This is a genomic window from Brevundimonas bacteroides DSM 4726 (genome assembly GCF_000701445.1).
GTDB classification, from domain to species: Bacteria; Pseudomonadota; Alphaproteobacteria; order Caulobacterales; family Caulobacteraceae; genus Brevundimonas; species Brevundimonas bacteroides.
The window spans coordinates 55,828-111,064 of sequence record NZ_JNIX01000014.1 but is presented as its reverse complement, the minus strand read 5'-3'; the positions used below and the strand labels follow the sequence as shown (position 1 = coordinate 111,064).

General features: G+C 68.3%; 60 protein-coding genes (2 of these 60 running past the window's edge). 26 read left to right on the top strand and 34 right to left on the bottom strand.

All coding sequences use genetic code 11. The features are described 5' to 3' along the window. The 5 genes from nusA to coaBC all read right to left on the bottom strand — a co-directional run. Window positions 1-1,107, bottom strand: the 5' portion of a protein-coding gene (nusA, locus tag Q333_RS0113100; protein ID WP_029417581.1) for a transcription termination factor NusA. 624 nt of this gene lie to the left of the window's left edge; only the first 1,107 of its 1,731 coding nucleotides appear in the window; the start codon lies at window positions 1,105-1,107; its stop codon lies beyond the left edge, outside the window. Further along, entirely contained in the window at window positions 1,107-1,700 is a 594-nt protein-coding gene (gene rimP / locus Q333_RS0113095) for a ribosome maturation factor RimP (protein WP_029417579.1), read from the bottom strand. The genes nusA and rimP overlap by 1 nt, the downstream gene beginning before the upstream one ends. Before the next feature lie 149 nt (window positions 1,701-1,849). Beyond that, window positions 1,850-2,218: a cell division FtsX domain-containing protein gene (locus tag Q333_RS0113090; protein ID WP_029417577.1), complete on the bottom strand. Its 369-nt coding sequence runs from the start codon at window positions 2,216-2,218 to the stop codon at window positions 1,850-1,852. Between the two features lie 81 nt (window positions 2,219-2,299). After that, a complete protein-coding gene (gene dut, locus Q333_RS0113085) occupies window positions 2,300-2,749 on the bottom strand; it encodes a dUTP diphosphatase (RefSeq protein WP_029417575.1) in 450 nt (149 codons plus the stop codon). A 9-nt stretch (window positions 2,750-2,758) separates the two neighbouring features. Next, window positions 2,759-3,988: a bifunctional phosphopantothenoylcysteine decarboxylase/phosphopantothenate--cysteine ligase CoaBC gene (coaBC, locus tag Q333_RS0113080; protein WP_035294420.1), complete on the bottom strand. Its 1,230-nt coding sequence runs from the start codon at window positions 3,986-3,988 to the stop codon at window positions 2,759-2,761. 109 nt (window positions 3,989-4,097) lie between these two features. Between coaBC and Q333_RS0113075 the strand changes: the two genes are divergently transcribed. Then, complete coding sequence (locus Q333_RS0113075) at window positions 4,098-4,601, top strand: hypothetical protein (RefSeq protein ID WP_029417573.1); 504 nt, start codon at window positions 4,098-4,100, stop codon at window positions 4,599-4,601. A 26-nt stretch (window positions 4,602-4,627) separates the two neighbouring features. Here the strand turns inward: Q333_RS0113075 and Q333_RS0113070 are convergent, their stop codons facing one another. The 12 genes from Q333_RS0113070 to Q333_RS0113015 form a co-directional block, all read right to left on the bottom strand. Beyond that, window positions 4,628-5,038, bottom strand: a complete 411-nt coding sequence (locus Q333_RS0113070; RefSeq protein ID WP_029417572.1) for a helix-turn-helix domain-containing protein — start codon at window positions 5,036-5,038, stop codon at window positions 4,628-4,630. 188 nt (window positions 5,039-5,226) lie between these two features. Then, window positions 5,227-6,801 carry an apolipoprotein N-acyltransferase gene (gene lnt / locus Q333_RS0113065; protein ID WP_051651325.1) on the bottom strand — a complete coding sequence of 525 codons (1,575 nt, stop codon included), beginning with the start codon at window positions 6,799-6,801 and terminating at the stop codon, window positions 5,227-5,229. Beyond that, window positions 6,801-7,253, bottom strand: a complete 453-nt coding sequence (gene ybeY, locus Q333_RS0113060) for an rRNA maturation RNase YbeY (RefSeq protein WP_029417569.1) — start codon at window positions 7,251-7,253, stop codon at window positions 6,801-6,803. The genes lnt and ybeY overlap by 1 nt, the downstream gene beginning before the upstream one ends. Beyond that, complete coding sequence (locus tag Q333_RS0113055; protein ID WP_029417568.1) at window positions 7,250-8,239, bottom strand: PhoH family protein; 990 nt, start codon at window positions 8,237-8,239, stop codon at window positions 7,250-7,252. Before Q333_RS0113055 ends, ybeY begins: the two co-directional genes overlap by 4 nt. Continuing rightward, window positions 8,240-9,637, bottom strand: coding sequence for a tRNA (N6-isopentenyl adenosine(37)-C2)-methylthiotransferase MiaB (gene miaB, locus Q333_RS0113050; protein WP_084176127.1), 1,398 nt, complete (start codon window positions 9,635-9,637; stop codon window positions 8,240-8,242). It abuts the gene before it with no gap. Between the two features lie 57 nt (window positions 9,638-9,694). Next, window positions 9,695-10,174 carry a Fur family transcriptional regulator gene (locus Q333_RS0113045; RefSeq protein WP_029417566.1) on the bottom strand — a complete coding sequence of 160 codons (480 nt, stop codon included), beginning with the start codon at window positions 10,172-10,174 and terminating at the stop codon, window positions 9,695-9,697. Between the two features lie 22 nt (window positions 10,175-10,196). Continuing rightward, window positions 10,197-10,646, bottom strand: coding sequence for a GNAT family N-acetyltransferase (locus Q333_RS0113040; RefSeq protein ID WP_051651324.1), 450 nt, complete (start codon window positions 10,644-10,646; stop codon window positions 10,197-10,199). Continuing rightward, window positions 10,643-11,293 (bottom strand): tRNA (adenosine(37)-N6)-threonylcarbamoyltransferase complex dimerization subunit type 1 TsaB, encoded by a 651-nt coding sequence (gene tsaB, locus Q333_RS0113035; RefSeq protein ID WP_029417564.1) that lies wholly within the window; start codon window positions 11,291-11,293, stop codon window positions 10,643-10,645. Before tsaB ends, Q333_RS0113040 begins: the two co-directional genes overlap by 4 nt. A 3-nt stretch (window positions 11,294-11,296) precedes the next feature. After that, window positions 11,297-11,851, bottom strand: coding sequence for a NifU family protein (locus tag Q333_RS0113030; protein WP_029417562.1), 555 nt, complete (start codon window positions 11,849-11,851; stop codon window positions 11,297-11,299). 85 nt (window positions 11,852-11,936) lie between these two features. Next, complete coding sequence (locus Q333_RS0113025; RefSeq protein ID WP_029417560.1) at window positions 11,937-12,401, bottom strand: universal stress protein; 465 nt, start codon at window positions 12,399-12,401, stop codon at window positions 11,937-11,939. Continuing rightward, entirely contained in the window at window positions 12,401-17,281 is a 4,881-nt protein-coding gene (locus Q333_RS0113020; protein ID WP_029417559.1) for an NAD-glutamate dehydrogenase, read from the bottom strand. Before Q333_RS0113020 ends, Q333_RS0113025 begins: the two co-directional genes overlap by 1 nt. Before the next feature lie 262 nt (window positions 17,282-17,543). Next, the gene (locus tag Q333_RS0113015; RefSeq protein WP_035294417.1) at window positions 17,544-18,686 is read right to left on the bottom strand and encodes an AI-2E family transporter; all 1,143 of its coding nucleotides are present in this window, start codon (window positions 18,684-18,686) and stop codon (window positions 17,544-17,546) included. Between the two features lie 104 nt (window positions 18,687-18,790). On the opposite strand from Q333_RS0113015, the gene Q333_RS0113010 reads away from it, so the two are divergent. Continuing rightward, complete coding sequence (locus Q333_RS0113010) at window positions 18,791-20,290, top strand: helicase HerA-like domain-containing protein (protein WP_029417555.1); 1,500 nt, start codon at window positions 18,791-18,793, stop codon at window positions 20,288-20,290. A 6-nt stretch (window positions 20,291-20,296) separates the two neighbouring features. Here Q333_RS0113010 and Q333_RS0113005 read toward each other — a convergent pair whose 3' ends face one another. The 3 genes from Q333_RS0113005 to timA form a co-directional block, all read right to left on the bottom strand. Continuing rightward, on the bottom strand, window positions 20,297-20,710 hold the full coding sequence (locus Q333_RS0113005; RefSeq protein WP_051651323.1) for a BLUF domain-containing protein: 414 nt from the start codon (window positions 20,708-20,710) through the stop codon (window positions 20,297-20,299). Window positions 20,711-20,783: 73 nt separating this feature from the next. Continuing rightward, window positions 20,784-21,722, bottom strand: a complete 939-nt coding sequence (locus tag Q333_RS0113000; RefSeq protein WP_245591548.1) for an MltA domain-containing protein — start codon at window positions 21,720-21,722, stop codon at window positions 20,784-20,786. 173 nt (window positions 21,723-21,895) lie between these two features. Then, the gene (gene timA, locus Q333_RS0112995; protein WP_029417552.1) at window positions 21,896-22,531 is read right to left on the bottom strand and encodes a TIM44-related membrane protein TimA; all 636 of its coding nucleotides are present in this window, start codon (window positions 22,529-22,531) and stop codon (window positions 21,896-21,898) included. Window positions 22,532-22,729: 198 nt separating this feature from the next. Here timA and secB point away from each other — a divergent pair, with 198 nt between their 5' ends. Beyond that, on the top strand, window positions 22,730-23,218 hold the full coding sequence (secB, locus tag Q333_RS0112990) for a protein-export chaperone SecB (RefSeq protein WP_029417551.1): 489 nt from the start codon (window positions 22,730-22,732) through the stop codon (window positions 23,216-23,218). 4 nt (window positions 23,219-23,222) lie between these two features. Here secB and dnaQ read toward each other — a convergent pair whose 3' ends face one another. The 5 genes from dnaQ to Q333_RS0112965 are packed head-to-tail and all read right to left on the bottom strand — an operon-like array spanning window position 23,223 to window position 26,867. After that, window positions 23,223-23,942 (bottom strand): DNA polymerase III subunit epsilon, encoded by a 720-nt coding sequence (dnaQ, locus tag Q333_RS0112985; RefSeq protein WP_029417550.1) that lies wholly within the window; start codon window positions 23,940-23,942, stop codon window positions 23,223-23,225. Between the two features lie 6 nt (window positions 23,943-23,948). Continuing rightward, window positions 23,949-24,590, bottom strand: a complete 642-nt coding sequence (coaE, locus tag Q333_RS0112980) for a dephospho-CoA kinase (RefSeq protein ID WP_029417548.1) — start codon at window positions 24,588-24,590, stop codon at window positions 23,949-23,951. Then, window positions 24,587-25,411 carry a shikimate dehydrogenase family protein gene (locus Q333_RS0112975; protein WP_029417546.1) on the bottom strand — a complete coding sequence of 275 codons (825 nt, stop codon included), beginning with the start codon at window positions 25,409-25,411 and terminating at the stop codon, window positions 24,587-24,589. The genes coaE and Q333_RS0112975 overlap by 4 nt, the downstream gene beginning before the upstream one ends. Beyond that, on the bottom strand, window positions 25,408-26,001 hold the full coding sequence (locus tag Q333_RS0112970; protein ID WP_029417544.1) for a Maf family protein: 594 nt from the start codon (window positions 25,999-26,001) through the stop codon (window positions 25,408-25,410). The genes Q333_RS0112975 and Q333_RS0112970 overlap by 4 nt, the downstream gene beginning before the upstream one ends. Beyond that, complete coding sequence (locus Q333_RS0112965) at window positions 25,998-26,867, bottom strand: pyruvate, water dikinase regulatory protein (protein WP_029417542.1); 870 nt, start codon at window positions 26,865-26,867, stop codon at window positions 25,998-26,000. The genes Q333_RS0112970 and Q333_RS0112965 overlap by 4 nt, the downstream gene beginning before the upstream one ends. Before the next feature lie 503 nt (window positions 26,868-27,370). Here Q333_RS0112965 and hemE point away from each other — a divergent pair. The 4 genes from hemE to rho all read left to right on the top strand — a co-directional run bounded on the left by hemE (window position 27,371) and on the right by rho (window position 31,587). After that, window positions 27,371-28,408, top strand: a complete 1,038-nt coding sequence (gene hemE / locus Q333_RS0112960) for a uroporphyrinogen decarboxylase (RefSeq protein ID WP_029417540.1) — start codon at window positions 27,371-27,373, stop codon at window positions 28,406-28,408. Continuing rightward, the gene (gene hemH, locus Q333_RS0112955) at window positions 28,405-29,481 is read left to right on the top strand and encodes a ferrochelatase (protein WP_029417535.1); all 1,077 of its coding nucleotides are present in this window, start codon (window positions 28,405-28,407) and stop codon (window positions 29,479-29,481) included. Before hemE ends, hemH begins: the two co-directional genes overlap by 4 nt. Window positions 29,482-29,492: 11 nt before the next feature. After that, a complete protein-coding gene (locus Q333_RS0112950) occupies window positions 29,493-29,945 on the top strand; it encodes a CopD family protein (protein WP_029417533.1) in 453 nt (150 codons plus the stop codon). Between the two features lie 229 nt (window positions 29,946-30,174). Continuing rightward, window positions 30,175-31,587 (top strand): transcription termination factor Rho, encoded by a 1,413-nt coding sequence (rho, locus tag Q333_RS0112945; protein WP_029417532.1) that lies wholly within the window; start codon window positions 30,175-30,177, stop codon window positions 31,585-31,587. A gap of 21 nt (window positions 31,588-31,608) precedes the next feature. Here the strand turns inward: rho and Q333_RS0112940 are convergent, their stop codons facing one another. Then, complete coding sequence (locus Q333_RS0112940) at window positions 31,609-32,580, bottom strand: quinone oxidoreductase family protein (RefSeq protein ID WP_029417530.1); 972 nt, start codon at window positions 32,578-32,580, stop codon at window positions 31,609-31,611. A 78-nt stretch (window positions 32,581-32,658) separates the two neighbouring features. Here Q333_RS0112940 and Q333_RS0112935 point away from each other — a divergent pair, with 78 nt between their 5' ends. The 7 genes from Q333_RS0112935 (at window position 32,659) to Q333_RS0112905 (ending at window position 38,846) form a co-directional block, all read left to right on the top strand. Beyond that, a complete protein-coding gene (locus Q333_RS0112935; RefSeq protein ID WP_029417528.1) occupies window positions 32,659-32,886 on the top strand; it encodes a DUF6489 family protein in 228 nt (75 codons plus the stop codon). Window positions 32,887-33,043: 157 nt separating this feature from the next. Beyond that, window positions 33,044-34,342 (top strand): tRNA uridine-5-carboxymethylaminomethyl(34) synthesis GTPase MnmE, encoded by a 1,299-nt coding sequence (gene mnmE, locus Q333_RS0112930; RefSeq protein WP_029417527.1) that lies wholly within the window; start codon window positions 33,044-33,046, stop codon window positions 34,340-34,342. Window positions 34,343-34,464: 122 nt separating this feature from the next. Further along, window positions 34,465-36,321, top strand: coding sequence for a tRNA uridine-5-carboxymethylaminomethyl(34) synthesis enzyme MnmG (gene mnmG / locus Q333_RS0112925; protein WP_029417524.1), 1,857 nt, complete (start codon window positions 34,465-34,467; stop codon window positions 36,319-36,321). Then, complete coding sequence (gene rsmG, locus Q333_RS0112920; RefSeq protein ID WP_029417522.1) at window positions 36,321-36,935, top strand: 16S rRNA (guanine(527)-N(7))-methyltransferase RsmG; 615 nt, start codon at window positions 36,321-36,323, stop codon at window positions 36,933-36,935. The genes mnmG and rsmG overlap by 1 nt, the downstream gene beginning before the upstream one ends. Then, the gene (locus tag Q333_RS0112915) at window positions 36,928-37,737 is read left to right on the top strand and encodes a ParA family protein (protein WP_029417521.1); all 810 of its coding nucleotides are present in this window, start codon (window positions 36,928-36,930) and stop codon (window positions 37,735-37,737) included. Before rsmG ends, Q333_RS0112915 begins: the two co-directional genes overlap by 8 nt. Window positions 37,738-37,758: 21 nt before the next feature. Further along, on the top strand, window positions 37,759-38,640 hold the full coding sequence (locus Q333_RS0112910) for a ParB/RepB/Spo0J family partition protein (RefSeq protein WP_029417520.1): 882 nt from the start codon (window positions 37,759-37,761) through the stop codon (window positions 38,638-38,640). 26 nt (window positions 38,641-38,666) lie between these two features. Next, a complete protein-coding gene (locus tag Q333_RS0112905; RefSeq protein WP_029417519.1) occupies window positions 38,667-38,846 on the top strand; it encodes a hypothetical protein in 180 nt (59 codons plus the stop codon). On the opposite strand, the gene xth is transcribed toward Q333_RS0112905, so the two are convergent. The 3 genes from xth to Q333_RS0112890 are packed head-to-tail and all read right to left on the bottom strand — an operon-like array spanning window position 38,843 to window position 41,289. Continuing rightward, a complete protein-coding gene (gene xth / locus Q333_RS0112900) occupies window positions 38,843-39,643 on the bottom strand; it encodes an exodeoxyribonuclease III (protein WP_035294412.1) in 801 nt (266 codons plus the stop codon). The two genes, Q333_RS0112905 and xth, sit on opposite strands and share 4 nt — an antisense overlap. Next, the gene (gene prmC, locus Q333_RS0112895) at window positions 39,640-40,524 is read right to left on the bottom strand and encodes a peptide chain release factor N(5)-glutamine methyltransferase (RefSeq protein ID WP_029417517.1); all 885 of its coding nucleotides are present in this window, start codon (window positions 40,522-40,524) and stop codon (window positions 39,640-39,642) included. Before prmC ends, xth begins: the two co-directional genes overlap by 4 nt. Next, the gene (locus Q333_RS0112890) at window positions 40,525-41,289 is read right to left on the bottom strand and encodes an MOSC domain-containing protein (protein WP_029417515.1); all 765 of its coding nucleotides are present in this window, start codon (window positions 41,287-41,289) and stop codon (window positions 40,525-40,527) included. It abuts the gene before it with no gap. A 75-nt stretch (window positions 41,290-41,364) separates the two neighbouring features. Here Q333_RS0112890 and Q333_RS16635 point away from each other — a divergent pair, with 75 nt between their 5' ends. From Q333_RS16635 to Q333_RS0112855, 7 genes are all read left to right on the top strand, one after another. Further along, on the top strand, window positions 41,365-42,624 hold the full coding sequence (locus tag Q333_RS16635; RefSeq protein ID WP_051651321.1) for a YihY/virulence factor BrkB family protein: 1,260 nt from the start codon (window positions 41,365-41,367) through the stop codon (window positions 42,622-42,624). 4 nt (window positions 42,625-42,628) lie between these two features. Next, complete coding sequence (locus Q333_RS0112880) at window positions 42,629-42,871, top strand: hypothetical protein (RefSeq protein WP_029417511.1); 243 nt, start codon at window positions 42,629-42,631, stop codon at window positions 42,869-42,871. A gap of 170 nt (window positions 42,872-43,041) precedes the next feature. Then, window positions 43,042-43,254: a cold-shock protein gene (locus Q333_RS0112875; RefSeq protein WP_029417510.1), complete on the top strand. Its 213-nt coding sequence runs from the start codon at window positions 43,042-43,044 to the stop codon at window positions 43,252-43,254. A gap of 138 nt (window positions 43,255-43,392) precedes the next feature. Then, window positions 43,393-44,112, top strand: coding sequence for a heme ABC transporter permease (locus Q333_RS0112870; protein ID WP_029417508.1), 720 nt, complete (start codon window positions 43,393-43,395; stop codon window positions 44,110-44,112). Then, window positions 44,112-44,267, top strand: coding sequence for a heme exporter protein CcmD (gene ccmD / locus Q333_RS17415; RefSeq protein ID WP_084176114.1), 156 nt, complete (start codon window positions 44,112-44,114; stop codon window positions 44,265-44,267). Before Q333_RS0112870 ends, ccmD begins: the two co-directional genes overlap by 1 nt. Beyond that, the gene (locus Q333_RS0112860; RefSeq protein ID WP_051651320.1) at window positions 44,264-44,866 is read left to right on the top strand and encodes a DsbE family thiol:disulfide interchange protein; all 603 of its coding nucleotides are present in this window, start codon (window positions 44,264-44,266) and stop codon (window positions 44,864-44,866) included. Before ccmD ends, Q333_RS0112860 begins: the two co-directional genes overlap by 4 nt. Window positions 44,867-44,900: 34 nt before the next feature. Beyond that, window positions 44,901-45,119, top strand: coding sequence for a hypothetical protein (locus Q333_RS0112855; RefSeq protein WP_029417506.1), 219 nt, complete (start codon window positions 44,901-44,903; stop codon window positions 45,117-45,119). On the opposite strand, the gene Q333_RS0112850 is transcribed toward Q333_RS0112855, so the two are convergent. The 3 genes from Q333_RS0112850 to ftsY form a co-directional block, all read right to left on the bottom strand. After that, entirely contained in the window at window positions 45,116-45,715 is a 600-nt protein-coding gene (locus Q333_RS0112850) for a MarR family winged helix-turn-helix transcriptional regulator (protein WP_029417505.1), read from the bottom strand. The genes Q333_RS0112855 and Q333_RS0112850 overlap by 4 nt on opposite strands. 78 nt (window positions 45,716-45,793) lie before the next feature. Continuing rightward, a complete protein-coding gene (locus Q333_RS0112845; RefSeq protein WP_342667399.1) occupies window positions 45,794-46,480 on the bottom strand; it encodes an inner membrane-spanning protein YciB in 687 nt (228 codons plus the stop codon). A 2-nt stretch (window positions 46,481-46,482) separates the two neighbouring features. Then, window positions 46,483-47,436 (bottom strand): signal recognition particle-docking protein FtsY, encoded by a 954-nt coding sequence (gene ftsY, locus Q333_RS0112840; protein ID WP_029417502.1) that lies wholly within the window; start codon window positions 47,434-47,436, stop codon window positions 46,483-46,485. A gap of 96 nt (window positions 47,437-47,532) precedes the next feature. On the opposite strand from ftsY, the gene Q333_RS0112835 reads away from it, so the two are divergent. Then, complete coding sequence (locus Q333_RS0112835; RefSeq protein WP_029417501.1) at window positions 47,533-49,584, top strand: NAD(+) synthase; 2,052 nt, start codon at window positions 47,533-47,535, stop codon at window positions 49,582-49,584. A 6-nt stretch (window positions 49,585-49,590) separates the two neighbouring features. Here the strand turns inward: Q333_RS0112835 and Q333_RS0112830 are convergent, their stop codons facing one another. Beyond that, a complete protein-coding gene (locus Q333_RS0112830; protein ID WP_029417499.1) occupies window positions 49,591-49,986 on the bottom strand; it encodes an NtrZ family periplasmic regulatory protein in 396 nt (131 codons plus the stop codon). A 335-nt stretch (window positions 49,987-50,321) separates the two neighbouring features. Here Q333_RS0112830 and Q333_RS0112825 point away from each other — a divergent pair, with 335 nt between their 5' ends. From Q333_RS0112825 to holA, 4 genes are read left to right on the top strand one after another with little or no spacing between them, the layout of a single operon-like run. Beyond that, window positions 50,322-50,774, top strand: coding sequence for a DUF3576 domain-containing protein (locus Q333_RS0112825; protein ID WP_029417498.1), 453 nt, complete (start codon window positions 50,322-50,324; stop codon window positions 50,772-50,774). A gap of 59 nt (window positions 50,775-50,833) precedes the next feature. Further along, on the top strand, window positions 50,834-53,428 hold the full coding sequence (gene leuS, locus Q333_RS0112820; protein ID WP_029417496.1) for a leucine--tRNA ligase: 2,595 nt from the start codon (window positions 50,834-50,836) through the stop codon (window positions 53,426-53,428). Continuing rightward, entirely contained in the window at window positions 53,425-53,922 is a 498-nt protein-coding gene (lptE, locus tag Q333_RS0112815) for an LPS assembly lipoprotein LptE (RefSeq protein ID WP_029417495.1), read from the top strand. Before leuS ends, lptE begins: the two co-directional genes overlap by 4 nt. Before the next feature lie 10 nt (window positions 53,923-53,932). Continuing rightward, on the top strand, window positions 53,933-54,985 hold the full coding sequence (holA, locus tag Q333_RS0112810; protein ID WP_029417493.1) for a DNA polymerase III subunit delta: 1,053 nt from the start codon (window positions 53,933-53,935) through the stop codon (window positions 54,983-54,985). A 5-nt stretch (window positions 54,986-54,990) separates the two neighbouring features. Here holA and Q333_RS17410 read toward each other — a convergent pair whose 3' ends face one another. Next, window positions 54,991-55,237, bottom strand: the 3' portion of a protein-coding gene (locus tag Q333_RS17410) for a DUF2141 domain-containing protein (RefSeq protein ID WP_029417491.1). It continues 170 nt past the right edge of the window; the window shows 247 of its 417 coding nt (coding positions 171-417); its start codon lies beyond the right edge, outside the window; it ends in the stop codon at window positions 54,991-54,993.

Here is a 55,237-nt window from a genome sequence, read left to right as displayed (position 1 = left end):
TGCGAACTCGCGCTGGCGACGCTCGGAGTCCTGGCTCTCGGTGATGATGTCGATCTGCCAGCCGGTCAGCTGGGAGGCCAGGCGCACGTTCTGACCGCGACGGCCGATGGCCAGCGACAGCTGTTCGTCCGGCACCACCACCTCGACGCGGTCGGCCTCTTCATCGAGCACCACCTTGGAGACCTCGGCCGGAGCCAGGGCGTTCACGATGAAGGTGGGCTCATCGTTGTTCCACTGGATGATGTCGATCTTCTCGCCCTGCAGTTCGGCGACCACGGCCTGGACGCGCGAACCGCGCATGCCGACGCAGGCGCCGACGGGGTCGATCGAGCTGTCGTTCGACAGGACCGCCATCTTGGCGCGCGAGCCGGCGTCGCGGGCGGCGGCGCGGATCTCGATCACGCCGTCATAGACCTCGGGCACTTCCTGGGCGAACAGCTTGGCCATGAAGCCGGGGTGGGCCCGGCTCAGCATGACCTGCGGACCCTTGGCCTCGGGCCGGACGTCGTAGATGTAGGTGCGGATCCGGTCGCCGATGTTGAACACCTCGCGCGGGATCGACTGGTCGCGGCGCATGATGCCCTCGCCCCGGCCCAGATCGACGATGGTGTTGCCGTATTCGACGCGCTTGACGGTGCCGTTGACGATCTCGCCGACGCGGTCCTTGAACTCCTCGTACTGGTTGGCGCGCTCGGCCTCACGCACCTTTCCGGTGATGACCTGGCGGGCCATCTGGGTCTGGACGCGGCCGAACTCGAACGGCGGCAGTTCCTCGACGTATTCCTTGCCGACCACGGCCTCCGGATCGCGCTTCAGGGCGTCGCGCAGCCGCACCATGGCGCTGTCGTTGAACTCTTCCAGCTCGTCCTCGGGCTGCCAGTCGTCCTCGACGATGGTGACGTGGCGCGTCAGGGCCAGTTCGCCGGTCTTCGGGTCGATCTTGGCGCGGATGTCGTGGTGGGCGCCGTAGCGCGACTTGGCGCCCTTCTGGATCGCCTCCTCCAGCGCCTCGATCACGATCTCGCGGTCGATGTTCTTTTCCTGCGCAACCGAATTGGCGATCTGGAGCAGCTCCAGACGGTTGGCGGAGATACCGGTCACGGCCATCAGGCGTCGTCCTCAGTGGTCTTGATGTTGGTGTTGGCTTCGGCGCTTCCCGAAGGAAGGCCGTCGTCTTCGGGTTCGCCCCTCGCGGCCCGTATCGCGGCGCCGCGCTTCAGGAGCGCATCGTTCATGACCAGCTTGGCGTCCGCCAGCCAGTCGAAGGGGATCAGCGCGGTGTCGTCCTCGCCGTCCAGGTCGATGGCGATGTTGTCGTTCTCGGTCCCCGCGATCAGACCCTTGAAGCGCTTGCGCCCCTCGATCATGCGATCGGTCTCGAGCCGGGCCTCCAGCCCCTCGAAGATGTCGAAGTCCTTCAGCCGGGTCAGGGGCCGGTCGATGCCGGGCGACGACACTTCCAGTAGATACTCCCCCGCGATCGGGTCGGCCGCATCCATAACCTCAGATACGGCGCGGCTCAGGCGCGCGCACTCCTCGACCGAGATATCGTTGTCCGCCGGGCGTTCAGCCATGATCTGGAGCCGACGCCGCAGGGTGCCGCCCATCAGCCGCACGCGCACGATCTCCAGGCCGAGCGACTCCGCGACGGGATCGACCAGCTCCAGGATTTCGCGATCTTCGACGGTCTTGGCGCGCAAGGGGATGCTTCGGGCAAAAGAAAAAGCGGTCGGCCATCCAGGCCGCCGCTTTGAACGACGCCGTTGGACGCCGGTCTAACGATGTGGGGAGCCCTATAGACCCGCTTGCGCCGAAAGAAAAGGGCGGCGTCGGCCGCCCCTCCCAACCGTCAGTGCGCGTGGGCCCGCTTGCGACCCAGTCCGCCGGTCAGCAGGGTCTTGATGAAGAAGAAGACGGCGATGACGATCGCATAGCCGAGGAACAGCGCCAGCCGCGTGATCCAGAACCCACCCTCGGTCAGATCGGGCAGCAGGAAGGCGCCGCCGTCGAGCATCGGTCGGAGGGCCTCGATCAGGGTCTGGACCAGGGTGGCGCCCAGCGCCGCGCCCCACAGGCCGCTCCAGGCCCCCATCAGGAAGAAGCCGAACACGGCGGCGATCACCAGGCCCATGACCTGGTTGACCCCGTCGAAGCCGCTATCGGCCAGCGCCAGCAGGCCCTGCAACAGATCGCCCAGCTGGGCGAGAAGGTCTTCCATGACGCGCCGCTCCGGTTCGATGTCCCACGGCCCCGCTTGGCCGCCGGCAGGGTTAACGCCGGTCGCCGGAAATGGCTCCGCTTAGCGCCCCGTCGATCCGAAACCGCCCGCCCCGCGCTCGGTTTCGTCCAGCGTCTCGACCACGAAGACCGAGACCTTGGCCACCGGCGCAATCACCATCTGGGCGATGCGCTCGCCCCGCCGGATCACGAACGGCTCCTGACCGAGGTTGACCAGGATCACCCCGACCTCGCCGCGATAGTCGCTGTCGATGGTGCCCGGCGTGTTCAGGCAGGTGATCCCGTGCTTCAACGCCAGCCCCGAGCGCGGCCGCACCTGCGCCTCCCACCCGGGCTCCAACGCCATCTTGAAGCCGGTCGGGACCAAGGCCCGTGCGCCGGGTGTCAGCGTCAGCGGCGCATCGTCAGCGACCGCCGCCCGCAGGTCCATCCCCGCCGATCCGGCGGTCTCATAGGCCGGCAGCGCCAGGCCTTCGGCGTGCGGCAAGCGCTGGATGCGGAGCGTGCTCAAGGGCGGTCCTCAGGCTCTGGGGGCGAAGTGATCGGCGATCCGGTCGGCCAGGCGCTCGGCGACCTCGGTCTTGGACAGGCGCGGCCAGGGCTCGGCGGCGTCCTTCGTGACCAGCAGCACAGTGTTGCCGTCCGCGCCGAAGACATCGGCGGAGACGTCGTTGCCGACGATCCAGTCGCAGCCCTTCCTCGACAGCTTGGCCCGGGCGTTGGCCTCCAGGTCGGTGGTCTCGGCCGCGAAGCCGACGACCAGCGTCGGCCGGTTCGGCCCCGCCTTGGCGATTCCCGCGAGGATGTCGGGGTTCTCGATCAGGGCCAGGGCGGGAGGCCCGCCGGGCGCCTTCTTGATCTTTCCGCCGGCGATGGTGTCGACCCGCCAGTCGGCCACGGCGGCGGATAGCACGGCGATGTCGGCGGGAAGCGCGGCTTCCGTCGCCGCCTGCATCTGCAAGGCCGTCTCGACGTCGACGCGGGTCACCCCCAGCGGCGCGGGCAGGCCCGTCGGCCCCGACACCAAGGTCACGTCCGCGCCTCGCTCGGCCAGGGCGGCGGCGATGGCATAGCCCTGCTTGCCGCTGGAGCGATTGGTCAGGCCCCGCACCGGATCGATCGGTTCGAACGTGGGCCCCGCCGTGACGACGGCCTTTCGCCCCGCCAGCGGCCGCCCGGCCGGTCCCGCGAGTTCGGCCTTGATGGCCTCCAGGATCGCCGCCGGCTCGGCCATGCGCCCCGGCCCGAACTCGCCGCACGCCATCTCGCCGTCGTCGGGGCCGACCACCGCCATTCCGTGCAGGCCAGGGAAGCCCTTCAGGCGCGCGACGTTCGCCTGCACCGCCGGGTGGGTCCACATCCGCACGTTCATCGCCGGGGCCAGCAGAACCCGCTTGTCCGTCGCCAGCAATGTCGTGGAAGCGAGGTCGTCGGCCAGGCCGTTCGCCGCCTTGGCGATCAGCCCCGCCGTGGCCGGGGCCACGACCACCAGATCGGCCCAACGCGACAGCTCGATATGGCCCATCGTCGTCTCGTCGTCGGGCAGGAACAAGCCTTGCCTGACAGGATGACCTGTGAGCGCCGCCAGCGACAGGGGGGTTACGAAGGCCGCCCCGCCTTCAGTCAGGATCGAGCGCACCTCGGCACCGGCCTTCCTGAGCAGACGCACAAGCTCCAGCGCCTTGTAGGCCGCGATACCGCCGCCCACGATCAGCAGGATTTTTCGGCCGTTCAGGGCGGGACTGGACATGAGCCTCATCTAGCCGCCGTCGACCGACCGGTCGAGACGCGAAAAAAGAACATTGCATGAACAGCTGAGTTGTGCGTAACGTTGGTTCGCGGAATGGTTGGAGGGTGAAATGAAGTCGACGTTGATGGGCACGACGCTGGCTGCAATGCTGGGCCTGACGACTTGCGGCAATGGAGACTCGGCTGTCGAGACGCGCGACCGGGCGCAGGCGACGTCGGTCTCCCTGATGTCGGCGACGGTTTCGGAAGGGACCGGAGAAGAGGCTGCCGCGACGGCCGACGTAGCGCCACCGCTGACCGCCAATCGGCGCGAGACGGTCGATGAAAAGATCCAGCGTCTCTACGAGCGCAACGGAGCGGACTTTGGCGCCAGATCGCCCGAGGACTTCCTGGCCAAGATCACGGCCTTCACCACGTCGCCACCGTCGGGCACCGACCGGGCGACGCGACCTAATGGCGATGTGCTGCTGTATCAGGCCTCGACCAACACTTTTGCCGTTGTGGATCGAGACGGCACGCCGCGCACCATGTTCAAGCCGGACGAGGGCGAAGCCTACTGGGCCGAACAGAAGGCGGCTGCACCGACGTTCGGACAGCGTCGTTCAGACGGCTAGGATCGACGACGGGCAACGCGAGAACGCTAGTCGACGTCGGGCCGCTCCACCATTTCGCGGATTAGATCGAGCGCCAGTTTCTGCTGGCGAGCCGATAGTCTGGGGGCCAGACGGGCGATCTCGATCGTGTGCCGGGTAGCCGGGAAGTCGTGCTCGAAGGCCGGAGCGCTGTCCTCCGCCATGCCCGGCTGGGCGCCACCCAGACCCTGGAAGAAGTAGGCCACGTCGACCTTGAAGAAGCGAGCAATGTCCCAGAGCTTGGACGCCGATATCCGGTTGGTGCCCTTCTCGTACTTCTGGATTTGTTGAAAGGTCAGGCCGAGCGCCCGACCAAGATCGCTCTGGTTATAGCCCAGGCTGATCCGTTTCTCGCAGACCCGACGCCCCACGTGCCGGTCCACCGGATGGGGGCCGTCCGCTCCCTTGCCTCTCGCCATTTCGTTCGCCGCTGTGAAAAGTTCGTATTGTGGAAGACGCCATGCGCCCGCCGCCAGCGCCTGTCATGCAAATTCTGGGAAATGGCGATTCCGCCCGTTGACACCGGAGAATCGACCCCTTGTACGCCGACCACGGGCAAGCCGATGTCGCCGCACTTGCGACCATCGTGGCCTCCGTCTCAAGATCTTCAGCGGAGACCTCCAGGGCGAGCCAGAGCGAGCGGTGACAGGCCAGTGAGCAGCAGGAGCGCAAAGAGGACATCGCCGAATCCGCCATAGAGCGTCGGGGATTTCGCCTCCGGGAGCCGCGCGTCGATCACCCCGCTTTCGCCGCTGTCCAGTCGCTGGCCGTCGATCACCCGCCCCCACGGATCGATCATGGCAGAGACGCCCGTCGGGGTCGCTCGGACCACCGGCAGCCCCGTCTCGATCGCGCGATAGCTGGCGAGGTTCAGATGCTGGATCGGTCCGGAGGTCGCCCCGAACCATGCGTCATTCGAGACATTGACGATCCATTCCGGCCGGCCCCGCCCCGCCGGCGTGAAGCCCGGATACAGGCTCTCATAGCAGATCAGGGGCTGGACCCTCGACCCGTTCGGTAGGCTGATGGGAGCCGGCGTCGGCCCGGCGCTGAAATCAGCCGGCATATGGACGAGGCTGCGCACGCCGAGGGCGCTCATGAGCGCGCCGAGCGGCAGGAATTCGCCAAACGGCACCAGCCGGTGCTTGTCATAGATGGCTGCGACGCCCAGACCCTCGCCGCCCTCGTCATGCAGGGCGATCAGGCTGTTGAAGTAGCGCGCCCGTCCGTCCTCGCCGCGTTCACCCCGCGCGAATCCGGCCAGAAGAGTCTGCCCCGGCCGCAGCGCCCGGGCGATGGCCGCGCCATCCGGCGAACCGGGCGCGAAGACGTCGTCGAAGCTGGCCGGTAGCGCCCCCTCGGGCCAGACCACCAGGTCCGGCAGGGCCTCACCCGGCCGGGCGGTCAGATTGACATAGCGCTCGACGATCGAGCGATAGGCCTCGGGCGTCCATTTGGACTCCTGGTCCACGTCAGGCTGAACGATGCGGACCAGGGTGGCGGTCTCGCGCACCTCGGCTCCGGCCAGCCGGATCGCTCCGCCGATGATCAGGGCCAGGAAAACCGTGGCCCCAGCCACGGCGACGCCGATCCGGTCCTTTCTGGGGCCCGGCGTCAGCAGAGGCCCGAACGCCGCCGCCGCCGCGACCGTCACAAGACCGAGCCCATAGACGCCCGCGATCGCAGCGAACTGGGACGCGGCTGAACCCGCCCTCCACCCTGCGCCCGCCGGATTCCACGGAAAGCCGGTCAGCACATGACCGCGCAGCCATTCCAGCAGGGCGAAGAAGGCCGCGAACACCAGCACGCGCGCCAGACTGGCCGGCGCGAACCGGCGATAGAGCGCGGACGCCGCGCCCCAGAACAAGCCGATCCCGGCGGGCAGCAGGCTGGCGGCGAAGGGCGCCATCCAGGCCTGAGCCGGATTGACCAGAAAGGCCTCGGCCACCCACCAGCAGCCGACGAGAAAATAGCCGAACCCCGCGAGCCAGCCGACCCAGAACGCCCCGCGCACGGTGGTCGAACGCTCCGCGAGCAGCATCAGCAGGGGATAGGCGACCAGCCCCGGCAGAATGCCGAACGGCGGATGCACCAGGGCTGCGAGGACCCCCGCGGCCAGCGCAAGCCCGATCCTGCTCCAGCGCCCGGTCAGCAGCGAGCCGATGACATCCTTTCCAGCCATCACGTCGTCACCAGATAGGGGTCCGCCACGCCGAGCGTCGCCAGGATCTCGCGCTCCTCGGCCTCCATCGCCTCGGCCTCGACATCGTCCTCATGGTCGCGGCCCAGCAGATGGAGCACGCCATGGACGGTCAGGTGAGAGAGGTGATCCGAGAGGCTCCTGCCCTGCGCCCGCGCCTCGTCGGCGCAGACCCCAAAGCCGAGCACGATGTCGCCCAGGGGCTGGATATCCGCGCCGGGGATGGCGGCGGCGGGGAAGGACAGGACATTGGTCGGCCTGTCCTTTCCGCGAAAGCGGGCGTTCAGGTCGCGCACCGTCTCATCATCGCTCAGCAGGACGGTGACCGTGCCGGTCGCGACGCCCAGCGCCGCCTTGGCCGCACGGGCCACGACGGCCTCGACATCGGCGATCGACGCCGACCACGCCGCGTCCTCGACCTCGACCTCGATCATCGCTCGGACGGGTCCTCGAGATCGGGAGCTGGGCGACTGCGCGTCGCATCGGCGTCGTAGGCGCGCACGATCCGCTCGACCATGGCGTGACGCACCACGTCCTCGGCCTCGAAGGCCAGCACGCCGACGCCCTGGACGTCCTTCAGGATCCGCAGCGCATGGGCCAAGCCGCTGTCGCGCGGGTTCAGAAGGTCTATCTGGCTGGGGTCGCCCGTCACCACCATGCGCGCGCCTTCGCCCAGACGGGTCAGGACCATCTTCATCTGCAGTCGGCTGGTGTTCTGGGCCTCGTCGACGATGATGAAGGCGTGGCTCAGCGTGCGGCCGCGCATGAAGGCGATGGGCGCGGCCTCGATCTCGCCCTTGTCGCGCCGGCGCTGGACGTCCTCGGCCCCCAGGATGTCGTTCAGAGCCTCCCAGATCGGCGCCAGATAGGGATCGACCTTCTCGTTGAGATCGCCCGGCAGGAAGCCCAGCTTCTCGCCCGCCTCGACCGCCGGGCGCGTGATGACCAGCCGGTCGACCTGCCCGCGCCGCAGCAGCGACGCGCCATAGGCGGCGGCCAGGAAGGTCTTACCGGTGCCCGCCGGGCCGACGCCGAAGGTCAGCTCGCAGCGCGACAGGGTCTCCAGATAGCGCGCCTGGGCGTTGGTCTTGGGCACGATCGCCCCGCGCTTGCCGATCGGCAGGGCCATGGGATCGGAACTGGGCGCGCCCTTGCCGCCGCCTCGCGCCGCGGCGATGCCGGCGCGCACGTCGGCCTCATTGACATCGGCGCCCTTGTCGGCGCGGGCGACCAGGGCCGCAATCACCGTCTTGGCGTTTGCGCGGTCGCGGGCTCCTCCGTTGATCGAAACCCCGCCGCCGGGAGCCTCGATCAGCACCTTGAAGGCGTCCTCGATCAGGGCGACATGGCGGCTGTTCGGCCCGATGACAGCACGCAGCGCGCGGTCGTCCAAGGCGAGGAACTCGGATTCTCGCGCCACTCAGGCCGCCTTCTCTTGAAGGAGCCGTCCGGTCAGACTGTTCTGTTGTCCGCTCACGATCTCGACGGGAACGATCTGTCCGATCAGATGATCCGCGTCCTCGGCATGGACGGACTGCAAATAGGGCGAGCGGCCGATGGCCTGACGCCCATGGCGGCCCTTCTTCTCGAACAGCACGTCCAGGGTCTTGCCGACCTGGGCCTTGTTGAAGGCGACCTGCTGCTCCAGGAGCAGCACCTGCAGCGCGTGGAGCCGGGTCAGCGAGACGTCGGCCGGCACCTGCGTCCCAATTCCGGCGGCGGGCGTCCCGGGGCGCGGCGAATACATGAAGCTGAAGGCCGAGGCGTAGTTCACCTGCCGCACCAGATCGAGGGTGTCCTCGAAATCCCGGTCGGTCTCGCCGGGGAAGCCGACGATGAAGTCCCCCGATAACGCCATGTCCGGCCGCGCCTCGCGGATCCGTCCGATCAGGTCGATGTACTTCTGTCGCCCGTGCTTCCTGTTCATCAGCCGCAGGATGCGGTCCGAGCCTGACTGAACCGGCAGGTGCAGATAGGGCATAAGGTGGGGCAGCTCGGCATGGGCCGCGATCAGGTCGTCGGCCATGTCATTGGGGTGGCTGGTCGTATAGCGGATACGGTCGATGCCTTCGATTTCGGCCAGCGCTCGCGCCAGGCGCGCCAGCGTCCAGACCGAGCCGTCCGGCCCTGCGCCGTCATAGGCGTTGACGTTCTGGCCCAGCAGGGTCAGCTCGCGCACACCCTGGGCCGCCAGTCCGCCCGCCTCCGCCAGAACGGCTTCGGCCGGACGCGACCACTCGGCGCCCCGCGTATAGGGCACCACGCAGAAGCTGCAGAACTTGTCGCAGCCTTCCTGCACCGTCAGGAAGGCGGTCGGCCCATTGATGCCGCGCGCTTCGGGCAGGCTGTCGAACTTCTCGTCGGCGGCGAAGTCGGCCCCGATGCGCTCGCCGCGCGCGCGCGCCGTGCGGGTCAGCAGCTCGGGAAGCTGATGATAGGCCTGGGGGCCGACCACCAGATCGACCGCCGGCTGGCGACGCATGATCTCCTCGCCCTCGGCCTGGGCCACGCAGCCGGCGACCGCGATGGTCATGGCGCCGGATCGGCTCTCCTTCATCTCGCGCAGTTTGCCGAGCTCGGAATAGACCTTCTCGGCCGCCTTCTCGCGGATGTGGCAGGTGTTCAGGATGACGAAATCCGCGCCCTCGGCCGTGTCGGTCGGGGCATAACCGAGCGGGCGCAGCACATCGGCCATGCGCTCGCTGTCATACACGTTCATCTGGCAGCCGTAGGTCTTGATGAACAGTCGCTTGACGCCGGGAGCGGTCTCCGGCGTCGCGACCGTCCCGGCCTGCGGCGGGGTCAGGGTCTCGGACATGGGCGGCTTATGATCGCCGATCCCGGCGACCGCAAGGCGGGCGGTGCCCGACGGGGCTCAGGACACCTTCTCGGGCGCGACCCTGGCGACGTTGCGCGTATAGATCAGGCCCTCGCGCCGCGACGGCTCGGCCCCCGGAATGGGTTTTCCGTATAGCTCCAGCTTGTGTCCCACCAGCTCGAAGCCCAGCCGCTCGGCGATCTCGGATTTCAGCCGCTCGATCTCGGCGTCGAAGAACTCGATGACCTCCCCTGTCTTGGTATCGATGAGGTGGTCATGGTGGTCGTCGCCGGCCTCTTCATAGCGCGAACGGCCATCGCCGAAGTCATGTTTCTCGACGACCCCGGCCTCCTCGAACAGGCGCACGGTGCGATAGACCGTAGCGATCGAGATGTGCGGGTCGATGCCCGAGGCGCGGCGGTACAGCTCCTCGACGTCGGGATGGTCCTCGGCGCTGGACAGCACACGGGCGATGACCCGCCGCTGTTCGGTCATGCGCATGCCGCGCTCGGCGCAGAGTTTCTCGATCCGGTCCATGGGCGGGAAGATAAGCCCCGGATCAGGCGGTGGGAAGCGGGGCGGACAAATTGCGAGCCAGAAGCAGAGCGTCGACGGCGGGACCGTCTGGCCGGGCATAATAGCGGGGCCGGCGGCCGACCGGCTCGAAACCGAGACGGGCATAGAGGGCCCGGCCGGCGGCGTTGTCCTCGGCCACCTCCAGAAACAGTCGACGCCCGCCAGCGGCAACGATCCGTGCGGCCGCCTTCTCGATGAGGCGCGTCGCGACGCCCGTGCGTCGCGCCGACGGTCGGACCGCCAGTGTCAGGATCTCGGCTTCATCAGCGGCGACCTGAACGAGCATAAATCCATCCCCTTCGACCTCGAGGGCGATGCCGGGCTGATCCAGAAGTTCGGCGAAGGTCCGCGCTGTCCAGGGGCTGTCGAAAGCCTCGGCGTGAATGGCTGCCAGACCTCGCGCCAACTCTGAACCCGGGCCCCCCGTCGTCACGCGCGTGCCTGTCCCGGAAGCCTGGTCGGAGGCGTGGCGTCGGGCGCGCGCAGATAGAGGGGCCGAGCCGGGTGGCTCGCCGGGTCCAGACGCTCGGTGAGCTTGGCCAGTGCCGAGGCCGTTGGCTCGGTGACGATTGTGGTGGCCTCCGGTGCCAGAAGCCCCGCTCCGCTCCCGGCCCAGCGCCAGGGCCGGCTGTCGTTGTTGAGAACCATCCGGGCATCCTCGATGCTGACGGCCCGGGCGTCGCATATCGCCTCTCCATCCATGAAGGTCTGAAGATAAACCTCACCGCGTCGCGCATCGATGACGACTGCCACGGGTCCGGACGGGCCCCCGCCCAAGGACCAGGCCAGCGCCTGCAGGCTGGAAACCCCGATCACCGGTCTGCCAAGCGCCTGACCCAGTCCCAGCGCAAAGGCCAAACCAACTCTCAGGCCCGTGAAAGAGCCGGGCCCGATTGTGACGCCGATCCGGTCCACGTCATCAAGGCCGCCAGTGTCATGAACCGCGTCACGAACGAAGCCGCCCAACCTCTCGGAATGGCCGCGCGCCATCACTTCGCTGCGCAGGCCCATGACCTGGCCGCCCTCACACACGGCGGCGGTGCACGCTCCGAGCGCCGTGTCGATGACAAGGGTGCGCAAGAGTCAGATGACCTGCTCGACGCGCGTCACCTCGGGCACATAGTGGCGCATCATCTGCTCGACGCCCGCCTTCAGCGTCATCGCCGACGATGGACAGCCCGCGCAGGCGCCGCGCATCCGCAGGGACAGGACACCCGTTTCCTCGTCGAAGGCGTCGAACAGGATGTCGCCGCCGTCCTGGGCCACGGCCGGACGGATGCGGCTGTCCAGCAGCGACTTGATCTCGGCCACGATCTCGGAGTCCTCGGCGGACTCGGTCTCGCTCTCCGCACCTTCGCGGATCAAGGGCGCGCCGGAAGTGAAGTGGTCCATCACCGCCGCCAGGACCTCGGGCTTGATCTCGCTCCAGTCCCGGCCGTGAGGGGCGCGGGTCACCGAGACGTAGTCGTCGCCGAAGAAGACGCCGGTCACTTCCTCCAGTTGGAACAGGGCCTCGGCGAGGGGTGAAGCCAACGCCTGATCGATCGACAGGAACTCGCGCGGCGTGCTCGACACGATGCGTCCAGGGATGAACTTCAGGACGTTCGGATTTGGCGTGGGTTCGGTCTGGATGAACATGGGTCAGAGATGCGCCTCTGATCCGCCGCCTTCAAGACCCGACGCTCAGGCCGAGCCGCCGCTTGCCGAGCGTTAGCGCCTCCGACTAGGCCAGATCCTCGATCTCGGCGTCGGTCAGCTCGCCCGGAACGATCGTCACCGGCAGCTTGCGCCCGCCGAAGCCCGAACCTTTGAGCACGGCGCTGACCAGAGGTCCTGGCCCTCGGGCTCCCGATCCTGCCGCCAGGACCAGAATCTTGATCTCGGGATCGTCGGCGCAGACCTTGCGGATGGCGGAGTGGGGATCGCCCTGTTCGATCAGGAAAACGGGCTTGGTCCCGGATCGCGACGCCGCCTCCTCGCCCAGCCGTGTCAGCAGCTCCTCGGCTTCCGCCCGCTGCTGACGTTCGATTTCCTCGCGCACGCCCGCCCAGTGCTCATCGGACTGATCGGGGATGATCCGGAGCAGCGCCACCCGGCCGCCGGTCGAGCGCGCCCGACGCGAGGCGTAGCGCAGCGCCGCCTCGAACTCGGGACTGTCGTCGACCACGACCAGGAACTTCCTCGGCATCAGAGCGTCCCCGTGACCTGCCGGATCTGACCGTTGGCGATGGTCAACTTGGCAAAGGTCCAGCCGGTGCCAGAAGCCTCGATCTCGTCAACCGAGGCGCGGACACCCTCGACCAGACCCTGCCGCGAGCCGATCCACGCATCGACGGCGGCTTCGGCGCTGGCTTCGTTGTCGCCTACCGCCGGATCGGAGACCTTGGCCACGGCGCGCGTCAGGGCGACCTGCTCGCCCATCAAGTCCTCGATCAGGCGGCGCACCGCGAGACGATCGAAGTGATCGACCGAAGGAACGGCACCAGCGGCCGCGCGCAGGCGATCGAAGTCGAAGGCGGCCCCGACCTGATGATACAGCCGCGCCATGCGAGGCTCGGACCACCCGGCTTCTCGCGCGAGGTCGCCGATGTCGGCCGTAGCTACCAGCGGGCGCAGCATCGAAATGGTCTGAGCCAGCTCCTCGCCCACGCCCATGTCAGCGAAGCGCTTCAGCCGCTCGGCCAGCCGCGTCTGTTCGAATCGAGACAGGACATCGCCGCCCGCAGCCCGCAGGGAGTCGGCCGCCGGACGGTAGGCCTCGATCAGGCCTGCCACCGTCGCGCCGGAGCGACCCGCGCGGCGTGCCAGCCAGAAGGTCTGGCGGCGAAGCACCGTCGAGATCTCGCTGTAGAGCGCCGTCTGGGTCTCGGCCGGAACCTTGAGGTCCAGGGCGCTTACCGCATCCCAGGCTTCGTCCAGCCGGAACACCCGCCGCGCTGCCTCGAACGCGATGACCAAGGCGGTAGTGTCGCAGCCCGACGCACCTCGCAGGCGGTCGGGGAAGGTCGGCCCCGCCATGTTGACGATCTCGTTGGACAGGACGGTCGCGATGATCTCGCGACGCAGCCGGTGCCCGCGCATCTGCCCCTCGAAGCGCCCCAGCGCCTGCGGGAAGTAGCGGACCAGGGTCTCCTCGAAGAAGGGGTCCTCCGGCGCCGTAGAGGCGACGATGTCGTCGGACAGCTCCAGCTTGGAATAGGCCATCAGCACGGCCAGTTCGGGGCGCGTCAGTGCCTGTCCCGCCTGCTTCATCTCCTGCACGCGCTGGTCGCTGGGCAGGCCCTCGACCTTGCGATCCAGCTTCCCGCGCGCCGTCAGCGCCTGCATGAACCTCTGCTGGGCGTCCAGACCATCGACGCCTTCCGCCTGCTGCAGCGTCAGGGCCAGGGTCTGATCGTAGTTGTGGGCCAGGACCTTGGCCGCCACCTCGTCCGTCATGGAGGCGAGCAATGGCACGCGCTCCTCGAGCGGCAGGACGCCGTTGGTCACGGCCGATCCGACCAGGATCTTGATGTTGACCTCGTGGTCAGAGGTGTCGACGCCGGCGGAGTTGTCGATGGCGTCGGTGTTGATCCGTCCGCCGCTCGCGGCGAAAGCGATCCGGCCCGCCTGGGTGAAGCCGAGGTTGGCGCCTTCGCCTACCACCTTGACCCTGAGCTCGTCGGCGTTGATCCGCAGAGCGTCGGTGCCCTTGTCGCCGACCTGGGCGTCGGTCTCGGCGACGGACTTCACATAGGTGCCGATGCCGCCGAGGTAGAGCAGTTCGGCAGGGGCCTTCAGGATGGCGCGGATCAGGCTGACGGGGTCCAGGCTGTCCTCGGCGATGTCCAGCGCCGCCTTGATCTCGGGCGTCAGCTCGATCGACTTGGCCCCGCGCGAGAAGACCCCGCCGCCCGCCGAGATCAGCGCCTTGTCATAGTCCTGCCAGGATGAGCGCGGCAGCTGGAACAGGCGGTTGCGCTCTTCCCACGACCGGGCCGGGTCAGGATTGGGGTCGATGAAGATGTCGCGGTGATCGAAGGCGGCGATCAGCTTCGAAGCCTTCGACAGCAAGAGCCCGTTGCCGAACACGTCGCCCGACATGTCGCCGACGCCGACGACCGTGAAGGGCTCGGACTGGATGTCCTTGCCGATCTCGCGGAAGTGGCGCTTGACCGCCTCCCAGGCGCCGCGCGCCGTGATGCCCATGGCCTTGTGGTCGTAGCCGACCGAGCCGCCCGAGGCGAAGGCGTCGTCCAGCCAGAAGCCGTACTCGGCCGAGACGCCGTTGGCGATGTCCGAGAAGGTCGCCGTGCCCTTGTCCGCCGCCACGACCAGATAGGGGTCGTCGCCCTCGAACGGCACGACGTTCGCCGGACGGATCACGCCGCCGTCCGCGCCGATGTTGTCGGTGATGTCCAGAAGGCCCGACAGGAAAGTCTTGTAGGCCCGGACGGCCTCGGCCTGCTGGGCGTCGCGGTCGCCGCCGGCGCGGACGATCCGCGACAGGTATTTGGGGAAGAAGCCGCCCTTGGACCCGACCGGCACGATGACGGCGTTCTTGACCTGCTGCGCCTTCACCAGGCCCAGCACCTCGGTGCGGAAGTCGTCGCGGCGATCCGACCAGCGCAGCCCACCCCGCGCCACGGGGCCGAAGCGCAGGTGCACGCCCTCGATGTGCGGGGCCCAGACGAAGATCTCGCGATAGGGCTTCGGCAACGGCAGATCGTCGAGCTCGCGCGAGGCGATCTTGATCGAGATGTGCGGCTTGGGCGCCCCGTCGGAACCGACCTGAAAGTAGTTGGTCCGCTTGACCGCCCCGATCAGGGCCGCGATCCGTCGCAGCGCTCTGTCGTGGTCGAGGCTCTTCACCTCCATCAGCAGGCGGTCGATCTTGGCCTGAAGCTCGCTGATCTGGCCGGCGCGGTCGTCGGCCGAGCCCCCGTGGGCGGGGTCGAACTTGCAGGCGAACAGCGAGACCAGAGCGCGCGCAATGGCGGGGTAGTCCCGCAGCGCCTCTTCCTGCACCGCCTGCGAAGGATCGAGCCCCGTCTGTTGCCGATAGCGGGCCAGGGTGCGGATCAGCGCCGCCTCGCGCCAGCCGACGCCCAGCTCCAGCACCAGGCGGTTGAAGCCGTCGCTCTCGGTGCGGCCGGTCCAGACGGCCTTGAAGGCCTCCTCGAACGGACCCTTCACATCGCCGAAGGCCAGAGCCTCGCCGCGTGGGTCTTCCAGCAGGAACTCATGGACATGGATCTCGCCGCCGCCGGTCGGATGCACGGCGTTGCCGAACTCTTCCAGCGTCTTCAGCCCCATGTCGGCCAGGATTGGCAGCACGTCCGACAACGGCACCGCCGCGCCCAGGTGATAGAGCTTGAAGCGGAACTGCAGCGGGCTGTCCGACGAATGGCGGAAGGCGCGCACGGCCACCGGCTCGCCTTCGCCCAGGCGGTCGAACTCCTGCAGATCGGCCACGGCCTCGGCCGCATCGTAGCGGGCTCGGTAGCCCGGACCGAAAGCCTCGGCCCAGCGCGAGCTGAGCGCGCCGATCTCCACGTCGTCGATGTCGGCCGCTCGCAGTGCGCCTTCGAACCGGTCGACCCAGCTGCGGCCGGCCTCGGTGATCTCGGCTTCCAGCGCCCGGGCGTCCGGCGTCGGATGGTCGCCCGGGGTCACACCGACGATGTAGTGGATGCGCACGAGCGGCGCGTCCGACAACTGCGGATACCAAGCCGACAGCCGCCCGCCCCAGGCGCGGGCCAGGATCTTGCCGATCCGCTCGCGGACGCCGGCGTCGTAGCGCTCTCGCGGGATGAAGGCGAGGACCGAGACGAACCGGTCAAACGGGTCCTTGCGCGTGAAGGTCTTGATCCGCGGGCGGTCGTAGAGGTGCAGGATGCCGAGCGCGGTCTCCAGCAGTTCGTCCTCGGAGATCTGGAAGAGCTCGTCCCGGGGATAGTTCTCCAGGATGTTCTTCAGCCGCTTCTCGTTGTGGCTGCCGGGAGCCTTGGCAGCGCGGGCGAGCGCATTGGCGACCTTCCGGCGGATCAGCGGCACCTGGGAGGCGGCGCGGTCATAGGCCTCGGCGGTGAACAGGCCGACGAAGCGGGTCTCGCCCGACGGGCGGCCGTCCTCGCCGTACCGCTTGACCCCGACGTAATCCATGTAAGCGCGGCGGTGCACCCGGCTGCGCAGATTGGCCTTGGCCACGGTGACCGGCTCGGACAGGTCCATCTGCCGCTTCATCTGGGCCGTCAGGACGGCGGGCTCGGACGACCGACGCAGCACCGTGCGCTCGCGATCGCGCAGCACGCCGACGCCCTCGGCCGACTGGTCCAGCGGCGCTTCGTGGGCATAGCCGCCGTCGGCGGTGCGCGGATAGTCGTAGTCGCGTGCGCCCAGGAAGACGAAGTGGTCGTCGTTCAGCCAGCGCAGGAAGGCGAGGTTCTCGGCCACGACCTCCGGGTCGATGCCGCCCGGCCGCGCCTCCAGATGGGCGACGGACCGCTCCATCAGTGCGCTCATCTTGCCGAAGTCGGCGACCGCCAGATGGACGTCCGACAGTGCCTCCGCCAGCGAAGCCGCCAGCGCCTCACGGCGGTCCTGGGGCAAGGGGTCCAGCACAACGACGATGACGGATTCGCGCGTGTCTCCGCCGTTCGCGCGACGCGACCCATCTGCCTGACGCGACAGGGCCAGAACCGGATGGAACAGGGCGCGCACCGACACGCCCGCGTCGGCCAATTCACCCATGGCGCTGTCGACCAGGAACGGACGGTCGTCCTGGACGATGCGCAGGACGTCGTAGGGGGTCTCACGACCACCGACGCTCAGCGGTTGGATGTTGATGAGAGGCGCCTCGCCCGGCGCGCGCCGCTCGCTCCAGCCCCAGGCGTCGGCCAGCAGGCCAGCGACGTCTTCCGGCGACAGCTCGGGCGTCTCGTCCTCGGCGTAGTCCTCAAACGCCTGGTCGACGAAGGACTGCTCCAGTCCATCGAGCGGACCTCCGCCGCCCCGGGCCCTGGCGAAGGCCGCTCTCAGGGCCTCCGCGCTGGAGATCGGAGCGGGAGAGCGGGTTTCGCCGGACATGGGCAGGTCTCGTTCAGCGCGGCCTTCATGCGGCCGCCGGTCGCAGACCCCGGCAATAGGCCCGCCCGCGTCCGGCGGGAAGCCCCGGCGAGCCCCGAGAAACGAAAAGGCCGCCGGACGGGCGTCCGACGGCCTCTCGTCAAGCCGGTGCTGGAGGGGGGTGGCACCGACCGATACCGCCACGGCCTTGGGAGGGGAGGGGTGGGCCGCAGCGTGTGATGCCCAAATGGGGGTCGAATGCGGCGATGCAAGGGCGCCCCGATCAGGGCTCGGACGCCGCCGGGCGCGGCGGTTTGACGCGGGGCGGGCGCTTCGCCGGCGGGCCGTGGTCGTGATGGTCCTCGTCCTCGTACGGCCGCCCGTTTCCGGAAAGCAGAACCGCGATCCAGCGTGACCCCTGAAACTCCGCCAGGATCGCCATGGCCATGACCAGCAGCGGCGTCGACAGGAACATGCCGACCACGCCCCACATCTTGCCCCATAGCGCCAGCGCCAGAAGCACGGCGACCGGATCGACGTTCTGGTTGTCGCCCTGCATGCGCGGCTGAACCAGATTGCCGACCACGAACAGGATGATCTGGAGCCCGACCAGCAGGATCAGCGCCGGCCAATAGGTCGGAAATTGGACCAGGGCGAAAAGCGGTGGGGCGAGCCCCGCGACCGCGCCCCCCAGCACCGGGATGAAGCCCACCACGAAGATGATGAAAGTCCAGAACTCTGCGTGCTGGAGCCCGACGACCCGCATCAGGATCCAGGCCGCGGCGCAGATGATGACGCCCGTCACCGCCTGGACCCACAGGTAACCCTCGACCCCGCCCCGAACGCGCTGGAACACCTCGAGCGCCTCGGACCGCTGTTCGCGGTGGGGAAACATGGCCACGATCTTGCGCCGGAACCCGGCCTGCGACGCCAGAAGGAACCCCAGGTAGACCATGACAAAGAAGGATCCGGACGCGACACCCTGCATCTGGAACGCCAGACCGGTCAGATAACCGCGCAGATCGATGTCCGCGATCAGTTCTGCTGCGGTTGGCGCGGCCGCCATCCCGAACAGGGCTGCAACATCGGCGATGATGGCGTCGATGCGGGGGCCGATGCCGCTGGAGACGCCCGACATGTCGGTGAAGAAGGCCGCAGCCCCGTTCACGATGAAGGCGATGACGGCGAAGAAGATTGCGATGACCAGCAACAGGGCCGCGATGCCCGCTGTGTGGTCAGGCAGGTTGGTGTGGCGCTCGATCAGCCGCTTCACACCGTCGATCATGATCATCAGGAAGATGGCCATGGCCAGGGGCGTCAGGATGTCCCTGAGCCAGTAGAGCGCCGCGCCGACGGCCACGACCGCGAGAGTCACGAGCGCGTTGCGGGCGACGGTCGAGGTCGGGACGGCGATCGGTGGCTTCATGAGCGGACTGTCGGGGTGGCCGCGCGGCTGGTCAACCGGCGATCGTCTGGCGGCGCGCTGGGCGCTCGGCTAAGCAGGGCCGAGACCTTTCGGAGACCGCACCCATGCCCGACGCGCCCCCAGGCCTGTTTCTCGGTCAATCGGACAAGCCGGAAGTCCTGCTGTGGAACCGGGCCAACCGCCACGGCATCGTCGCGGGCGCGACCGGAACCGGCAAGACGGTCACCCTGCAGATCATGGCGCAGGGCTTTTCCGAAGCCGGGGTGCCGGTGTTCTGCGCCGACGTGAAGGGCGACCTTTCGGGCATCAGCCAGCCGGGGGCCCCCAACGAGAAGCTCCTGGCCCGCGCCGCCGGCATGAACCTGACGCTCGTTCCCAAGGCCGCGCCCACCGTCTTCTGGGACCTGTACGGACAAAAGGGACATCCGATTCGCACGACGGTGTCAGAGATCGGGCCTCTGCTGATGGCCCGGATGCTGGACCTGAACGACGTCCAGGAGGGTGTCCTGACCGTCGCCTTCCACGTCGCGGACAAGGAAGGTCTGCTGCTACTGGATTTGGACGACCTCCGCTCGGTCCTGACCTATGTCTCCGAAAACGCCGCTCGGATCGGCCGTGAGGTCGGCAATGTCGCCCCGGCCTCGGTTGCGGCCATCCAGCGCTCCCTGCTCCAGCTCGAACAGCAGGGCGGCAAGGCCTTCTTCGGCGAACCCGCATTGAAGCTAGAGGACATGATCCGCGTCGGCCTCGACGGCCGGGGCCAGGTCAATGTGCTGGATTCCACCAGGCTGATGGGCTCTCCGCGCCTGTATGCCGCCTTCCTCTTGTGGCTGCTGTCGGAGCTGTTCGAACAGCTGCCCGAGGTCGGAGATCCGGAGAAGCCACGCCTGGTCTTCTTCTTCGACGAGGCCCACCTGCTGTTCCGAGACGCCCCAAAGGCGCTGCTGGAAAAGGTCGAACAGGTCGTGCGCCTGATCCGCTCCAAGGGCGTCGGAGTCTATTTCGTCACCCAGAACCCGGCCGACATCCCCGACAGCGTCCTGGCCCAGCTGGGCAACCGCATCCAGCACGCGCTGCGCGCCTATACGCCCGCCGAACAGCGCGGCCTGAAGTCGGCGTCCGACAGCTTCCGCGCCAACCCCGCCTTCGACACCACTGAGGCCATCCAGGCGCTCGGCACCGGCGAGGCTGTGGTGTCGGTGCTGGACGAAAAGGGCGCGCCGACGGTGGTCCAGCGCACCCTGATCCGCCCGCCGGACAGCCGTCTGGGACCCGCCACCGACCCCGAGCGCGCCGCCATCATGGCCAACAGCCCGGTCAAGGGCGTCTACGACACCATGGTCGACCGGGAATCCGCCGAGGAAATCCTCGCCGCCCGCCATGCCCGCACCCAGGCCGAAACAGAACGGGTCGAGGCGGTGGAGAAAGCGGCTGCGCCGCGCGAGACCACCCGCTCACGCGCGCCCGCCGAACCGCGCGCGCCGCGCCGCTCCAACCGCCAGACGCCGATGGAAGCCCTGACCAAGTCGGTTCTGCGCACGGCCGGATCGACTCTTACGCGGGAAATCCTGCGCGGCGTCCTTGGGGGTCTGCGACGGCGCTGAGCCGTCTCAGATCAGCGACGTCAGGCGGGCGCTGGCCAGCTCGGCCAGAACGCCCGTCACCTGGGCCCCCGAGCCGGTCTGGACCACCACCTTGGCGGCGTAATGAGACAGGCTCCGGGTATCGGTCTGGACCATGGCCGAGCCCAGGAACAGCTGAGACTGGATCGGCCAGCGCGCCAGGACGCGGACGTTTCGATGCCGGTCGTCGGCCGTGATCATGTCCATCAAGGCGCTGAGGGCAGCGGGCTCGCCTTCCAGCACCTGCACGAAGACGCCGTCATGAAGAGCGAGCGCACCCGTGAGGCGACTCCTGGCGTTGTTGCGGACCGAGGTGGCGAAGATGGCCGAAAGGTCGATTGGACCTTCGGCCGGGGCGACCGCGTCGCTGCGATAGACGACGCGCTCGAGCGGATATGTCATGGATACTGATGGTCCGGCGGCGGATCCGCCCGTCATCTAGGGCCAAACGGCGATCTGGACCAACGACTTCCGCTCAGCGTGGGATCAATCGCCACATCCTGAGCGGATGCCGGACGGCCCCAGCCTCTTCACCCGCCGCCGCGCCCCGGCCCGCATAGAAGTCCGCGCGCACCGGTCCCCGGATGGCCGAGCCCGTGTCCAGCGCCATGACCAACCCCCGATAGCTGCCCCGCGCCCCGCGCAGGTTGCCGCTGTCCGCAGATATCCAGACCAGGTCACCATAGGTCCAGCTGCCCGGATCGACCGCGATGGCGCGCCTCGGCGGCAATGGCACCCCGGCCGCTCCCGCAGGATCGCCGCCATCATCGGGATCGAGGGCGAAATAGATGTAGCGCGGGTTGAGCGCCGTGATGGCGCGCGCCTCCGACCCCCGGTTCGCCGCCAGCCAGGAGCGAATGGCCTCGCCGGAGGTGCCGTTGGCGGGCAGGATGCCGCGTTCCGCCATCGGCCGGGCGATACCGACAAAGGGGCGGCCATTGTCCCCGGCATAGGCTGCGCGGGCCCTGGAACCATCCTCGAACGTCAGATAGCCGGACCCCTGGATCTGGAGAAAGAACAGGTCCTCCGCCCGCATCCAGGCCAGGGGCGGCGCGGGCGGCGGCCCGGCCTCGATCTCGGCGCGTACCGGACCGACCCAGCCGCGCGTCCAGCCCTCTGGGCGGGGCAGGACCGGCGCGTCGAATACCGCATCCGGCGCGCGACGCGCCTCATACTCCGGCGCGAAGTAGGCGGTCAGCAGGCCCGGTCCCCCGTCGGCGGTTTCGGCCTGGACGACAGAGAAGCCGGTTTCGAAGAATTCGCGGGCCATCGACGGCGTGACCGGCCGCGAGGTCTGCTGGATCAGCCGCCCGCGCTCGCAATGACGAACGGCGGCGGCTTCGCGCGCGACGCCGCAGGTCTGCACATAGGCGAGGAACGCTGCCAGATGGTCCTCGTCATCCCATCCAGCCAAGGTGGATGGGCCTGGCAACCCGGTGGCAGGCGAGGACGGCGGGGCGACGGACGGAATAGGGGCGATAGGGCCGCGCATTGGCACGCTCGGCGTTTGCGTCGCGCAGCCTGCGAGAAGCAGCCCAAGAACACCAAGCCACAGCCCGGCGATCCGGGCCGCGCGGCCGCCCGCACTCACGCGTTAGCGGGCTCGACGCGGGCGAGAACCCAGTTGGGGTCGGTGGCGCCCAGCGACCGTTCAAAGGTCCAGTGCTCGGCGGTGCGGCGCTCCTCGATGCGCGGCTCGGCCGTTGCGTCCGCGCCGGCCGGGAAGATCTTCGAGCGCAGCTCGGCGAGGAAGCGCACCTTGGCCACGGCCTTGTCGCCCTCGGCCGAGGCGATTTCCAGATCCGCGCGCGGGCCGTGCAGGAACTCGACCTCCTCGGTCTCGCCCCGGGTTTCGCGGGCGGCGATACCGGCCTCGAAGGATTCCAGCACCGACGGGGTCAGCAGCGGTTTCAACGCAGCGCGGTCGCCGGTGGCGTAGCCGCGCACAATCGTCTCATAGGCCTGACGCGCGCCCTCGATGAACTTGCCTGGGTCGAAACCGGGGTCGCGGGCACGCAGGGACGCGGCGGCGGCGAGGGCCGCGGCGTCGACGGCAGGCATCTTCGCCACAGGCTCGGGCGTCGCGGGTGCCTTGCCTAAAACTGGCACCTTGGACCCGTCCTCGGGTTGGCGGCCGACCTTCTTGCCCAGCACATTGTAGAGCTGGAACAGCACGACGGCCGCGATCACGGCGAAGATCACGATCGAGAATTCTACCGGCACGGTCACTTCCTGACGTTGGCGTCCGACGGCTCAGCGGCCGCCCGGACGAACTCGGTTGGACGATTAGGTGCCTATATAGGCGGGCGCAAGGCGGGCCGCACCCGGCCTCACCGCCCCGGCGAGCGTTGCGACATCGCGTCCCCGGTGCTAGTCGCGCGCACCTTCGTCCTTTTCGACGCCCAACCGACTGTTCGCACCATGACCGACGTCTCGCCCACCGACGCCTCCGGCGCTCCCGCCCAGCAGCCGATCGCGGGCTTCCGCATTCTGGCCCAGTATGTGCGCGACCTGTCGTTCGAGAACCCGCGCGCGCCGGACTCCCTGCGTCTGGAAGGCAAGCCCCAGATCGACATGGGTGTGGAGCTGAACGCGGGCGGTCGCCCGGACGGCCTGTTCGAGGTCGACGTCAAACTATCCATCAAGGCCTCGACCGAGACGACGCCGGTGTTCCACGTGGAACTGCTCTACGGCGGCCTTTTCCAGCTTCAGGGCGTGTCGGAGCAGGACATCGAGCCGATGCTTCTGATCGAATGTCCGCGCTACCTGTTCCCCTATGCGCGCGAAATCGTGGCCCGCGCCACGTCGGACGGCGGCTTCTATCCGCCCTTCATGCTGGACCCGATCGACTTCGCCGGCATCTACGCCGCGCGCATGCAGCAGGCGGCCCAGCAGGCCGGCGCGGCCTGATCCGTCAGGCGGCGGGCTCGACCTCGACGCCGTAACCCGCCCACAGCGACCGGTCCTTCAGCGTCTCCAGCAGGAAGGCCGCGTGCGCAGCGGCTTCCGCCTCGGTCAGGCGCGGCCCGACGGGCCGGGGACGAGGCGCATAGCCACCGCCTGACACGTCCTTCGTCGCCACCTGGACCGCCGTCCGGGCGGAGAGATCGAGTCGACGCTCCTTGCCGCCCTTCAGCTCCAGATAGACCTCGGCCAGCAGACGGGCATCGATCAGGGCGCCGTGCAGGGTGCGTTCGATCAGCGAAACCTTGAACCGCTTGCACAGGGCGTCCAGCGAATTCGCCATGCCCGGAAAGCGCTTCTGCGCCAGGGCGAGGGTGTCGATCCATCGGCTTTGATCGATCAGGGCATGACCGCACAGGCCACACTCGTGATCGATGAAGGCGCGGTCGAAGTTGGCGTTGTGGGCGATCACCGGGGCGTCGCCGATGAAGTCCATCAGATCGGCGACGATATCCTTGAACTTGGGCGCGTCCTTCACCTTGTCGTCGGTGATGCCGTGGACCTTGATCGCGCCCTCGGGAATCGACCGTTCCGGATTGACGAAGCGATGGAAGGTCCGGCCGGTCGGCAGCAGGTCCTCGATCTCGATGCAGCCGACCTCGATCAGGCGGTCGCCGGTCTTGGGGTCGAAGCCGGTGGTTTCAGTGTCGAGGACGATCTCGCGGGCCATGCCACCTTAATGGTGTGCTTCGTCCGGCGGCGAAAGAGTCCGGCGCGGCGGCGTCCACGCCGGAGCCAGAACCGTCCCCACGATTTCGGCGACTTGGGCGCGCGCGGCGTGCATCCCCGCCGAGGTGTCGACGATGAAGTCGGCTCGACGCCGCTTTTCGGCGTCCGGCGTCTGGCGCGTCAGGATGGCCTCGAACCGTTCGACCGTCATGCCGGGCCGGGCCAGGACCCGCTGCCTCTGGGTTTCCGCATCAGCCGTGACGACGACCACCGCATCCACGGCCCGGTCGCCGCCGGTCTCGAACAACAAGGGGATATCCAGCACGGCCAGCTTCACCCCTGCCGCCCGCGCCGCCTGGAGATTCGCGACCCGACCGGCGGCGACGAGCGGGTGGACGATGGTCTCCAACCGCCGAAACGCCGTCTCGTCCCGACCGAGGGCCTCGGCCAGTCGCGCCCGGTCGACGGCGCCGTCGATCACGACGCCCGGGAAAGCCTCGCCCACCGGCCCGACCGCCGCTCCGCCCGGCGCATAGAGGGCGTGGACGGCGTCATCGGCGTTCCAGACCACCGCGCCGTGCTCGGCGAACATGGTCGTCGTCGTCGACTTGCCCATGCCGATGGAGCCGGTCAGGCCGAGCAGGATCACTCCGCCTCTCCCAGATGCGCCAGCAACAGCGGCCGAGGATCGAAGGCCGGCGGCTCGGCGTCGAACAGGGTCCGGAACGACGGCGCCGCCTGGCCGACCAGCATGGCCAGGCCATCGACCGTGATCAGGCCCGCCGCCTTCGCCGCCGTCAAGAACGCGGTCTTGAGGGGTCGATAGGTCATGTCCATGACCACCGTCTCAGAAGCGAACCCGGCCGGATCGATCTCCGGCTTCACGCTCAGCGCATTGACGACCAGCCGGGCACCCTCGAACGCCCCGCTGCCGTCCGCCGCCTCGACACCAAGCCCGATATCGGCGGCCAGGGCCTCGGCCCTTTCCCGCGTGCGGTTGACGATGCGCACTCGGGCACCCGCGCCCGCCAGCGCCGCCACGGCCGCCCGCGCCGCGCCTCCGGCACCCAGCATGACCACTGGGGCGCCGTTCAGATCCAGCTCCGGAGCCTGATCCTTCAGGGCCCAGAGCAGGCCCTCGCCGTCGGCGCTGTCGGCCTCGACTCGGCCATCGCGGAACCTCAGGATATTCGCCGAGCCGCTGACGCGGGCGGTCTCGGAGACCGTATCCGCCAAGGCGAAAGCCTGCTCCTTGAAAGGCGCGGTGACGTTGACGCCAGCCAGCAGACCGGCCCGGCCGGCTTCGACCAGAACGGCAAATCCGTGCGCGTCACGGGGCGTGAAGGCCGCATAGACCGCGTCCAGCCCCAGCGCCTCGATCCAGGCGTTGTGGATGATGGGGCTGAGCGAGTGGGCGACCGGATTGCCGACGATGCCCGCCAGCCGCGCAGCCCCCGTGATCCGGCTCATGTCGCGATCGCTCCGACGCGACGCAGCTCGGCCAGCACGGACCACAAAGGCATGCCCAGCACGGTGAAGTAGTCGCCTTCGACCCGGTCGAACAACTGGCTGCCCATCCCCTCCAGCCGATAGGCTCCGACCGAGGCCAGGACCGGCTCACCCTCGGCCGCCAGATAGGCGTCCAGGAAGGCATCGGAGAAGTCGCGCATCCGCATCCGTACGGTATCGACGCCGGACCAAACGACCACGCTGTCCTTCGCCAGGGCAGCTCCGGAATGCAGCTGATGCTCGCGGCCACGCATCAACTTCAGACGATCACGCGCTGCGTAGAGGTTCGGAGCCTTGGAAATCAGGCCGCCATCGAAGGCCAGAGTCTGGTCCGACCCCAACACCCAGGCGCCGGGTCGCCTCTGGGAGACAGCCAAGGCCTTCGCCCTGGCCAGTTCTACAGCAAGGGCCACAGGGTCGTCCGACCCGGAAGCGGCCTTGATCGCGGGTTCATCCACCCCGGCGTCCTCGGCCTCGAACGGAACGCCCGCGCCCGCCAGCATCGCCCGGCGCGCCGCGCTGCGAGAGGCCAGGATCAGGGACGCGTTCACCAGCTGCCCCCTAACTGCCTGCTGCGCCGCTCGTTGAGCAGGTTCAGCACGGCTGCCGCCGTCTCCTCGACCGAACGCCGAGTGACGTCGATGGTGGGCCAACCGCGCCGTTCGAAGGCGCGACGGGCCTTGATCGTCTCCTCTCGCACGGCGTCGGGCTCGACATAGGAGGAGGCATGGTTGGCGTTCAGCCCATCCAGGCGATTGCGCCGGATCTGCACCAGCCGGTCGGGAGAAACAGTCAGACCGACGATCAGAGGATTCTTCAGGCCCACCAGCCGCTCGCCATCCTCCTGCCCCGGCACCAGCGGCACGTTGGCGGCGCGGACGCCGCGATGGGCCAGATAGATGCAGGTCGGAGTCTTGGACGTCCGGCTGACACCGACCAACACGACGTCGGCGCCTTCCAGTTGCTCGGCCGTGCCTTGGCCGTCGTCGTGGGCCATGGCGAAGTCCAAAGCGCCGATACGGTTGAAGTAGTCGTGATCGAGCGTGTGCTGGGCCCCGACCCGCGTCGACAGCGCCGCCCCCAGATATCGCGACAGGGCCCCGACCAGCGGATCCAGCGCCCCGATCTGGGGCATGTCCAACGCGCGGCAGCCTTCCTCCAGCTGTGCGCGCAGGTCGCGATCAACGATGGTGTGCAGGACCACGCCGGGCGCCGACGCCACCTCTGCCAGGACGCGCTCCATCTGCTTGTCCGACCGGACCAGGGCATAGATGTGCTCGATGGGAATGACGCCGTCGAATCGGGCCGTCACCGCCTTGGCCATGGCGTTCAGCGTCTCGCCGGTCGAGTCCGACACCAGGTGCACATGGAAGTAGGTGGCCAGGCGCGAAGCGCCGGCTGGGCGCGCCGGGCTCATGCGGATCGTCCGGGGACAGGGAGGGCGGCGGCGGTGCGAATGGCGAGGAATCCTGTGGACGACCCGGGGCGCCGACGGCTGAGGCCAGGGCGCCGATGTCTATAGCCGCGCGAGGATGCCGAGGCGAGCCGGGACGGAATCGGACAGCGTCGCTGTTCCGGACCCGGATCATCCCCGGCGCCCGGTTCCGCACTCGATTGGCTGGGGAAATCCTTAACGAAACGTAAATGGCGCCCAAGCGAACGCTCAGCCCGGACGACGTCCGCGAGCCGGTGCGTTAACGCCTCGTTAAGACTTGTCCCCGTTTTCGACAGGCCGTCACACAGCCGTCGTCTTGTCCTAGAAGGGCGCAGGAGAAGCTTCCCAGGAGACCCTCGAGCAGGCGATTCATCCCCGCCATCCCGCCTCCTGCTGACTTCCTCTATTCCTTTTCAAATCTTGATCAGGTGAAGGGGGAGGAGCGTGGGCTTGAGAGGACGGCGTTCGCCCCGTAAAGCCGATCCATGAGCACCACGCCTTCGCTGATCCGTGTCCTTCGGGGCGAGACCCTGGACCGCCCCCCGGTCTGGTTCATGCGTCAGGCGGGACGTTACCTGCCCGAGTACCGCGAGCTGCGGGCCAAGGCGCCGAACTTCATCGCCTTCTGCCTGAACCCGCAAATGGCGGCCGAGGCCACGCTCCAGCCCATGCGGCGGTTCGGTTTCGACGCCGCCATCGTCTTTGCCGACATCCTGCTGATCCCCCAGGCGCTCGGCCAGAAGGTCTGGTTCGAGACCGGCGAGGGGCCGCGTCTGGGCGAGCTGCCGTCGGTCGAGCACATGCAGGGCCTGGCCGAAGGAGCCGGTCGCGCCCTGTCGGAGGTCGGCGAAAGCCTGACGCGCGTCCGCGCCGAACTGGAGCCGCATCGCGCCCTGATCGGCTTCGCCGGCGCGCCTTGGACCGTCGCCACCTACATGCTGGACGGTGGTCATGACACGATCGGCAAGGGCGAGCGCGCCACGGCCCGCTCCTACGCCTATGCCGAGCCGGAGAAGGTCGATGCGGTTCTGGCCGTGCTGGTCGAGGCCACGGCCCATTATCTGAAGATGCAGGCCGATGCCGGCGCCGACTGCCTCAAGATCTTCGAGAGCTGGGCGGAGGGTCTGCCGGACGACCTGTTCGAACGGCTTGTGCTCAAGCCCCATCAGGCCTTGGTCGCCCGCCTGCGCGAACTCGGCGTGACCGTGCCCCTGATCGGCTTCCCGCGGGGCTCGGCGCTGCATGCCGACCGATACGCCCGCGAGGTCGATGTTCAGGGCGTGGCGCTCGATACCGCCTGCTCGCTGGCCAAGGGCCGTGAGGTTCAGGCGATCAAGCCGATCCAGGGCGCGCTCGATCCGCTGCTGCTGCGCGTCGGCGGTGCGGCTCTGGACCGCAGGGTGGATGAGCTTGTCGAGGCCTGGGGCTCTGGGCCATGGATCTTCAACCTCGGCCACGGCATCCTGCCGGACGTGCCGATCGCTCACGTCGAGCAGGTGTTGAAGCGGATCGGAGCCCAGTGAGCCCAGCCCAAGGCCCAGGCGGCAGTCGCCGCATCGCCGTCGTCCTGTTCAATCTCGGCGGGCCGGACGACGCCCAGACCGTCCAGCCTTTCCTGTTCAATCTCTTCAACGACCCGGCTATCATCGGATTGCCGGGTTTCGTGCGCACGCCGCTCGCCCGGCTGATCTCCTCGCGACGCGAAGCCAGCGCCCAGGAAAACTACGCCCAGATGGATGCCAACGGCGGGTCTCCGCTGAAGGCCGAGACGCAGAAGCAGATGGATGCGCTCGACGCGGCCCTGGCTCGGCTTCTCCCGGGCGACGAGATCAAGAGCTTCATGGCCATGCGCTACTGGCATCCCCTGACCGAGGAGGCCGCGGCCGACGTCGCCGTCTGGGGCCCGGACGAGGTGGTGCTGCTGCCGCTCTATCCGCAGTTCTCGACGACCACGACCGCGTCGTCGCTGAAAGCCTGGGGCGAGGCCTATGCCGGCTCCGGGCGTATCCGCACCATCTGCTGCTACCCGCGTCTCGACGGCTGGATCGAGGCCCAGGCCCGGGCCGTGCGTGCCAAGCTGTCCGAGGCCGAGGCCGCCCATTCCGGCAAGCCGCTGCGGGTGCTGTTCTCCGCCCACGGCATTCCCGAGAAGCTGGTGAGCGACAAGGGCGATCCCTATCAGGAGCAGGTGGAGGCCACCGTCGCCGCCGTTGCCGCCCGCGCCGAGCTGACCGACTGGGTGTTGTGCTACCAGAGCCGGGTCGGACCGCTGAAATGGCTGGGTCCCGCCACACCCGACGTGATCGTTCAGGCCGGACGCGACGGCGTCGGCGTGGTCGTGACCCCGATCGCCTTCGTCTCCGAGCACATCGAGACCCTGGTCGAGCTCGACATCGAATACGGCGAGCTCGCGCATGAAGCCGGGGTCCACCCCTATCTGCGCGCCCCGACCGTCAGCGTCATGGCTCCCTTCATCGACGGTCTGGCCGGCGCGGTCGCCGAGAGCCTGCATCGCGCCGGGACGGCGCCGGCGGGTCCGGGCTGTCAGGGCCGCTGGAAGGCCTGTCCGTGCCAGGCGGAACGCCGCGCGGCCTGAGGAGAGGGCGGATGGACTGGTACAATCTGGCGCGCGGCCTGCACATTCTGGCGGTGATCGCCTGGATGGCGGGTCTGTTGTTCCTGCCCCGGCTCTATGCCTACGACGCCGAACAGGCCGACAAACCGGACGCGGTGCGCGACGGCATGCGCGAGCAGCTGCGGCTGTGGCAGGCCCGGCTGCTGAAGATCATCCTCAACCCCGCCATGATCGTGGCCCTTGTCGTCGGGCTGTGGCTTATCCATCTGCGGGGCGCGGAAATGCTGACCCAGCCGTGGATCTGGCTGAAGCTGGTCGGCGTCTTCCTCCTGCTCGGCTGGCACGGCTTCCTGGTCGCGGAGCGCAAGCGCATCCTCGCCGGGACCTCGACCCGCACCTCGAAGTTCTGGCGCATGACCAATGAGGTGCCGTTCGTCCTCGCGGTCCTGATGGTCCTGTCCGTCACCCTGGAATGGACCTTCTGAGCCGCGACGCTTGACCCCAACCCTCGGTTCGTGGTTCCGCTGACCCCGAGGCGCATTTCGGTGCGCTGCCCTTCTCTCCGCGTCGACCGATCGCTGGCCCTCTTTCACTGAGGGGGATGCCGCCTTCGGACCCGTCGCCCTCCCATCCGGCCGCAAGGCCAGCACCTTCAGCCCCGCCCGCTCCGTCGCCCCGCGCCGGACGTCCGGCGGCGCGCATCCGAGCCTTCCCATGACCGACGTCCGCGACACCGACCCGACCGCCCCCGAGACCGAAACCCTGCTGCCCGAAACCGGCGAGGCCGACGGCATGAACGATGCGGACGCCGCCGCCGATCTGGGCGACGAGGCGGAAGAAGAGGGCGATCCCGTCGTCCCCTCGGGCCGGATCACGCTCGAGGAGCTGAACGCCAAGACCCCGGCCGACCTGGTCGCCTTCGCCGAGCAGCTGGAGGTCGAGAACGCCTCGAACCTGCGCAAGCAGGATCTGCTGTTCGCCATCCTCAAGGCCCTGGCTGAGGAAGAGGTCGAGATCATCGCCGACGGCGTGCTGGAAATCCTGCCCGACGGCTTCGGGTTCCTGCGCAGCCCGGACGCCAATTATCTTCCGGGTCCGGACGATATCTACGTGTCGCCGTCCCAGATCCGCCGCTTCGGCCTGCGCTCGGGCGACACCATCCACGGGGCCGTCCGCGCGCCGCGCGAGGGCGAGCGCTACTTCGCCCTGCTGAAGGTCGACACGATCAATCTGGAAGACCCGGAAGCGGTCAAGACCAAGGTCCTGTTCGACAACCTGACCCCGCTCTATCCCGAAGAGCGGCTGCACATGGAAATCCAGGACCCGACGTTGAAGGATCGCTCGGGCCGGGTCATCGACATCGTCGCCCCGCTGGGCAAGGGCCAGCGCTGCCTGATCGTGGCCCCGCCGCGTGTCGGCAAGACGGTGATGCTGCAGAACATCGCCAAGTCGATCGAGGCCAACCACCCCGAGGTCTTCCTGATCGTCCTGCTGATCGACGAACGCCCCGAGGAAGTCACCGACATGCAGCGCACGGTGAAGGGCGAGGTCGTGGCCTCGACCTTCGACGAGCCCGCCACCCGCCACGTCGCCGTCGCCGAGATGGTGATCGAGAAGGCCAAGCGTCTGGTCGAGCACAAGAAGGACGTGGTGATCCTGCTGGACTCCATCACCCGCCTGGGCCGCGCCTACAACGCGACCGTGCCGTCGTCGGGCAAGGTCCTGACCGGCGGCGTGGACGCCAACGCCCTTCAGCGGCCCAAGCGCTTCTTCGGCGCGGCGCGCAACGTGGAACAGGGCGGTTCGCTGACCATCATCGCCACCGCCCTGATCGACACCGGCAGCCGCATGGACGAGGTGATCTTCGAAGAGTTCAAGGGCACGGGCAACTCCGAGATCGTCCTGGATCGCAAGGTCGCCGACAAGCGCATCTTCCCCGCCATCGACGTGCTGAAGTCGGGCACGCGGAAAGAGGACCTGATCACGCCGAAGGACCAGCTGACCAAGACCTATGTGCTCCGCCGCATCCTTAACCCCATGGGTCCGCAGGACGCCATCGAGTTCCTGCTCGACAAGCTGCGTCAGTCCAAGAACAACTCAGACTTCTTCCAGTCGATGAACACCTGAGGCCGGCTGCCCGGCTGGGCGTTACGGCGCCAGCAGCGTCGATCCGACGGTCTTGCGTCCCGCCAGGGCCTCATGGGCCTGTCGAACCTGATCGAGCGCGAAGGTCTGGCCGATCTCGATCTTGACCTGGCCCGAGCGGATGACGGCGAACAACGCCTGGGCCGACGCATCGAGCTCCTCTGGCGTAGCGACATAGTCGAACAGGGTTGGTCGGGTCATGAACAGCGAGCCGCCTCGCGACAGTCGGAGCGGCTCCAGCGGCGGCACAGGGCCGGAGGCGTTGCCATAGGTGACGAACATTCCGCGCCGATGCAGGCTGCTCAGCGATGCCTCCAGCGTCGCCGCCCCGACGGAATCATAGGCCACGGCTACGCCTTCGCCGGCCGTGATCTCGCGGACCTGTGCGGCAACATCCTCGCGGTCGTACAGGATGACGTGGTCACAACCATGCGACCTCGCGAGTTCCGCCTTTGCCTCCGAGCCAACCGTGCCGATGACAGTCGCTCCCAGGCTTTGCGCCCACTGACATAGGATCAGGCCAACCCCGCCGGCGGCGGCGTGGACTAGGATGGCGTCTCCCTGTTTCACGTGAAACACCCGCTGGACTAAGTATTCGGCCGTCATGCCTTTCAGCATCGCGGCGGCGGCTGTCTCGAAGGCGATGTCGCCAGGCAGGCGGACGGCCCTGTCCTGATGCACGACGTGCGCCTCGGCATAGGCGCCGGGTGGGCCGTTGGCGTAGGCGATGCGGTCGCCGACCGCGAAGCGGGTCACGCCTTCACCCACGGCCTCGACGACCCCCGCGGCCTCCAGCCCCAGACCGGTCGGATAAGTCAGAGGGTACAGCCCGTCCCTCTGATAGATGTCGATGAAGTTCAGGCCGATGGCGTGATGCCGGATGCGAACCTGGCCCGGACCCGGCTCCGGGACCGGGACCGTAGCGATCTCCAGAACCTCCGGTCCGCCGGCGCGGTCGAGACGGACGGCGCGCATCGTGGCGTCGGGCATGGCGGGTTCCTTTCTGGGGCCGGATCGGCCTATGAGGTCGATCCGAGAGGTTGGAGCGCCATGATGAAATTCAAGGTCGAGGCCGAGTGCACGCCCGAGGAGGCCCGCGCCTTCCTGGGTCTGCCGGACGTCACCCCGCTGAACGAGCGCCTGGTCGCCGAGATGCAGTCGCGCATGGAGGCCAACATCACGGCCATGCAGCCTGAGGAGCTGATGAAGTCCTGGACCGCCTTCGGCCTCCAGGCCCAGGACCAGTTCCGCCAGATGATGCAGGCGGTGGTGAAGCCGTGAGGACGCAGGGTCTCCTCCCCGCGCGCAGCGGGGGGAGGTGGCTCGGAGCGAAGCGGAGAGACGGAGGGGTTCTCGCCGCCGCCAGGACCCCTCCGTCTGCTCGCCAGCGCTCGCATCCACCTCCCCATCGGCTCCGCCGACAGGGAGGAGACGTGACGTGACCACCATCTTCGCCCTCGCTACACCGCCCGGTCGCGGAGCCGTCGCGATCATTCGCCTGTCCGGCCCGGACACGGAACGCGCCCTCGAGGCGCTAGGAGCGGGCGGCCTGAAGCCCCGCCTCGCGAGCCTGCGCAAGCTCAGCCACGAAGGTGCGATCCTGGACCAGGCTCTGGTCCTGCGCTTCGTCGCGCCCCACAGCTACACAGGCGAGGACGCCGCCGAACTGCATCTCCACGGTGGTCGCGCCGTCGTGGAGGCTGTTTCCAGTGCGCTGCTGGATATGGGCCTCGCCCCCGCCGAGCCAGGGGAGTTCACACGCCGCGCCTTCCAGAACGGCCGGATGGACCTCGCCCAGGCCGAAGCCGTCGCCGACCTCGTCGATGCCGAAACTGCCGCCCAGGCAGCCCAGGCTTTGGGTCAACTCGACGGCGCTCTGTCCCAAACCTATGCCGGCTTTCGGCGGGACCTGCTGACGGCGCTGGCGCTGGTCGAGGCGGAGATCGACTTCCCCGATGAGGACGTCCCCGACCACCTCGCCCGTTCTGCGGGGCCGGTTCTGGACAAGCTGCTGTCGGACCTGCGCGCCGCCTTGGCCGACGCTGATCGCGGCCGTCGCGTTCGGGAAGGCTATCGGATCGTCCTGATCGGAGAAACCAACGCCGGCAAGTCGGCGCTGTTCAACGCCCTGGTCCGGCGAGAGGCCGCCATCGTCACGCCGATCGCGGGCACGACGCGAGACGTGCTCGACGCCGATCTGATCATCGGCGGATACGCCGTGACCCTGTCCGACACGGCGGGCCTACGCGACAGCAACGATCCCGTCGAAGCCGAAGGCGTCCGCCGGGCGAGGGCGCGCGCCCAAGCGGCCGATCTGCGTCTGCGGGTCCGCGCGCCGGGCGATCCGGACGGTCCGGCGGCCGCCTATGTTCGAGCTGACGACCTGATCGTCTGGACCAAGGCCGACCTCGGGGGCGGCGTCGTGCCGTCTGAGGGCTTCGCCGTCAGCGCCGTCACCGGGCAGGGGATCGAGACGCTGCATGACGTGCTGGCGGAGCGACTGGCGCGTGACCTGTCTGGCGCGGACTTCCCCGCCGTGACGCGCGAGCGGCACAGACGACGGCTGTCAGAGGCGGCCGAGGCCGTCGACGCCGCGCGGGTTCGCCTGATCGATGCGCCGGAGCTGGCGGGGGACGACCTTCGCCGGGCGGCCGACGCCCTGTCCCGGGTCACCGGCGAAATCGGAGTCGAGGATGTGCTGGGCGAGGTCTTCGCCACCTTCTGCATCGGCAAGTGACGGCTGGCTGTTTCACGTGAAACACAGGCGCTAAGGCAAGGAGCGTCTGCAAGGCGAGCGGTAGCGCACAAACACGGCCTGAGGTGGCGTTTCTGAGCCATCTCGACTATGTCCCGCCTCCCATGACCTCCTTCGACGTCATCGTGATCGGCGGCGGGCACGCCGGATGCGAGGCCGCCGCCGCCTCGGCGCGCTTCGGCGCGCGCACCCTGCTGCTGACCCAGAAGCTCGAGACCATCGGCGAGATGTCCTGCAATCCGGCCATCGGCGGTCTGGGCAAGGGCCATCTGGTCCGGGAGATCGACGCCCTGGACGGCCTGATGGGCCGATTGGCCGATGTATCGGGCATCCAGTTCCGCATGCTCAACCGCTCGAAGGGCGCGGCGGTCCGAGGCCCCCGCAGCCAGATCGACCGCCGACTATACCGCGAGGCCATGCAGGCCGAGCTCGCAGCGACGCCGAACCTGACGCTCATGGCCGGAACGGCCGAGGTCCTGATCCTCGAAGGCGACCGTGTCGTCGGGGTGACGACGGGTGAGGGCGTGGAGCTGCGCGCGGGCGCGGTCGCCCTGACGACGGGCACCTTCCTGAACGGCGTCATCCACCGGGGCGACGAGCGGATCCCCGCGGGCCGTCATGGCGAGGCGCCTTCGACCGGGCTCGCCGCCGATCTTTACGGCGCGGGCCTGGCCATGGGCCGCCTCAAGACCGGGACGCCCGCTCGTCTGGACGGCCGCACCATCGCTTGGGACCGACTGGAGATGCAGGAGGCGGACGAGACGCCTGTTCCCTTCAGCTTCCTGAGCGACCGGATCACCGTGCCCCAGATCGCCTGCGGCATCACGGCGACGACGGAAGAGACCCACCGGATCATCGCCGAAAATCTCGGCGAAAGCGCCGTCTACGGGGGCCGGCTGACTGGCCGAGGACCCCGCTACTGTCCTTCCATCGAAGACAAGGTCGTCCGCTTCGCCGACAAGACCTCGCACCAGGTCTTCCTGGAGCCCGAAGGGCTGGACGATCCGACGGTCTATCCCAACGGCATCTCGACTTCGGTTTCGCCCGAGACGCAGATGACCTTCCTGCGCACCATGCCGGGGCTGGAGGCGGTCGAGGTTTTCCGCTTCGGCTACGCCATCGAGTACGACTATGTCGATCCGCGCGAGCTGACCCCCGCGCTGGAGGTCAAGCGTCGGCCGGGCCTTTATCTAGCCGGTCAGATCAACGGCACGACCGGCTATGAGGAAGCGGGCGCTCAAGGATTGATCGCCGGACTGAACGCCGCGCGGGCGGCAGGCGGGTCGCCGGAAATCGTGCTCGGGCGGGACCAGGCCTACATCGGCGTGATGATCGACGATCTGGTCACGCGCGGTGTGACCGAGCCCTACCGGATGTTCACCAGCCGGGCGGAGTATCGATTGACTCTCCGCGCCGACAACGCCGATCAACGGTTGACCCCGCTGGGTGTCGAGGCGGGCGTGGTCGGTTCGGAACGCCGCGCGGCGTTCAAGGCGAAGGCCGAGGCGCTCGCGGCTGCCACGGCGCTGGCGCGCGAGACGCGCTTTACGCCCAAGGAAGCGCAGGCGCTGGGGATCACGGTCAACCCGGACGGTCAGCGGCGGTCGATGCGCGATCTTTTGGCCTATCCCGGCGTGGACCTGACTGCATTCGAGACGGCCTTCCCGATCGTTCGCGACTGGTCGCCCACCATCCGTGAGCAGATCGAGATCGACGCGGGCTATGCGGGCTACCTGGACCGTCAGGCCGCCGACGCCGAGGCCTTGCGGCGCGAGGAGACGCTGAGCCTTCCCGTCGATCTGGACTACGCCGCCATCGGCAGTCTGTCGAACGAGGTCCGCGAGAAGCTGGATCGCGTGCGACCCCGCACGCTCGGGCAGGCGGCGCGGATCGAAGGCGTGACGCCGGGGGCGCTGACGGCCCTGCTGGCCCACGTGAAGCGCTCACCCGTCGCGGCCTGATGACGGCTGAAGAGTTCCAGCGGCTGACCGGAGCCGCCCCTGAGCGCATGGTGGAGCTTGAAAGCTTCCTCGGTCGCCTGACCGAAGCCAATGCGGTGATGAACCTCGTCGGGCCGGACAGCCTGCCGGACTTCTGGAATCGCCACGCCTGGGATTCGGCTCAGTTGCTGGACCTCGCGCCCGGCGCGAGGACGTGGGCCGATCTCGGCGCGGGCGCAGGTTTCCCCGGAGTGGTGCTCGCCATCCTGCTCAAGGACCGGCCGGACAGCCATGTCTGGCTGATCGACTCGCTCCAGAAACGTTGCCGGTTCCTGCAAAGCGTTGTGGACGCGCTCTCGCTTCCGGCCACCGTGATCTGGGGCAGGGCTGAGCAGCAGGCGCTCAAGGTCGATGTCGTTACCGCCCGCGCCGTAGCGCCGATGGAGAAGCTGCTGGGTTATGCACAGCCCTATCTGCAGCGCGGTGCACAAGGTCTGTTTCTGAAGGGAGAGAAGGCCGAGCTCGAGTTGCAGGACGCCGCCAAGGTCTGGCAAGTGGAGGCCGACCTCTCCGTCTCGCGCAGCGATCCGCGCGGCCGCATCGTCACCGTCCGGAGCCTGAAACGCCGTGGCTAGTTCCAGCCGTCCCGCCCGCGTCCTCGCCGTCTCCAACCAGAAGGGCGGGGTGGGCAAGACCACGACCGCGATCAACCTGGGCACGGCGCTGGCCGCCATCGGCGAGCGGGTGCTGATCGTGGATATGGACCCCCAAGGCAATGCCTCTACCGGCTTGGGTGTTCCACGTGAAACACGCCGTATCACCATCTACGACGTGATCGTCGACGGCAGGTCCGTGGATGACGCGGCCGTACCGACGGCCGTGCCGGGTCTGGACATCATTCCCGCCGACGCGGACATGTCGGGCGTCGAGATCGAGCTGAGCCAAGCGGACCGGCGCTCCTATCGCTTGCGCGACGCGTTGGCGGCGCAGGGGCAGGGTGGTAGCGCCCGGTATGACTATGTCCTGATCGACTGCCCCCCGTCCTTGAACCTGCTGACGCTGAACGCCATGGCGGCGGCGGACGGGGTCCTGGTGCCGCTGCAATGCGAGTTCTTCGCGCTCGAAGGGTTGACGCAGTTGATGAAGACCATCGAGATGGTCCGTCAATCGTTGAATCCGAGCCTCGAAATCCAAGGTCTCGTCCTGACGATGTTCGATCGGCGCAACGCCCTGTCGGGGCAGGTGGCGGCGGACGTCCGGGCCCACTTCGGCGACAAGGTCTATGAGGCCGTGATCCCCCGGAACGTCCGGGTCTCCGAGGCCCCGTCCTTTGGCAAGCCTGTCCTGATCTACGACCTGAAATGCACCGGCAGCCAAGCCTATCTGCGGCTGGCCAAGGAAGTCGTGGGGCGCGAGCGCCGCCGCCTTGCCGCCTGATAAACGAACGGAAACAACAACTTGTCTGAACGTCAAAGAGGTCTGGGTCGCGGTCTGTCGGCCCTTCTGGGCGATGCGGCCGCCGAAGCTGCGCCGATCGCGCCGGGTCAGCCTCTTCCGGCCGGTGTGCAACTCGCGCCGATCGAGAGCCTGAAGCCCAACCCGGATCAGCCAAGGAAGGTGTTCCGGCCGGAAGACCTGTCGGAGCTGACCCAGTCGATCCGCGACAAGGGCGTTCTGCAGCCAATTCTCGTCCGCACCCAGTCGGGCGAAGACGGCGTGTGGCAGATCATCGCCGGGGAACGCCGCTGGCGCGCCGCTCAAGCCGCTCGGCTCACAGAAGTGCCGATCATCGTGCGCCAGATGGACGACCTGGAGGTGCTGGAAGTCGCCATCATCGAAAACGTCCAGCGCGCCGACCTCAACCCGCTGGAAGAGGCTCAGGCCTACGCTTCGCTGATGGAACGCTTTGGACGGACACAGGACGCCGTGGCTGGCATCGTCGGCAAGTCGAGAAGCCACGTCGCCAACACGCTGCGCCTCACCTACCTGACGCCGCGGGTGAAGGAGCTGGTCAGCGAGGGGATATTGTCGGCGGGCCATGCGCGGGCGCTTCTGACCGCCAAGGATCCGGACGTCCTGGCCGAGAAGATCATGCTGGAGGGCCTGAACGTCCGCCAGACCGAAGCCCTGGCCCGCAAGTCGCAGGAGGTGGGGGCCAAGCCCCGTGGAAAGACAGTGGCGACGACCTCTCCCGACACAGCGGCGCTGGAGCAGGATCTGGCGGATGCGCTCGGCCTGAAGGTCACGCTGAGCGACAGGGGCGGGAAGGGCGAGTTGACCTTGTCCTACGCCAACCTCGAGCAGCTGGACGACCTGTGTCGCCGATTGATGCGCGGCTGACGGCGCGGGCGTGCTAGCCTGCGGCCATGACCGACACACCCGAAACCGCCGCCGAAGCTCTGAAACGGGTCCTCGCGGCCAAGAAGGCCGGCGCCCAGTCCGGGGGGCCGGCCTTCAAGCCCGGCCAGCATCCCGAGAAAGCCGTGAGCGCACGAAACACCGCCTTGGCCAAGCCCGCCTTCCGCAAGGCGTCCAAGCGCGGTTAGACGTCCAGATCGACCGTGATGGGGCAGTGGTCCGACGGCTGCTCCCAAGCCCGGACGGGCTCATGGATCGTCGCTGATTGGGCCACCACCGCCGGGGCCAGACCCGGCGAGGTCCAGATGTGGTCCAGCCGCAGCCCCCTGTTGGTCTTGCGGAAATCGACGGCGCGATAGCTCCACCAGCTGGCCAGCTTCTGCGGCTCGGGGAAAGCCTCGCGCACCACGTCGACAAAGCCGCCGGCCGCCTGGAGACGGTTCAGCGTCTCCACCTCGATGGGCGTGTGGCTGACCACCTTGGACATGAAGCGGTGGTTCCAGACGTCGTACTCGCTGGGCGCGATATTGAAGTCGCCGCACATCAGAAGCGGCCGCGAGCGGTCCAACCCCCGGGCCGTCTCGGTCAGGCGCTCGTAGAAATCCATCTTGTGGTCGAACTTGGGGTTCAGCGCCCGGTCGGGCACGTCGCCGCCCGCCGGGATGTAGAAGTTCTGCACGTCCACGCCGGCGATTCGCGCCGAGACGCACCGGGCGTGGCCGAGCTTGCAGGCATCGAAGGTCTGCGATGGCTCGATGGGGAAACGGCTGGCGATGGCCACGCCGTGCCAGCCTTTTTGGCCCGCGATCTTCAGGTGCGGCAGGCCCATCTCGGCGAAGGCGTTCCGGGGGAACTGGTCCTCCAGACACTTGATCTCCTGCAGGCAAAGGACGTCGCTCCCGCTCTCCGCGACGAAGCGGGCGACCTGGTCGATGCGCAGACGGACGGAGTTGATGTTCCAAGTGGCGACGCGCACGCGGCTCAGCCCTGCCGGATCGGCGTGGTGCGAGGGTCCGGGCCGTTGGTGACGACCCGGTCACGGTCGCCCAGGTCCTTGACGACCTTCACGTCGGCGAAGCCCGCGGCCTCGAACAGAGCTTTCACTTGCGGGCCCTGATCCCAGCCGATCTCGACCGCGAAGACACCGCCGGGTTTCAGGATGCGCATGATCTCAGGGGCCAGATCGCGATACGCCTGCAGCCCGTCCGGCCCGCCGTCGAGCGCCAGCACCGGATCGTGGTCCCGCACCTCCGGATCGAGACCGGGAATGTCGTCCGACGGAATATAGGGCGGGTTCGACACTACCAGGTCGAAGCTGCGATCGCCGAACCCCGCCGCCCATTCGGTCCGCAGGAAGGCGGCGCGGCCGTCCAGCCCCAGATTGGCGGCGTTCTCCCGCGCGACCGCCAGGGCCTCGGACGAGATGTCGGTGCCCACGCCATGCGCCGCCGGGCGCTCGGTCAGGAGCGCCAGCAGGATCGCGCCCGATCCGGTCCCCAGGTCGATGGCGTGGAAATGTTGCCCTGGCTCGAAGGCCAGCAGCGCCACGTCGATCAGGGCCTCGGTGTCCGGGCGCGGGCTGAGCACGTCGGGGGTGACGTTCAGTATGATCTTCCAGAAGCCCTTGCGGCCCAGGATGCGCGACACCGGCTCGCGCCGCAGCCGCCGCTCCAGATAGCCGTCCAGCGTGGCCTGCTGATCCGCGGTCACGGCGCGATACGGGTCGGTCAGGATGTCCAGCCGCGTGCAGCCGGTCGCGGCCTCCAGCAACAGCCGCGCATCGATGGCGGGACTGTCGATCTTCTGCGCCTTCAGCGCGGTCTGGGCCGACTTCCAGGCGGTCAGCAGGGTGGGGGCGTCGCTCATTCAAATCCACTCGACGGGGTCGTTCACGGCGATCTCGCCGGACGTCTGGACCGACAGATAGAGACCGCAGAAGGCATGGCCATAGAGACGCATCAGGTCGCCGACCAGATCGGCGTCGCGCTCGCCGGTCCCAGGATCGACATCGACGGCCACGCAGCGGCGGATCGGCTTGATGGCCTTCAGCGTGGCCGGGCCGAGTTTCAGGCTTCGACCCGCCACGTCGTTCTCGATCCAAGGGTCCCAGCCTTCGACATGGACGTTCGCGCGAAACCGCAAGGGGTCGAGCGGCCGGCCGATCCGCTCGGACAGATCGCGCAGACTGGCGAGGTTCAGGACCGAGACGGCACCTTTCGGGTCATCCATGAAGCGGTGACCGCGACCGTCCAGCACTTTCAGCGGCGCGTTCGCTTCGTCGCCCAGAACAGTCGTGAGCCAGGCTTCGAGCGCCCGGTCCCCATCGGCTTGACCCAGTGGCACGGTCAGGGGATCGGCGCCGGGTGCGCGAACCGTTAGATCGCCGCTGGCTTCACTCCAGCCGCTGACGACGCGTGCGAGCGCCGGGATGCGCGCCAGAACGGCGAACCGCATCTTGGAAATGTGCGCCGGAGCCTCGGGATCGAACCCCGACGGCCCGACCTCGACGGCGAACAGCCGGTCGCCGGGGAAGGCCGATCTGGCCTCCAGCCGCGCCGCATGCAGCGGCTCGGGCGTCAGACCCTTGACCGGATGGCGGTACAGCGCGGCGATGCGGGCAAGGGCGGTCACCGTCGTTCCGTGCCCGACCGGACCCTCTCAGGCAAGCGTGCGGAACGACGGACAAGCGGAGCCGTTCAGACGCCGATGTCTCCCACCACGCGACGATCCGGGTTTTCCGGCCCCTGGAAATTCATCGGTGCGGCGATCGCCGGTCTCGCGGCTGGGGCCGGGGCGGCGCACCTCGTCTACTCCCAGGGCCACCGCTACGGCCTGGAACTGCGCGCCCCCCGGCCGGAGCCCTCGCCGCCGAAACCGCCCACGCCCGAGGACCACGAAGCGCGCGAACCGGGGCGGGGCCGGATCGCCCGCCATCCGCATGAAATCCCGCACAAGGGCTGGACCGATATCGCCTGGCGGGTCGGCGGGTCCTACTTCGGCGACCGGGTCGGGTTCGTCGCGGGCGGGGTGACCTTCTTCATCCTGCTGTCGTTGTTTCCGACGCTGGGGGCCTTCGTCACAATCTACGGCCTGTTCGCCGATCCGGAGGACGCCTGGAGCCGGCTGGCGCTGCTCTATTCGGTGCTGCCGTCCAACGTCGCGGCTTTCCTGGGCGGAGAGATGGAGCGGCTGGCCGCTGGATCGACGCGGCAGCTGACCTTCACGCTCGTCTGGACGTTGGCCCTGTCGCTTTGGACCGCCAACAACGGGATCAAGACGCTGTTCTACGGGCTGAACGTCGCCTATCACGAGGTCGAGAAGCGCAACATCGTCCGCTACAACCTGATCTGCTTCGCCTTCACCCTGACGGGGCTGGCTGCGGTGCTGGTCACGGCGGCTCTGGTCGTCGGCGTTCCAGTAGTTCTGGGCGTGTTTGGCCTGGCCGAAGAGTGGAACGCGCTCGCGCCTCTGCGCTGGCCGGTGCTGTTCGCCCTCTACGTCGGCGCTCTGGCCGTCATCTACCGTTTCGGACCGTGCCGCGCGCGGGCGCGCTGGCGCTGGCTCACGCCGGGGGCCGTAGTTGCCGCCAGCCTGAGCGTGCTGACTTCTTTCGTCTTCAGCTGGTTCCTGACCACCTTCGTGCGGTTGGATTCTTACGGGCCCTTGGCGACGGCCATGGCCTTTCTGCTGTGGACCTGGATTTCCGTGCAGGTGATCCTGATGGGGGCCGAACTCAACGCCGAGATCGAGCATCAGACGGCCCAGGACACCACCACCGGGGACCCTCGGCCTCTGGGTGAACGCGGCGCGGTCATGGCCGACACCGTGGGCCCGCGCCAGGGAAGTCCCGCCGCCCTGAGCTTCACCCTGCGCCATGCCGAGGCGCTGACCGACCGGCTCCGACGCCGGCGCGATCGCCAGCCCGACGTCCGCGGCTCGCAAATCGAAGGGTCCGACCCTATCTAGGCCGATGAACAACTTTCGTCCGACGACCATCGAACGCGCCTATGAACTGGCGCGCAGCGGGGCCTGCCGCACCGTCGGCGACATCAAGGTCCGGCTTCAGGCCGAGGGCTATGAAGGCGTCAAGGACCGGCTCTATGGAGCCTCCATGACGGGCGCGCTGCGCAAGCTGTGCCTCGAGAACTACGTCGCGCCCCGGGGCGACGACCCCGCCCCTGCTTCTGTCACGGATGACGGGGACGACGACTGAATTCCAGAAACGCTTGTGCCTGAAGGACAAACGGTCCATAAGGCCGCTCGTCGATCTCTCTGCGTAACGCCCCTTCTCTCTGCGAACGCACCGAGTTTCTGGCCGATCCCATTCAGACCCGACAGGTTTCAGGTGTTTTGCCTGCGGCCAACTTCGAACGGAGAGCTGAAATGGCGACCGGAACTGTCAAGTGGTACAACTCAACCAAGGGCTATGGCTTCATCGAGCCGAGCGACGGCGGCAAGGATGTGTTCGTTCACGTCTCGGCCGTTGAAGGCGCGGGCATGAACGGCCTGAACGAGGGTCAGACGATCTCGTATGAGGTCGAAAAGGACCGTCGCACCGGCAAGGAATCCGCCGGCCAGCTGAAGACGCCGGAATAGTCCACGACCGCCCTTCGAGGCGATGTCGAGACGCGGGGTCGGAACGCCTGTTCCGGCCCCGTTTCCATGTCTGGCGCTTTCCGCCGCGACACGCGGGCGCTTGCTCCCGCGATGGCCCCCGCGTAGAGCGCCATGACGATGTTCGGCCTCGCCAATCCCGACAGGTTCATGCGCTTCACTGCGCCCGTGACCCCGGTGCTCTGGGTGCTGGCGGCGCTGCTGCTCGCGATCGGCGCCTGGCTCAGCTTCACCGCGCCCGGCGACTATCAGCAGGGCGACACGGTGCGGATCATGTTCGTGCATGTGCCCGCCGCTTCGCTCGGCCTAGGGGCCTATGCCGCGCTGGGCGTGTCCAGCTTCTTCGCCTTGGTCTTCCGTCACTCGCTGGCCGACGCCGCCGCGCGCGCCGCCGCCCTGCCCGGCGCGGCGTTCACGGCGCTGGCCCTGATTACGGGCGGTCTGTGGGGTCAGCCGATGTGGGGGACCTGGTGGGTCTGGGACGCGCGGCTGACCAGCGTGCTGGTGCTGTTCCTCTTCTACCTCGGCTACATGGCGCTGCGCTCGTCGATCGATGACGAGCAGAAGGCCGCGCGCGCCGCCGCCGTGCTGGGCCTCGTCGGCCTCATCAACCTGCCGATCGTGAAGTTCTCGGTGGACTGGTGGAACACGCTGCATCAGCCCGCGTCCCTGCTGCGGGCCGGGGGAACCAGCCTCGATCCGGTCTTCCTCGCCCCGCTCCTGACCATGATGGCGGCCTACGGAGCCCTGTTCGGAGCGATCTGGCTGACCACCATCCGGGCCGAAGTCGTGCGCCGCCGGGTCCAGGGCATCCGCGCGCGCCGGGCGCTGGAGGCCTGATGCTCGATCTCGACATGAGCCCCTACGGCGCCTTCGTCTGGCCGGCCTGGGCGGTCACCGCGATCGTGCTGGGCGCCGTCGTCGCCCGCGCGGTCGCCTCGGCCCGGCGCTGGAAGGCCGAACTGAAGCGCCTGGAAGACGAGGACGCCGCATGAGCCGCTGGCTGACGGTCATCCCGCTGCTCGTTCTGGCCGGGCTGGCGGTGCTGTTCATCGGATGGTCGCTGCAGCGCGATCCCGAGTATCGACCCGACGCCATCGTCGGCCAGACCGTGCCCGAGACCGTCCTGCCGATCCTGCAGGGCGATGTCGCCGGCCCCCAGAACGTTGACCTTAAGACCGCCGGGGTCGGCCGCCCCATGCTGGTCAACCTGTTCGCCAGCTGGTGTGCGCCGTGCCGCATCGAGCATCCCCAGCTGATGGCGTTGAAGGCCCGGGGCATCGCGGTCGTCGGCGTCGCCTACAAGGACGAGCCCGTCGCCACGCGCGCCTTCCTCGACGAGCTGGGCGACCCCTTCACAATGGTGCTAGTCGATCAGGAAGGCCGCGCGGGTCTGGATCTCGGCGTGTCGGGGGTGCCGGAGACCTTCGCCGTCGACGCCATGGGCCGGATCGTCGCCAAGGCGTCGGGACCGCTTCTGACCCAGGCGGACGTCGATCGGCTGGTCGCGGCGCTGGACGCCCCGGCCCGCCCGCTGCCGACGGCGCGCACGCCCGAGGAGCTCGCGATCCAGCGCGAAGCCGCGGCGCGTTAACCCTTTTTCGACGGGGATCGTTAACCCTGTCGGCATGAGCGCGATCCGCCCTGACCTGCCTATTGCCCAGCCCCCGTCCACGGGACCGTCGGCCCAGATGCGCGCCGCGCAGGCTGCCTTCTTCCGCGCCGCACTCGCCGAGGTCGCGCCCGTCGCGGCGGCTGCGACCGCGACGGCTTCCGCTCGGGCCGGTGCCCAGGAGGAGACACCCCGTCTTCCCCGCCCCGGTGCCCTGCTCGATATCCGCGTCTAGGCGGCGGGTTCGACCACCTTCGGCTTCTTGGCCTTGCGGGCCTTCTTGGGCTCGGCGGCCTTCTTCGCCGCCTTTTCGGCCTTTCTGGCTTCCTTCTGCGCCTTTTTCAGCGCCTTGGCCTCGGCCTTCGCCTGATCAGGCGCGGCGTCGGCGGCGGACGCGAGCTCCGACAGCAGATCGAGGAAGCCGTCGCGCTTTCCCTTGGGCAGCATGGCCATGATGCGACGGTCCGCCGCCTCAACCTTGGGCCGGGCGGCGTCGAGCAGGGCTTGACCCTCCGCCGAAAGACGCACCGCCTTGGCTCGGGCGTCCAGAGTCGAACGTTCGCGCGTCAGCAGGCCCTTGGTCGTCATGCGCGCGACGAGATCGGCGAGCGTCGAGCGGTCGATGCCGGTGGCCTTGACCAGATCGGTCTGGGTCAGACCTTCCTTGACGGACACGGCCTCCATGACCGCGAACTGCCGCTGGGTCGGGCCGTCGGAACCCAGTTCCTCGGCGTAGATGTCGAGGGCCAGCTGCAGCGCCCGGTGCATCAGGTGGCTGGGAGACTCGGCGAGCGTTCCCGAACGCCGCGCCTGTTTTCCGGACTTCACCATCGACGCCATCCCCTTTGCCGTGTGCGGAGGGTTATCAGCCTCGCTTTACGGTTTGACGACAGACGATTCCGTCGGGACTCAGGGCGCGGTGTCGGGTCGAGCCGGCGCGGAGGGATCGACCGGCCCCTCGCCGACCAGGTTCTTCATGATGAGAGGCACTTGGGCCAGGCCGAAGACGGACGATGCGATCCACAGCACGCCCCGGAAGCTGACCCAGACGTCGGCCGGATCGATGCCGGTCAGCCCCAGCCTCGGCGCGGCCCAGGCCACGAGCGCCTCCGACCGGACCGCTTCGTTCACGAGCGCGACCGCCAGGAAGAAGAAGCCGTAGCGGATCGTCAGGATGCGCCAGGCTCGATCATTGACCGGAATGACCGTTCCGAGCAGCGCCTTCAGCGGCTGCTTGCCCAGCAGAACTCCGCCCAGAAGCGCGACAGCGAGCGACCCGTTCAGCACCGTCACCTTCAACTTCACGAACAGATCGTCGTTGAAGACGAGCGTCAGCACGCCGAACACCAGAGCGAAGCCGCCAACCAGCAGCGGCATCAGCGCCAGACGTCTCTCGACGAATAGCCCCACCGCTACGGCCACGGCGGCACCCGCCACGAGGGCCCACGTCGCTTGCACCAGCGCTTCGTCGCCCGACAGGCCACGCAGACGGAGGATCAGAAACGCCAGGGCGAAGGCGGCGATGGCCCCGAAGTCGACCACGGAGCGAATCCAGGTCGACGGGCCTTCTCGGGGGGCGGTCTCGGGTTCGGCCACGATCAGTCCTCCAGCCCGACGAGCGATCGCGAAAACGCCCGGGCGTCGAAGGGTTGCAGGTCATCGATCCCTTCGCCCACCCCGATCAGCTTGATTGGGGCGTCCGACGCCTGGGCGACGGGCACAAGCACTCCGCCGCGCGCGGTGCCATCCAGCTTGGTCATGACCAGGCCCGAGACGAACGCGGCACGACCGAAAATCTGTTCCTGGGCCAGCGCATTGCGGCCCACCGTGGCGTCCAGCACCAACAGGGTCTCATGCGGAGCGTCCGGATCGGCTTTCTTCAGCACCCGCACGATCTTCAACAGCTCGTCCATCAGGGCGGTCTTGTTTTGCAGCCGCCCGGCCGTGTCGATCAGGACGACGTCAAAGCCCTCGGCCTTCGCCTTGGCATAGGCGTCGAACGCCAGGCCGGCCGCGTCGGCGCCGTCTCGGCGGCTCTCGAAGTGGGCGCCGGCCCGGTCGGCCCAGACCTTCAGCTGCTCGCGGGCGGCGGCGCGGAAGGTGTCGCCGGCCACGATCATCACCTTGGCCCCCTGTCGGGCCAGATCGGCGGCGATCTTGCCGAGCGTCGTGGTCTTACCCGAGCCGTTGACGCCGACGAACAGCACCACGAACGGCTTGATCCCGCTGCCGACGCCCTCGGGCCCCAGCGGATCGAAACTCGCCTGGCGCGGCAGAAGCTCGGCGGCGACGGCCTCGGCCAGCGCCTCCTTGACCTCGCGCTCGTCGGAGACCTTGCCGAAGCGCAGCTGGCGGAAGCGTTCGACGATCCGGTCCGTCGCGGCCGGGCCGAGGTCGCTTTCCAGCAGATGCTCTTCCAGCCGATCGAGCGCCTCTTCGCTCAGCGGCTCCTTGACGAAGGCGGAGACGACCGTCTCGGTCATCTGCTGGCTGGACCGGGCCAGTCCCGCGCTGAGGCGCTGGAACCAGCCCTTCTTGGGCGCGTCGGTCATGCGACGGCTTTAGCGGTCGCCGGGCGACAGGTCACGGTCTATCGTGGCGTACGCCAGACTTAGGCTCTATATGAGCAAAACTCTCAGGACCACGCCTTGGCCGAGCCCCATCCCTTCCACGCTCCCCGAACCCACGGTTTCGTGCGGGTCGCCGCCGCCACGCCGGTGGTCCACGTCGCCGATCCGGCGGCCAATGCGCGCGAGCATCTGGCCCTGATCCGCAAGGCGGGCGAGGCCGGGGTCGAGCTGCTGGTGTTTCCCGAACTGAGCCTGTCGGCCTACGCCATCGACGATCTGCACCTGCAGTCGGCCCTGCTCGAGGCCGTGGAGGCCCAGCTGCCGGTGCTCGCCAAGGCCGCGGGCGAGGCCGGGCTGGCGGCCGTGATCGGCGCCCCGATCCGGCATGGCGATCGCCTGCTGAACTGCGCGGTCTTGCTGGCCGGCGGCGATATCGTCGGGGCCGTGCCCAAGACCTATCTGCCGAATTATCGGGAGTATTACGAGAAGCGCTGGTTCTCGCCCGGCGACGACATCGGCGCCGAGACGCTTCGGATCGCCGGGACCGATAGCTGGATCGGCACGCGGCTGCTGTTCCAGGCCGACGACCACCCGGGTTTCGTCGTCGGGCTCGAGATCTGCGAGGACTTCTGGTCGCCGCTGCCGCCCTCGACACGACAGGCGCTGGCCGGCGCGCGCATCCTCTGCAACCTGTCGGCCTCCAACATCGTCATCGGTAAGGCCGAGGAACGGGCCATGCTGTGCGCCAGCCAGTCGGCGCGGGCCATGGCGGCCTATGTGTTCGCCGCGTCGGGCTGGGGCGAATCCACCACCGACCTGGCCTGGGACGGCCAGGCGACGATCCACGAGCTGGGCGCGAAGCTCGCCACCGGCGAGCGGTTCTCGCTAGAGAACCACCTGACCATCGCCGACGTCGACGTCGATCGCATCGGTCTAGAGCGGATGCGAACCGGCACCTTCGCCGACTGTGCCCGCCGCGAGCTGGACGATGAGGGCTTCGTTCGGCTGGATTTTCGGGTGCGAGAAACGGCGACCGCGATGTCCCTGATCCGTCCGCTGGACCGTTTCCCCTTCGTACCGGATGATCCGGCTCGGCTGGATCAGGATTGCTTCGAGGCCTTCAACATCCAGGTCCAGGGCCTGATGCGGCGCATGAAGGCCACGAACAGCGACCGGATCGTCATCGGGGTCTCCGGCGGGCTGGATTCGACCCAGGCCCTGCTGGTCGCCTGCGCCGCCTTTGACAGGCTGGGCCTGCCCCGGACGAACATCCTGGGCTTCACCATGCCGGGGTTCGCTACATCCGAGGGCACGAAATCCAACGCCTGGGCCCTGATGACGGCGCTGGGTGTGACCGGCGCCGAAATCGACATCCGCCCGGCGGCGGAACGAATGCTGAAAGACATCGGCCACGCGTTCGCCGACGGAAAGCCGGTCCACGACATCACCTTCGAAAACGTCCAGGCGGGTCTGAGGACGGACTATCTATTCCGCCTGGCCAATCAAAACCGGGCCTTCGTAATCGGAACCGGCGACCTGTCGGAGCTGGCCCTGGGCTGGGCGACCTATGGCGTCGGCGACCACATGAGCCACTACAACGTCAACGCAGGGGTGGCGAAGACCCTCATCCGGCACTTGATCCGCTGGGTGGCGGCCCGGCCGGAGATGGCGGGCGCGGCGGCGACGCTCAACGCCATTCTGGACACTGAAATCTCTCCCGAGCTTGTCCCGCCCGGCGCGGACGGCGAACTCCAGTCCACGGAAGGGACCGTCGGTCCGTACGCCCTGAACGACTTCTTCCTGTTCCATATCACCCGCTACGGGATGGCACCGTCCAAGGTCGCCTGGCTGGCGCATCAGGCCTGGGGCGACGCGAGCCGGGGCGGCTGGCCCGCGCATCATCCGGAGACGGACCGGGTCGCTTACGACCTCCCGATCATCAAGAGCTGGCTGAGGAAGTTCCTGATCCGGTTCTTCCAGACCAGCCAGTTCAAGCGCTCCGCCCTGCCGAACGGCCCCAAGGTGGTGACGGGTGGATCGCTTTCGCCGCGCGGCGACTGGCGCGCGCCGTCGGACGGCACGGCGAACGCGTGGCTTTGCGAGCTGGACGCGAACGTCCCGGACGCCTGAGACGGCTCAGAAGCGGAAGATGGATTCCAGACGGACGCGGGGCTGGGCCCGGCGGTCGGTCTCGGGCGCGCGGGCCGGATCCTGCTCCGGGGACGCCAGACCCGCCGCGGCACCAACGCGCAGGCGCGGCGACAGCCGGTAATAGGCCCCAGCTTCCACATCGCCCCACTGGGCGTCACGACCAACGGGCTGGTTCAGGTTGAAGTCCAGGCCCCAGCGGCCGTTCTCGTTCCAGCGCAGGCTGCGACGAGGCGCGGGTGTCGGGGCGGCGCGCTGGGCGTTGGAGGCCTCAGCCAGGGTCACGGCGGGCGCGCGCGAGCGGCTCTGCGCCGACGCGTCATGGCTCACGCCGACGAAGGCGGCGAGCCCGACAACCCCGGCGATGACGACCGACAGCCGCATGTCCTACCCTTCGAGCCGACGCTTTCGGCCGGTTCCTCGTGTCCGAAACCGGCGTTTTCGCCTGTGGACGCTTCGATTAGACATCGGTTGTCCGCCGGGTCAATGAAACCTCCACAAACGGCGAGGTTCCTTCGACTCTTGCTCTCGGGCTGTGGCGCAAGCGTCACGGGAATGCGGCTGAACGGCGTTCGGCCGTCAGGGGAAACGACCGTGCGCCGACGCAACCGTCTTTGCCTTGTCATCGCCCCTTTTCACCGTGTTATAGAGCCTCGCTTCGCCGCGCGCGCCCTGACCGGCCCGTGGATGCGCCTCATATCGGTTGGAGACGTGCCTCAATGAGCTTCGTTCGCGGCAAGACGGTCGTTGTGGCCGCGGTCCTGATGACTTCCGGCCTGGCGCTCGCCGGCTGCGGCGGCGGACTGTTCGGCGGGAGCCGCGAGGCCCAGCGCGCGGACGTTCAGACCGGCATCGGCGTGAACGGCTATCTGTGGCGCGCCACGCTAGACACCCTCAGCTTCATGCCCCTGCTGACGGCTGATCCGTGGGGCGGGGTCGTGAACTACGACTGGTACGTCAATCCCCAGACGCCGAACGAGCGGTTCAAGGCGACCGTCTTCATTCTCGACACCCGTCTTCGCGCCGATGCGCTGAACGTCACGGTCACGAAGGAAGTCCGCGACGCCTCGGGCGGCTGGACCGCCGCTCCGGTGGCCGCCCAGACGGAAGCCGATCTGGAAAACGCCATCCTGACCCGCGCGCGCCAGCTGAACCTCGCCAACGCGGGCTGAACACCGCTAACTAGACCGCCTCCTTCGGTTCTCCGCTAGGAGCCGCCTGAAGGAATCCCGTGTCCGCCTCTCCGACCCGCTACGACCCCAAGACCGCCGAACCGCGCCAGCAGGCCCGCTGGGCGGCCGCCGACGCCTTCGTCACCCGCGATACCGGCCGGCCCAAGTACTATGTCCTTGAAATGTTTCCCTATCCGTCGGGGAACATCCATATGGGGCACGCCCGCAACTATGTGATGGGCGACGTGGTGGCGCGTCACAAGCGAGCCCAGGGGTTCGATGTGCTGCACCCGATGGGCTGGGACGCCTTCGGCATGCCGGCCGAGAACGCGGCGATGGAAAGGGGCATCCACCCCAAGGGCTGGACCTACGACAACATCGCCAACATGCGCGAGCAGCTGAAGCTGCTAGGCCTGTCGCTGGACTGGTCGCGCGAGTTCGCCACCTGCGATCCCGACTACTACGGCAAGCAGCAGGCCTGGTTCCTGGAGCTGTACCGGCGCGGCCTAGTCTATCGCAAGGACGGGGTCGTCAACTGGGACCCGGTCGACAACACCGTGCTGGCCAACGAACAGGTCATCGACGGCCGCGGCTGGCGCTCGGGAGCCCTCGTCGAGAAGCGCAAACTGAACCAGTGGTTCCTGCGCATCACAGACTACGCCGATGACCTGATCGAGGGTCTGTCCACGCTCGACCGCTGGCCTGACAAGGTTCGCCTGATGCAGGAGAACTGGATCGGCAAGTCCAGGGGCGCGACCCTGTGGTGGGACATCGCCGAGGCTCCGGATTTCTTGCCCGCATCGGGCGACGGGGAACCCAGCCACGCCCACGATCCGATCGAGGTCTACACCACCCGCCCCGACACCCTGTTCGGGGCCAGCTTCCTGGCCCTGTCCGCCGACCACCCCCTGACCAGGGCCATCGCCGAGCACCGGCCCGACGTGGCCGACTTCATCAAGACCTGCGCCCAGATCGGCACGTCGGAAGCCGACATCGAAAAGGCTGAGAAGCTGGGCGTGGATCTCGGCGTGCGCGTGCGCCACCCCTTCGATCCCGAGCGTACCGTGCCCGTCTGGGCGGCCAACTTCGTGCTGTCGACCTATGGCTCGGGCGCCATCTTCGGCTGCCCCGGGCACGACCAGCGCGACCTGGACTTCGCACGCAAGTACGGCCTGCCCGTGCTCCCCGTCGTTCGCCCAGACGGCGCCGAGACCGTCGAGATCGACGCCGAGGCCTATGTCGGCCCCGGCCGCATTTTCAACTCCGGTTTTCTGGACGGCCTGAGCGTCGAGGAGGCCAAGGCTGAGGCGATCCGCCGGCTGGAGGCCTCGGGCCACGGCAAGGGCGCGACCATCTATCGCCTGCGCGACTGGGGTGTCAGCCGCCAGCGCTACTGGGGCTGCCCCATCCCCGTCATCCACTGCCCATCGTGCGGCGTGGTTGAGGTTCCGGGCGATCAGTTGCCCGTCGTTCTGCCAGACGACGTCACCTTCGATGTGCCGGGCAATCCCCTGGATCGGCACCCGACCTGGAAGCACGTCAAGTGCCCGTCGTGCGGCGCGGACGCGACGCGCGAGACCGATACGCTCGACACCTTCGTCGATTCCAGCTGGTACTTCGCCCGCTTCGCCGACCCGACCGTGGCCGACCCGATCAGCAAAGCCGCCGCGGACCGCTGGCTGGCGGTGGATCAATACATCGGCGGGGTCGAGCACGCGGTGCTGCACCTGCTGTACGCCCGCTTCATCACCCGCGCTCTGTCCGACGCCGGCATGCTGTCTGTGAAGGAGCCGTTCGCGGGCCTGTTCACCCAAGGGATGGTGGTTCACGAGACCTACCGCCGGGCCGACGGCGCCTGGGTCGAGCCCACGGACGTCGAACTGAGCAACGAGGGCGGCGAACGCAGCGCTCGCCAGCGCTCGACCGGCGAGCTCCTGGTCATCGGCGACATCGAGAAGATGTCGAAGTCCAAGAAGAACGTCGTCGCCCCGGCCGAAATCCTGGAAAGCCACGGCGTCGACGCCGGCCGCCTGTTCGTCCTGTCCGACAGCCCGCCCGAGCGCGACGTCCAGTGGACGCCCGGCGGCGTCGAGGGCGCCAGCCGCTTTGTCCAGCGCGTCTGGGCCCTGTTCGACGGCTTCGATCCCGACAGCCCCGCGACCGATCAGGACGCGGCGCTGATCCGCGAGACTCACAAGGCCATCAAGGCCGTGTCGGACGGGGTCGAGGGCTTCCGCTTCAACTCCGCCATCGCCAAGCTCTACGCCTTCGTCGCCACCGTGCGCGATCACGAAGGCGCGGGCGGCGCTGCCAAGCGCGAGGCCCTGTCGGCGCTGGCCCGCCTCATCGCCCCCTTCACCCCGCACCTCGCCGAGGAATGCTGGGCGCGTCTGGGCGAGATCGGCATGGTGCTGGACGCGCCCTGGCCGACCTACGATCCGGCGCTCGCGGCCGACGACGAGGTCGTCCTGCCCATCCAGATCAACGGCAAGCGGCGCGCCGAGATCTCCATGCCGCGCGGCGCCGACACCACCGCCGTCGAGGCCGAGGCGCTCGCCAATCCGGCGGTGAAGGCGTATCTGGAAGCCAACGGCCAATCCATCCGCAAGGTCATCGTCGTGCCCGACCGCATCATCAACCTGGTCGCCGCATGAGGGACGGGCGCGCCCCGGCGCTGACCCTCGCGGTTGGCCTCACGTCCATCGCCCTGCTGCTGGCGGGGTGCGGGTTCACGCCGATGTATGCAGAGACGTCGCAGGGGTCGCCGATCCGGCGCATCGCCGTGTCGACGCAGGATGACCGGCTGGGATATCGGCTGCGCGAGCAGCTGGAGGACGCTCTGGCGTGGGATCGGTCGGCCGCGCCGCTTTATCGGCTGGAGACGGCGGTGGAGCAGAACCGGCGACCGCTGGGCCGCCGCATCGACGACACCGCCACCCGCTATGAGCTGACCGTCCGCGCGGCCTGGACGCTGACCCCGACGTCGGGCGGCGTGCCGATCACCGGCGTCCAGACCGTGACGACGACCTACGCCTCGGCCGACCAGCCCTACGCCTCCATCGCCGCCCAGCAGGACGGCGAGGACCGCGCCGCCGCCGAACTGGCCCGCCTGATCCGGCTCGACCTGCTGCGGGTGCTTTCGGAGTGATGCCGCTCTCATGATTTTGGCGAAGCGGCCAGAGGTCGATCGCTTCCTGTCGAAGCCCGACGCGGGCGTCCGCGCCGCCGTCATTCACGGCAAGGACCGGTCCGGCGTCGCCGAGCGCGCCGAGATCCTGTGCAGGGCCATCACGCCGGACCTGAACGACCCCTTCAACGTCACCGTCCTGACGGACTCGGACATCGACGCCGACGAGACCCGGCTGGAGGAGGCCCTGACGGCCTTGTCCATGATCGGCGGGCGCCGACTTGTTCGCGTGCGGCTGGGTTCCGAGAAGGCTTCGGTCGACAAGGCCGTGGCCGCCGCGCTGAAGACCCACGGCGAGGGTGGCTACAACCCCGACGCCATGCTGGTGGTCGAGGCCGGGCCGCTCGGCCGCGACTCGGCGCTCCGCAAGGCCGCCGAGGCCGGCAAGGCCACCGTCGGCATCGCCTGCTATGAGGACGAGGCCGGCGACATCGCCCGCATGACGCGCGAGGCGCTGGCTGCCGACAAGGTGGGCCTGACGTCGGACGCCCTCGCCGTCTTCGTTGCCCGCCTGCCCAAGGAACGGGGCCTGATGCGACAGGAGATAGAGCGCCTGGCTCTCTATGTCGGCCCTGGCTCTGGCCGCACGATCGATGTCGAGGAGCTGGAGGCTCACCTGGGTGTCGAGGCCGACGCCTCCCTGTCCGACGCCGCCCTCCAGGCCTTCGGCGGGCGGCCGGGACCGGCTCAAGGGGGATTGCGACGCGCCCTGGCCGAAGGCGAGAGCGCCGTCATGGCTGTGCGGTCGGCTTCCATCCATCTTGGAAAGCTGCGCCGGATCAATGTCCTGCAAGGCTCGGGCGCAGGCGCCAAGGAGGCGGCGAAAGCGGCCGGTGTCTTCTGGAAGCAGGAGGCGGAGATGCTCCGTCAGGCCCGCGCCTGGAGCTTGGACCGGCTCGACGCGCTTCAGGACAGCGTCAACACTGCAGACCTGATGACCAAGACCACCGGCATGCCCGAGCACCTGATCGCCGAGCGGTTGCTGCTGGAGATCGCGGCCCGGGCGCGGCGGTTGGGTCTGTAACCGCCCTAGCGAAGGGTGATCGCCTGGCGGGTCCCTTCAGGGGGCAGGTCGAAAGCGGCGGCCTCAAAGGCCGGAGGACCGAAACGGCCTCGGGCGTTCCGGGAAAAGCCGTAGGCCTCGCGCGGCAGGCCTACGGGCCAGAGGGTCAGCTCGCCATTTCGGTCTGCGTCGTGAAAGGCGCCCACCGCATAGCGTCCGGGTGCCAAGTCCGGAATGGTGACCGAGGTCGCCCCGCCCGGTGCCGGCACGACG

Excerpts from the sequence above, each read along its gene's own strand:
- lnt (WP_051651325.1), bottom strand. The coding sequence starts at position 6,801 with ATGGCTGGAAAGGATGTCATCGGCTCGCTGCTGACCGGGCGCTGGAGC.
- Q333_RS0113005 (WP_051651323.1), bottom strand. The coding sequence starts at position 20,710 with ATGACATATCCGCTCGAGCGCGTCGTCTATCGCAGCGACGCGGTCGCC.
- Q333_RS0113020 (WP_029417559.1), bottom strand. The coding sequence starts at position 17,281 with ATGTCCGGCGAAACCCGCTCTCCCGCTCCGATCTCCAGCGCGGAGGCC.
- hemE (WP_029417540.1), top strand. The coding sequence starts at position 27,371 with ATGAGCACCACGCCTTCGCTGATCCGTGTCCTTCGGGGCGAGACCCTG.
- ftsY (WP_029417502.1), bottom strand. The coding sequence starts at position 47,436 with ATGACCGACGCGCCCAAGAAGGGCTGGTTCCAGCGCCTCAGCGCGGGA.
- ybeY (WP_029417569.1), bottom strand. The coding sequence starts at position 7,253 with ATGATCGAGGTCGAGGTCGAGGACGCGGCGTGGTCGGCGTCGATCGCC.
- Q333_RS0112870 (WP_029417508.1), top strand. The coding sequence starts at position 43,393 with ATGTTCGGCCTCGCCAATCCCGACAGGTTCATGCGCTTCACTGCGCCC.
- Q333_RS0113090 (WP_029417577.1), bottom strand. The coding sequence starts at position 2,218 with ATGGAAGACCTTCTCGCCCAGCTGGGCGATCTGTTGCAGGGCCTGCTG.
- Q333_RS0113075 (WP_029417573.1), top strand. The coding sequence starts at position 4,098 with ATGAAGTCGACGTTGATGGGCACGACGCTGGCTGCAATGCTGGGCCTG.
- Q333_RS0112975 (WP_029417546.1), bottom strand. The coding sequence starts at position 25,411 with ATGAGCCGGATCACGGGGGCTGCGCGGCTGGCGGGCATCGTCGGCAAT.
- rho (WP_029417532.1), top strand. The coding sequence starts at position 30,175 with ATGACCGACGTCCGCGACACCGACCCGACCGCCCCCGAGACCGAAACC.
- Q333_RS0112875 (WP_029417510.1), top strand. The coding sequence starts at position 43,042 with ATGGCGACCGGAACTGTCAAGTGGTACAACTCAACCAAGGGCTATGGC.
- rsmG (WP_029417522.1), top strand. The coding sequence starts at position 36,321 with ATGACGGCTGAAGAGTTCCAGCGGCTGACCGGAGCCGCCCCTGAGCGC.
- Q333_RS0112965 (WP_029417542.1), bottom strand. The coding sequence starts at position 26,867 with ATGAGCCCGGCGCGCCCAGCCGGCGCTTCGCGCCTGGCCACCTACTTC.
- coaBC (WP_035294420.1), bottom strand. The coding sequence starts at position 3,988 with ATGTCCAGTCCCGCCCTGAACGGCCGAAAAATCCTGCTGATCGTGGGC.
- Q333_RS0112860 (WP_051651320.1), top strand. The coding sequence starts at position 44,264 with ATGAGCCGCTGGCTGACGGTCATCCCGCTGCTCGTTCTGGCCGGGCTG.
- miaB (WP_084176127.1), bottom strand. The coding sequence starts at position 9,637 with ATGTCCGAGACCCTGACCCCGCCGCAGGCCGGGACGGTCGCGACGCCG.
- Q333_RS0112825 (WP_029417498.1), top strand. The coding sequence starts at position 50,322 with ATGAGCTTCGTTCGCGGCAAGACGGTCGTTGTGGCCGCGGTCCTGATG.
- Q333_RS0112850 (WP_029417505.1), bottom strand. The coding sequence starts at position 45,715 with ATGGTGAAGTCCGGAAAACAGGCGCGGCGTTCGGGAACGCTCGCCGAG.
- dnaQ (WP_029417550.1), bottom strand. The coding sequence starts at position 23,942 with ATGGCCCGCGAGATCGTCCTCGACACTGAAACCACCGGCTTCGACCCC.
- Q333_RS0112940 (WP_029417530.1), bottom strand. The coding sequence starts at position 32,580 with ATGCGCGCCGTCCGTCTCGACCGCGCCGGCGGACCGGAGGTTCTGGAG.
- prmC (WP_029417517.1), bottom strand. The coding sequence starts at position 40,524 with ATGAGCGACGCCCCCACCCTGCTGACCGCCTGGAAGTCGGCCCAGACC.
- Q333_RS16635 (WP_051651321.1), top strand. The coding sequence starts at position 41,365 with ATGTCTCCCACCACGCGACGATCCGGGTTTTCCGGCCCCTGGAAATTC.
- Q333_RS0113025 (WP_029417560.1), bottom strand. The coding sequence starts at position 12,401 with ATGCCGAGGAAGTTCCTGGTCGTGGTCGACGACAGTCCCGAGTTCGAG.
- Q333_RS0112830 (WP_029417499.1), bottom strand. The coding sequence starts at position 49,986 with ATGCGGCTGTCGGTCGTCATCGCCGGGGTTGTCGGGCTCGCCGCCTTC.
- ccmD (WP_084176114.1), top strand. The coding sequence starts at position 44,112 with ATGCTCGATCTCGACATGAGCCCCTACGGCGCCTTCGTCTGGCCGGCC.
- Q333_RS0113015 (WP_035294417.1), bottom strand. The coding sequence starts at position 18,686 with ATGAAGCCACCGATCGCCGTCCCGACCTCGACCGTCGCCCGCAACGCG.
- lptE (WP_029417495.1), top strand. The coding sequence starts at position 53,425 with ATGAGGGACGGGCGCGCCCCGGCGCTGACCCTCGCGGTTGGCCTCACG.
- Q333_RS0112880 (WP_029417511.1), top strand. The coding sequence starts at position 42,629 with ATGAACAACTTTCGTCCGACGACCATCGAACGCGCCTATGAACTGGCG.
- Q333_RS0112935 (WP_029417528.1), top strand. The coding sequence starts at position 32,659 with ATGAAATTCAAGGTCGAGGCCGAGTGCACGCCCGAGGAGGCCCGCGCC.
- Q333_RS0113030 (WP_029417562.1), bottom strand. The coding sequence starts at position 11,851 with ATGTTCATCCAGACCGAACCCACGCCAAATCCGAACGTCCTGAAGTTC.
- mnmG (WP_029417524.1), top strand. The coding sequence starts at position 34,465 with ATGACCTCCTTCGACGTCATCGTGATCGGCGGCGGGCACGCCGGATGC.
- Q333_RS0113010 (WP_029417555.1), top strand. The coding sequence starts at position 18,791 with ATGCCCGACGCGCCCCCAGGCCTGTTTCTCGGTCAATCGGACAAGCCG.
- Q333_RS0112950 (WP_029417533.1), top strand. The coding sequence starts at position 29,493 with ATGGACTGGTACAATCTGGCGCGCGGCCTGCACATTCTGGCGGTGATC.
- holA (WP_029417493.1), top strand. The coding sequence starts at position 53,933 with ATGATTTTGGCGAAGCGGCCAGAGGTCGATCGCTTCCTGTCGAAGCCC.
- secB (WP_029417551.1), top strand. The coding sequence starts at position 22,730 with ATGACCGACGTCTCGCCCACCGACGCCTCCGGCGCTCCCGCCCAGCAG.
- Q333_RS0113070 (WP_029417572.1), bottom strand. The coding sequence starts at position 5,038 with ATGGCGAGAGGCAAGGGAGCGGACGGCCCCCATCCGGTGGACCGGCAC.
- Q333_RS0112905 (WP_029417519.1), top strand. The coding sequence starts at position 38,667 with ATGACCGACACACCCGAAACCGCCGCCGAAGCTCTGAAACGGGTCCTC.
- Q333_RS0113045 (WP_029417566.1), bottom strand. The coding sequence starts at position 10,174 with ATGGACCGGATCGAGAAACTCTGCGCCGAGCGCGGCATGCGCATGACC.
- Q333_RS0112855 (WP_029417506.1), top strand. The coding sequence starts at position 44,901 with ATGAGCGCGATCCGCCCTGACCTGCCTATTGCCCAGCCCCCGTCCACG.